This window comes from Microcoleus sp. PH2017_08_TRC_O_A (genome assembly GCF_020738665.1).
GTDB lineage: Bacteria > Cyanobacteriota > Cyanobacteriia > Cyanobacteriales > Microcoleaceae > Microcoleus.
In genome coordinates this window covers 1-44,468 of record NZ_JAEQCE010000075.1, presented here as the reverse complement: position 1 = coordinate 44,468, position 44,468 = coordinate 1, and the positions used below count along the sequence as shown (strand labels likewise).

Here is a 44,468-nt window from a genome sequence, read left to right as displayed (position 1 = left end):
CGTTCTTTTTCGCTATGAGTGCTGACTTTTGAATCCTTTGGAGTTGGCTTTGATGTCTGGTTTTCCTTGTTCTCCCTTCAATCGGTTGTTTTCATCTTTCAACCGTTGATTCTCTGACTCCAAGTCTTTGACTTTTAATTGTAATTGCTCTATTAGGTTCAGTAAGAGCTCTACTGTCTGACGCATTGATTGGTCTGCAATACCTGAGGGGTCGATGGTTTGCAGTATATTGGAGGATGACTTGTCTTGTGAAATAGTCTTTGGCGTCATGTGTCCTATTTTATAACACTTTGTGCACTCTGCTTACTTTTTTTCCTCTGCTACCCCGAATTATTGAGCGGATACTTTTTGTGGTTGTAATTTATTCATCTTTTTGTGACAATCAAGTATTGCATATAATTATATCATAACCTTGATAATGATTTAGGATTGCTATATCTCTTTGCCAGATGAGTTAGTGCGTTACATTGACCAGCGTGTAGAAATCGCAGTCGGCTAGTTGAGGTTTTATTGCAAGCATGGCGCAAACAACAAGAACAACAGGCAATGGTAGAAGCCTGTTTATTGCTGGATGAACTGAGCGATGAATTAACCGATGAGGATGAAGCATGGCAGCAAGCAGCGATTACCGACTGGGAAGCATCTGCTGGCTGGTGACTTTACTTTATACCCAGATCCCCGAATTCTTAAAGAAGTCGAGGATCTATCCCGTAGGAATTTTCTTATAGGTTGTTTTTGTTTTTATAGCGTTGACTGAATCTTGTTTCATTTCTATAAATCTCTTTTCGGCGAGTTCTTCGACCTGGGGAGTGTAGTCTTTTCTAGAAAATACAGGACTGATGAGTGTAGGATAGGCTTTGATCCCCACAGATTGTATTTGAGGATTTTCGATCATTTCTGAAGCTTGTTGTATCAGAAGATCGAAAGCCAGCTTATAACTATAAGCTTTTACCTCCGACAAAGATTGAAATTCAAAGGGATTTTGTATTCTGACAGCCCGAATAATAGGGCCAGTATCTACGCCTTCATCTACATAATGAACAGACGCTCCAGCAACTCGTTTAAATTCTTCAATATCACCACGAGATGCCATATTTTCGACAGCAAACATACCCCTTGCATAAGGAAGAACAGCAGAATGAGCATTAATAATGTTACCTTCTGTCAATTCAATCCACCAAGGACTAAGAATCTTATCCAAAAACACAAACATACAAATCTTACCTTCATTTTTACATTCTATTTGTAGCCACTCCTTCACTTTTTCACTATTTATAGTTTTACCTAAAAAGATACTTTTTTGAAATGAGTTTTGTGCCAATGCAGGTATTCCAAATAATCTTATCATAGCTTCTTCCGTCTTACTAAGTCCACCATATAATGTTTGGATTTCCTGTAGAGAATCACTTGTTAAAAGTTTTTCCTTCTGATGTAATTGATGAAATCGCTCTTTACTCTGGTGTGAAGCATCATTTTTATCATCTCGTATGAGAATACCTCTAAAAAATGGGTTTCCTTGGAATTTGGTGTACCATTGTGACACTAAATAAGTTGGATGAAAGCTATTTTCAGTCATTAAGAAAAAATTACAAGGCTGATTGTTTGTTTTCACGGTTAGTATGAACCTCTATTGATTTAAATTACAGTTTAGTTAACGGCTGCAAGCTGATAATTTTTCTTGATATATAGACATATCAAAAAACTGATTGTTTCTCCCTCCGATCGACGATATTTCTAGTTGATTTTTATAATGTTTTGCTGGGATTTTTGGGACGTAGCGACAACATCAACACTGTACTAACAATACATAGTCCACCGATACCTTCAAAAAGACTCAGTGGTAAGCGAAGCCAAATAACTGATGCAGCTACAGCCGACAAAGGCTCTGCACTGGCTAATAAACTGGCTTCTGTAGGTGTAATGTATCGAAGACTGTCTATATAGAGATAAAAAGCGATTGCTGTGCCAAATACAATCACAAAACTTACTAACAAACCAGTAATTACAGACCAATGTTGACCTTGAATTTGCCAAGGAGAAGCGATCGGGCATAATGCAATACCTCCTATAATCATGCCCCACCCAATGATTACTTCAGAACCCCAACGTTGTAGCAAACCTGATGGATATAATGTGTAAAATGCAAGTGCAATTGCAGAACTTAATCCCCATGCTATTGATGTGCTGGAGACAGACAACTGGTGAACAGATCCATTTGTTACGAGAAGAAATGTACCTAACAGGGCAAATCCTAGGGCTATAAACTCTTGATAATTCGGAATTCGATTGTACTTTATTGCTAAGTAAACCATAATAAATAATGGAGCCTGATATTGCAATAAGGTTGCTGTAGCAGCATTACCGGTTTGAATTGCCACGAAATAGGTATACTGTACTCCCAACATACCAATAATTCCAAAAATCACTAATCGAATCCGATCTTTGGGATCGTGCCACACAGCAAAAACTTGATGGAAATTCTTTCGGAAACATCCAGTTATTAATAACAATATTCCTGAGATTAGCAGGCGCATTGTTACCAGCCAACCAGGAGTAAATCCCTCATCTTGAAAAAGCCTTTGTGCCACCGTACCAGAAAGTCCCCATAAGGTGGCCCCCACCAGCACCATAATAAGTCCCTTATAACGTAATAACTTAATCTTTTTTGAGTCAGATGTGAGCATAGTTGTTAATCATTCCTTCAAGCAATACAAATTTTTTGTAGTTTTTTTGTTCAGATACTTAACATTCTTATCTTCCATAATACTTGTGGAATGTCATTTTGAGATGAGGGGTACCCCCCCCCCATCCCAGAAGCAATAACATCATGATATTATTGATAGAGAAAGCTCGAAAGTATGTAAAACAAAAACATCACATAAACTGTTTCTTCTCCATCCAAGACTTTTAAGAAATTTATGAATTTTTACGATGCACCAGATACGGAAACACCCTTAATTTTGTCTGAGAATTTCAAATCATCTTGCTCAGGTTTGATGATATCTCCATTGATTGCTGAAAACTGTTTGGAACTGGTTCTCGACAAAGTTTTTTGTAAATTAAACAATTTTTTGTCTTTGAAAGCAGATATATTTTTGAAGGTTGAAGGATTTAATCCAGCAGGGTCTATCAAAATAAAACCTGCTATACGTATGATAGAGGCTCTCGAAGAAAAAGGAGAGATATCACCGGATCGTACCCATATTATCGAATCTTCGTCTGGTAACTTAGGAGTGGCGGCTAGCCTAGCTTGTTCGACTAAAGGATATCGCTTTACCTGTATCAGCGATCCAAACATTTCGTCTAGGAATGAGAAATATATAAAATTGTTCGGAGCCGAGCTTGTAATTGTTAAAGATAGAGATAAAAATGGAGGATTTTTAAATAGCAGAATTGATTTAATTAAGCGATTGCTTAAAGAAAATAAAAATTTATTTTGGCTGAATCAATATGCGAACTGCGAGAACAAAAATGCACATTATCTGAGTACAGCACATTCAATTTTTGAAAGCTTTTCAGAGGTTGATTACTTATTTATTGGTGCAGGTACTACAGGTACATTAATGGGATGTGCTGAATACATTAGAGATCGCAAGCTAAAAACAAAAGTTATTGCAGTTGATACCTTTGGCTCGGTTACTTTCGATTTACCTTCTAGTAAAAGATATATTCCAGGACTAGGTACAAGTCGAAAACCAGAATTGGTAGATAAAAGTCTAATTGATGATATTGTAGTAGTTAAAGAAGAGGACACGATAAAAATGTGTCGATATTTACTACGCGAAAAAACATTTTTAGTCGGAGGTTCGACTGGAACAGTTTTGGCAGGCATCAAAGCTTATGCACATAAACTGGATGCAGCGAAAAGTATAGTAGCAATAAGTCCTGATTTAGGAGAGAGCTACCTAGATACAATTTATGACGATCGGTGGGTTTCGGAACGCTTTCCTCATTGCCTTAACGCAATATAAAGACCAATAAAAATTAATTCCATGAAAACAAACACCATAGAGCAAAATTTTACAGTTATTTCTGGTTCAGTAGTTAATGAAATACTCCAAACTAACTATGCGAATGTAATTGATTTAGTTCAAAAAGCATATCTTACTCATGGAGACAAAAACACCATAAACCCAGATAGTTATTTTTTGAAATATCCAGAAAAGCCAGAAGCGAGAATCATTGCTTTACCTGCACATTTGGGAGGAGAATTCAATATTTCAGGGATAAAATGGATTGCCAGTTTTCCCAAAAATATCGCCCATGGAATCCCTCGTGCATCTGCGGTGATTATTCTCAATGATTATGAAACTGGATATCCAATAGCCTGTCTTGAAGGCTCGATTATAAGTGCTTCTAGAACCGCCGCTTCAGCAGTTTTAGCAGCCCAAAATCTTATCAAACCAAAAACAGTCAAAAGATTGGGGATTGTTGGATGCGGACTAATTGCTCGTTATGTCTTGAAATTTTTGCTAAATACTGGTTGGACAATATCTGCACTAGATTTGTTTGACTTAGCTGATGAGTACAGTATGGCGATGAAAGAGTATGCTCAAGAGAGAGGAATCAAGGAAGTTCAAATCTCATCGACCAAAGAAAACCTGATTTCATCTTGTGATTTGATTAGTTTTACTACAACGGCTGATGCACCATATATTGACGATATTAGTGTCTTTTCCCACAATCCAATTATTTTGCATTTATCTTTGCGAGATTTATCATCAAAAATTATTCTTGAGTCAAACAACATTGTCGATGATGTAGATCACTGTTTAAAATCTGCAACATCTTTGCATCTTACCGAGCAAGAAGTTGGAAACCGAGATTTTGTTACAGGAACTATCGATCAACTTATTCAAGGAAAACTCACTTTAGACATACACAAGCCAACCGTATATTCGCCATTTGGTATGGGAATCCTTGATCTTGCTGTTGCTTATTATGTATATCAAAGGGCAGTCTTGGAAAAAATAACTGTTTCCATTCCAGATTTTTTTTACGAACCCACACGAATATAGATAACATATCGATTGCTATGATCGATCGACTGCTGAGAGTTGATTGACTGTTGTGGGTCGATCGCACAGGAGCGATCGGAACCTCCATAACCCATTAAATTAGAGCTGTGTGACTTTTTTGAGTTCAATATTTTCCACTCCGTTTAAGTCATTTATTAGCTAGAACTATCAAGATAGGACTAAAGTCCTCACTACAAACTTTTTGGGGGGAGTTTTTAACAATCTCCCCCCTTCTCCTTCAGCTCTAAAAATCTCTCAATTGAGCAGTTGTCACAGCAACTTCCTTAACCTGGGAACCCCGGCGCACCTTCAGTTTCAAAATTTGACCAATTTGGCTATTTTCCACCAAATTTTGCAACTGTTCGGGTTGAGTCACTTTCTGGCCCTCAATTTGAACGATCGCATCTCCTTTCCGAATCCCGGCTTTCTCAGCAGGCGTATTGGGTACAACTCGCATCACCAATACCCCTGTAACTTCGGGCACAATCAAAGGAGCATTGGGGTCAGAATTATTCTCTCTGGCCATTTCCGGAGTCAAAGCAATCATCTGAATCCCCAAAAACGGATGGCTGACTTGTTCTCCCTTGGCTAACTGGGCGTAGATGGCTTTCGCTTTGTCGATCGGAATCGCAAACCCAATACCCATTGCATCCGCCCGAATCGCCGTGTTGATGCCAATCACTTCTCCTCTGCTGTTCAACAGCGGCCCGCCGGAATTGCCGGGATTGATGGCGGCGTCGGTTTGAATGAAATCGAGGCGCTTGTCGGGAATGCCGACGGCTGCGCTCGATCGCTTCAAAGTGCTAATAATGCCTAAAGTGACGGTATTGTCAAATCCGAGGGGGTTGCCCACGGCGATCGCCCAATCACCGACTTTCACCGCATCGGAATCTCCCAGTGCTGCCACGGGCAAGTTAACACCTTTGGTATTAATTTTGACAACAGCCAAATCTGTTACTTCGTCAGTACCTTGGACTTCTCCTGGAAATGTCCGGCCGTCATTTAAGGTGACAGTTACTCGATCGGCTTTGTCAACCACGTGAGCATTGGTTAACACAATCCCGTTTTTGTCAATGATGAAGCCAGAACCTTGACCCCGCAAGTGTTCTTGTCTGGGCGTCATGCTCCGCAAATCTTCTCCCAAAAATCTGCGGAAGAAGGGGTCTTCCATTAAGGGGTCGAGGTTGCGGCTGACAGTGCGCTCGGTATCAATCCGGACAACAGCAGGCCCGACTCGATCGACTGCCGCCGTCACAAAACTGCTGGTATCTGCCGCCACAGCCACCGGGAGTTCCGGGCTCCGCAGCGCTAGCATTTGCGGATTTGGGAGAGTTGCTGGGGAACTCCAATGTACTTGCTGCACGGCTTTTTTGGGCTGTTCCTGCCAGTTGGGCGGATTTTTGCCGTCTGCGGCAGAAGCGGGTGCAGCATTGATGAAGAGAGCGCTCAGGGCGATCGTCATTGCTAAAATGAGTCCGAACCAGCGATCGGTGCGGGGTGCGGAGCCAAAAAACTTAAATAGTCGCATAGCGTCAATCTTTGTTAGTCTGGGTTATTCTGGTAAAGGCGTGCGATCGAGCGGAGTCAATAATCGCCCGCTATGAAGATCCTAAATATATTTAGCTGAAACAGCATTCATCCCCGCGCTCTACCTGTACAATCCGTGAGCGACGGGATGAATGCGCGATCGTCCGCCGATTGCACCCGCGCACAAGGCGCTCTCGTCACAGCCAGCGGGAGATGCGCGGGTGTATGAGCAGGCGAACAAAATCCCTTGATTGGTCTGTATCTGTGTTATCATATGTAAGCATTTTGTGATAAAAGCATCGTGTTAAAAGCAGTCAAAGTCAGAATCTATCCTACCCAAGAACAGCAGAGTCATTTGGCAGGGGCTTTTGGCTGTGTTCGATGGGTGTGGAATCAATCTCTGGCTACCATGTCCCAAACCTATAAGGAGACTGGGAAAGGTATATCGGCTTTGATGATGAAGAAACAGATTCCAGTATGGAAGACTGAGCATGAATGGCTCAAAGAGTGTTATTCGCAATGCCTCCAGTCCTCTGTACTTAATCTGTCCCAAGCTTTTATCAATTTCTTTGATGGCCGAACAGGATATCCGACCTTCAAGAAACGTCAAGGTAGACAATCAATGCAGTACCCTCAGAACGTTAAAATTCTGAGCGATACTGAGATTAAATTCCCTGGTAATCTTGGAGTGGTTGAGGCTAAAATTCATCGCGCTCTTGTTGGTAAATTAAGGACTGTGACGGTATCTAGAATGCCTGATGGTCGTTATTACGCCTCCCTACTGATGGATGATGGTATAGAAAACCCAGTCGCTAATGAAGATGGTAGAGCCATTGGTATTGACCTCGGTTTACTAGACTTTGTAGTTACATCTAATGGCTCGAAATACCAGAACCCTCGACATTTGAAGAAGCACGAACGTAACCTCAAACGCAAACAGCGTAAGTTATCCAGAAAAAAGGATCGAACTACCAACAGACGACGAAAGGCTTCAGGTGCTGTAGCCAAAGTCCACGGAAAAATAGCTAGAGTGCGTGAAGATTTCCGACACAAACTATCCCGTAAGATAGTTAACGAAAACCAAGTGATTGTGGTCGAGAATCTGGCAGTAAAGAACATGGTCAAAAATCACAATCTTGCCTTATCTATCAGTGATGCTGGCTGGGGAATATTCTGCACCATGCTTAAATATAAGGCAGAAGCAGAAGGCAAAGTCTATCTAGAAGTAGGTCGATTTTTTCCATCATCTCATCTGTGTTCTAATACTTTACTGTCGCTGCCAAAAATGGATCTATCTGTGCGTGAATTTGACTGTGCCCACTGTGGCAATCGACACGACAGAGACATTAACGCGGCAATCAATATTAAAAATGAAGGCTTACGGTTATTGACGTTGGGAACCAGCGTTACTGCCAAGGGAGGCAATGTAAGACCAAAACGATATGGGCAAAAATCCACTGTCGCCGAGGCTGTTGCCCTTGAACTTGGAAGCCCACACTCTACCCGCTTCGGGTAGAGTGTTGGGTCGTTCACACAGCTACAATACACGAGTCTGGAGCCAGCACAAACTCAACATATTCTCAATTCTAACGTGAAAAATTTCCCTAGTAATACCAGTTTCAAAAAAAGAATTAAACTGTAGTCCAGCGTTCTAAACCACTACGGAACAACTTATTCCCAAATCCCCAATCTCAAATCTCAAATCTCAAATCTCAAATCTCAAATGGCACAACCCTGATGATTATATCTGACACTTCTACTGACAAATCCGTACCCTCAAATTCCCACCACCACCATCACGACAATCAATCAGTCCACCCTCACCATCACGATGAAGAATCGATGCGACGGCTGGTTAATCGCTTATCTCGGATTGAGGGACACGTCCGGGGCATCAAAACCATGGTACAAGAAAACCGTCCCTGTCCCGAAGTTCTCGTGCAAGTTGCAGCAGTTCGAGGCGCGCTCGATCGCGTAGCAAGAATCATTCTTGACGAACATTTAACTCAGTGCATTGCCAGAGCCGCGAAAGAAGGCAATATCGATACCGAAATAGAAGAGTTGAAAGCTGCTTTGGATCGGTTTTTGCCTTAGTCGCTGCCATTTTTTTACATATACCAGCCCCGCCAGATGGTTAGGAAGTTCTGGCGTGCGCTTTCTTCATCCGATTAATTGCAAATAAAAGTCTCTCGCGACGATCGCTAAAGGCTGCCTTCTTCCTTCTTTTTCTCCTGAGGTAAGCCGTTATTGATGACTGATGACTGATGGTTGGGAAGTTCTGGCGCGCGATCGCTTTACTCATGCGATCAACTGCAAAGAAAAGTCTCTCGCGACGATAACTAAAGGCTGGCTTCTTCCTTCTTTTTATCCTGAAGCAAGCCGTTATTGATGACTGATGACTGATGACTGATGACTAATGACTTCTTCATTCTTCTATAACAAAACCTGCAAATTAGACACAACTTGCAAGTTATGAATTCGGGCGCATTGCTTAAGCATCTTTCACCAACCAGGGAAAACCATCAAATATTTTCCCCCTCAACCCAATCGGCACAACAGATAATTTATACGATCGGCAGTTGGTGAGAGCGATCTTAGTTCAAAAAGAAGTAGTGAGTTTTTAGTGACAACCAAAGTCATCAACAGCTTTAAACTCTGAGTATCAACAATTGGACGGTGATTAACCAGACTTGGGATGAACTGTCTATCTAAACTTTCGTCAACTTGCCTTTGAGCTGGTATCTGACTGTTGCGTAAACGGCCTTATAGGAAGCTTCTATGCTGTATTCCTGCTGCAACCACTCTTGAATTTCTCCATAGCTTTTAAAGCCTTTTTGGGGATCGCTGAGGCGCATTGCCAAACTAGCGCGGGCCAGAGGAGGAATCGCCGGCTTCCTGCCACCGCTGTGCTTGGTTTCCAGGAGTCCTTCAAGTCCATCAGATCTGTACTTTCTCAGCCACCGCTGCACAGTAATGCGGTTTACGCCGATCGTCATTGCCAATTCTTTAACTGTCTTAACGTGACAAATTTTGAACAGGTAAAGTGCTTGAATTTTTTGAAAGCCGCTTGCCGTTTTTTGTTCGGTTAACAGGCTTTTTAGTTCTTCTGTGGTCTCTGTGATGCTAAGTTTACATACTCCAGCCATATCAATTACCTCACGAGGATTCGCACTATACAATTGTTTTTTTTGACTGGGGAGAAAAATCTTCTCCCCTCCTAAATGCTCGCCTTTTGCTTGCCAAGAAAGGAATAGACAAGCTATCTCAATTAAACTTTTTCATGCCTGGACTTACTCAGATGCTCAGAAGCTTGTTTTTTTTTACCTGGAGCAAGGGCTGGAACGCGTCTTTTGGTGAAAGACCCGGTTTATGAGTCAGTTTGGTATTGGATGGCACAAGCATCATTGCTAATACTGATATCAGTTAACTGATCGACCGCAACATTAGCTGCAATAGTTGACTTTTAAGGAATACCATTTATTCTCTTTTTGTTAAACATATATCATGGTTTTTCTGGTGTTTTTTGGTAATTTTTGCGAATGTCTTGGCGATTTATAGCTAGCATATAACCTTGGTCTGTACGCTAGCTAGAAGCACATTTAGACACAGATTATCCTGCTCCCAGAAGTGTATTTCTGGCTTTCCCTTTGTGAGAAATCCTGAGACATTAGCACTCTGATGGGCCGAAGCGGATCGCGCCGAGTGACGGTGCAACCAACTTTCACGGCACGCGGGCAGGCCTCTGTGAAATTACTTGCTCGATCGCCAGTTGAGTAAAACACGTCTACCGTGGGATTGTCAAATTTTCAACATCACAGTACCACTATCGGCTATTTTCGCCTGCCTGTCGTGATCGAAAACGTTGCTTCTATGTGATACTACTAACATTAATTAGTGATCGTTATCACACAAATACTCAGTAACCTCAACTAGCCATAAAAAGTTATGGCCTCGATCGCACTTTCCAGCGAGAATTCTTTGATTTAGTTAGGAAGTACGATAACATTGACATTTTTGTTAAACATTTTTACCCAGGTGAACAAGCATCCTGTTTTGTCCTTCAACCTCCCCAAACGGTCTAGGGCAGTCTTGTACTGGGCGTGAATCTTTTAGCATCTCAAGTCTAAAATGGCAGAAGATCCGGTGCAAGCAGCTTGCGGAGAGTATTGTTCATTTAAAAGGTGTAGAGAAGCCAAAATGAACGTTGACGAATTGCTCAAGCTATACGGAATAGGAGAAAGAAATTTTAGTGGGGTCTACCTGCACGAAGTCTACCTCTACGAAGCAGAATTGATTGGAGTCAATCTGTCTGAAGCCGACTTGATTGGCTCCAATCTCAGCAAAGCCAAACTCAGCAGAGTCAACTTTGGCAAAGCCAATTTGTGCCAGATCAATTTGAGCAGAGCCGACTTAGCTGGAGCCGACTTCACCGAAGCACTTTTAGCTGAAGCTAACCTGTATCGAGCTGAGTTGATGGGAGCAAATCTTAGCAAAGCAGACTTAAGTGGAGCTTCCCTGATCCAAGCAAGTTTAATCGGAGCCAACATATCTCGGGCAACACTCTCTCGTACAGACTTGCACGGAGTAAACCTTTACGGAGTAAACTTGCGAAGGGCCGTTCTCACAGAAGCAGATTTAATTGGAGCCAACTTAACTAAAGTAGACCTCAGCGGAGCCGACTTAATGGGAGCGAGCCTAATTAGGGCAGATTTGACTGAAGCAATTTTAAGTGCCTCAGACTTAAGCGGGGCAAACCTGTTGGGAGCAAACCTGACAAAAGTTAACCTGAGCGGAGTATATCTTAAGGGTGCGACGATGCCTGACGGTACGATTCACGATTGATTAATTTACGTCTTAAATGTTATGGTTGGCGAGAACCAATACTAAGGGTAACATTTTTTTTGTTACCCTAATTTATTGATAGCAAAACGTTTATTTGAAACTCTGGTGAGACCTTCAACAGTTGACAGTTGACAGTTGACAGTTGACAGTTGACAGTTGACAGTTGACAGTTGACAGTTTGAGAGCGACCTCTACCTAGAAGGAAGAGGATTGGAGTAATGAATAGTCTGATTTTCATTTCTCCCTCAAAGGGTTGGGGCTTTCAACCAATTCTTTCTGGTGAATTTCAATGTATCAGTCCTGGACGGATTAAGGGCAAAGAAACCGGGTTTTTCACCTAATCTGTGGACTACAACGAAAGATTTTCCTAAAAAACCCGGTTTCTGACCACTCGTGCGTCAGCCCTATGTATGATGTCTGGGATAGATAGCTGAGAATCTGGCAATATTTAGCAATGTCTGCGATCTAGATTTTCAATTGCTGCGATAAAAGCTATTTTAGATTTATTAATTGGGATTTTGGATGCTTAAGATGAAACTCAGAATCATGGCTGCTGCAACGCTGCTGAGCGCGATCGCCCCTCTAGCCCCTGCACAGGCCGAGAACATTCAACACACGCAACAATTACTAGCCACCCGACAGTGCCCAAACTGCGACCTCAGCAGCGCTGGTCTGGTTTTAGCCAACTTAACAGGAGCAAATCTCAAAGGCGCTGACTTGAGATTGGCTAACCTCAGCCGAGCCAACCTCACTGGGGCAGATCTCAGCGGGGCAAACCTCAGCGGCACCAGTTTGTTTGGCGTCAACCTGACGGGAGCAAACCTGACGGGGGCAAACCTCAGCGGTGCTGACTTGAGAAGCGCCTATCTCAGCAACGCCAATTTAACTGACGCCAATTTAACTAACGCCCAACTGCTGGGTGCTAGAGGAATGCCAACTAATATTGGTACCGCAGAAGACTTCTACCGATTGGGAGTGCTGGAAGCTCAAGCGGGAAACTACAGAAACGCCATTGACTATTACAATCAAGCCCTGAATCTGAAATCGGATATAGCTGCGGTTTATTTTGCGCGCAGTATGTCTCGCGCTGACTTGGGAGACTTCGCCGGCGCGGCTCAAGATGTTGCAAGAGCAAACCAACTCTTTACCACTCAAGGAAATCCCCAAGGTCAGGAATTGTCAAAGCAGCTAGCAGAAGCAATTGTGGCCCGCCAAAAGCCAACGGAGCCGCGCACTGGGGGCGGCAGCTTTATGAGTATTCTGGAGTCGCTCACTTCTCTTCTGCTGAATTTTCTATAGTTGTTAGTAAGTTAACTGTTAACTGTTAACTTACTAATTCAGAGGAATCTCGATCCAGAACTCTGTACCCTGACCGGGTACAGAAACACACTTGAGTACCCCTTGGTGTTTCTCAACTACAATTTGATAACTGATAGACAGTCCTAAACCCGTCCCCCGACCGACGGGTTTAGTAGTAAAAAAGGGATTAAAAATGTGAGAAATTAACTCTTTGGGGATGCCGTGACCGTTGTCTGCAATGCAAATTCCTACTGTTTTTTCATCAATTAATTCGGTGCGAATCCGAATGCAAGGGGATGGTGAATCAGGTATCAAACACTCGGTATTGACCTTTATATCTACTGTCCCGACATCCAGTTGTTGCGAACTCAAATATGTCACGGCTGTACTTGCCCCTAGGGAGTTAACATTCACAACTCGATCTATTTGTCCCATTTCTATGGCGTCAATGGCATTGCCGATCAGATTCATAAATACCTGATTGAGCGAGCTGGCATAGCATTCAATTAAGGGCAAATTGCCGTATTCTTTAATGATTTCTACGGTGGCGCGATCCGACTGGGCTTTGATCCGGTGCTGCAAAATCAACAGGGTACTGTCGATGCCTTCGTGAATGTCAACGCCTTTCTTTTGAGCTTGATCGAGCCGGGAAAAATTGCGTAAAGATACAACTAACTGGCGGATGCGCTCAACTCCTACTTTCATAGAACCCAAAATTTTTGGCAAATCTGTGGCAAGAAATTCGATGTCGATTGCTTCGGCACACTCGCTAATTTCTGGGTTGGGATTGGGATAGTGCTGGCGGTAGAGATCCACCAAGCAGAGCAAATCTTTGCTGTATTCGCTGGCGTGGGAGAGATTGCCGTAGATAAAGTTAACGGGGTTATTGATTTCGTGGGCGACGCCGGCCACCAGTTGTCCGAGACTGGACATTTTCTCGGTTTGAATCAGTTGGGCTTGGGTATTGTTCAGTTCAGTGACGGTTTTAGCTAGTTGTTCGGCTTTTGTTCGATCGGCTGCTGCTGCATTCAGACTTTCTTGATAAAGTTCTGCTTGATGAATGGCGATCGCAGCTTGAGAGGCCAAATTTTGCAGTAACTCTTGTTCTGCGGTTGGCCAAACCCTCGGCCCAGAACACTCGTGGGCAATCAGCAACCCCCAACATTCGGCATCTTTGCCGATCATCGGCACAATTAAACTTGCCCTCACCTGCAAGTTTTCCAAAAATTCGCGGTGACAGGGCGTTAAATCCTCAGTATAAATATCATTAATTGCTCGCATCCGTCCCGATCGATAAAAGCAGTCTGAGTCTTCGGGAAAGCATTCATGTGGAGATTTGATACCTAAAATTGACTGCCAGTGGCCGCGAACAGCTTCAACAACTACCTCGCCGTGTTCGCAGGCACCAAATTGGAAAATTACCGTGCGATCGGTATTTAACAAAACTCTCACTTCCCGCACAATAGTTTGCAGTATGGTCTTTAAATCCAAGGTGCTGCGAATTTGGTCTCTGACTCGCGTCAATACTTGGGCAAACTCTAAGGATTTTTGCAATTGGGCGGTACGCTCTTGAACTTGGCGCTCTAAGTTGGCATTCAGGGCTTGCACTTCTTTATGAAGAAGGTACTGCCCAATTGCCGAACAAAATTGGCTGCCGATCGTTAAAGCTTGCTCGATCTCCTCCCATTTCCACTCGGGCGACTGACCTTTTTTGATTTCTCGCCAGACTTCAAAGGATTGTCTGGGAAGGATTTGTGCAACACTGCTGTCAAAGCGCCCCGCCCACATTTTTTCGGTATCAATTTCATTGCGAAAAACGGTCAAACAGCCAACTACTTGTTGTTGGTAGTGGAGGGGAATTACCAGCAAACCCCGAATTTGAGTTCCTTGGAAAGCTGGAACTAACACTCTAAATAGAGATTCTTTGTATAAGTCTGTAATTATCCAAGCCCAGAATTGGGAATTGGGAATTGGGAATTTGGGAAAATCGGGGGTATTTTTCAATCCTGTGGTTAGCCATTGTTGCCAGAGGGGATGAGCTTCGATCGCGCTGACTGTTTCCCAATGGGGAAGTGTCGGTTGAGTCCCTGTGACGAACAGTTCAAAGGTAGCATCGATCGCAGTAGGGGCAATGGGAAATCTTCGATCGATCTGGGGAACCGGTAACTGTTCGCTGTTGATTTTCCGGGGGTTGAGATAGAGTCGGCCGCCACTCCCCCCCAAAGCAGTGACAGTGGCTTCTAAAGCCTGTTGTAGTTGAATGTCGATCTGACCGTACAACAGGGCTGCGACGCGACTGACGGTGGCTTCCCGAGATGCTTGAGAGCGGGTTTTTTGGAGCAGGAGCGAGTGGCCGATGGCGATCGACAATTGATCTGCTACGAGCTGAACTACTTCTAAATCTGTGGATGAAATATTGCGGGGGGAGGAGTGGTGAGCCACTAACAGTCCCCACAGTTCGATGTGAGTTTGGCGATCGCTTCCAGGCTCGCATCTACTTACGCAGGCGGGGGCCTCGCAGATCTCTGTTTTGTTCTGTTGCGACACACTCCTGTGGTGCAAAATTGGCACGACTAAGGAAGATTGGACTCCCATTGCCATCAAGTAAGCTTTGTGGCAAGGATCGAGCGAGCGATAGTGGATTTCTTCATTTACTAAAGGTTGACCGGTATCCGCAGCATCAACGGGACTGAGGGCGATCGTCTCGGAGTTAACATCTACTATTGTCCGCTGGCGCATACGGACATACATCTCCCGCGCGCTGGGAGGAATGTCGTCTACTGGAAAATGGAGACCTTTCAAGGAAGGGAGATATATATTATTAATTGATTCGGCAACAACTTCTCCGCAGCCGTCGGCACTAAACCTGTAGATCATAATGCGATCTGTTTTCAGAAAAGACCGCACTTCTGCTACTGTACTGGTTAAAATATCTTCTAATTCTAGAGATTGGCGGATGCGTTCTGTGATTCGCCTTACCAAAACTTCTTTGTCTAGTTTATGATGTAATTCTTGCGTATTTTCTGTGATTTGCATAAATCTCCTTTGGCAATTATGGAATGATAATAAGAAGTTTTGATCTACATTCGCGATCGAACTCAACTTTACGAGCCTGAGTTTTTGACTAAACCGAGCTTTACTATTAATCCGTGGCGTACTGCTTAGTGACGACCGTGTATCCCCTGTGGCACCCTGAAGAACAAAAATCGGCGATCGCCTGTGGTGTATTCCTTGCCTTCTACAGACAGGGCGACTTAACCAAATGATAATTATTATTTTAATCCTCTTATCAATTTCTTGCAATCTTGAATTCTCAGTCTCAGAATTATTTATTTTTAGGATAAGTTGACATTAGTTTGTATAACTTCATATAATGATAGATTAATGTGAGTTTTGATCTGGCCCCGGGCGCTGACTAATTTCGCTTCGCACGCTCATCAGAATTTTACCCAAATGATTTTGGCCCGTTCCCTCGCAGCCGCACCCCCAGTAGTAATCTGTTGGCGAATCCTCCACAATCACTCGATCCCCTGTGGCGAGGAGAATAGCTTGAATGTCTGAATGAGTGAGAAACTTAGTTAAAACTGCCTCGCGCATAATGGGAATTTTTACCGCTTCCCAATCAGGGCGCATTTGGTGGTTTGGATCGCGGCCTAATTTGGCGGCTTCCTGAGGAGTTGGTACGGATTGAATTGCGGCCACTAATCTTTCATCAGCGCTACCGACAAATTTTTGGGCTTGATAGTAATGTTCCACAGTCAACCAATCTTGACCGTACAAGCAAATGTCGTGTAGTGAAAAATTGGAAAAGCAGCCGTAAGGATCCTCTACTTTATAAAAATAAATTATCATAATGATATTAGATATTAGATATTAAATTTTACATTTTCAATTTTACAGTATTGACGAAGGGAGCATCTAATTTTGATAAAAAGCATTTTTTATACCATTTATCGAAGAGTGTGCAACACTCTTCGACCCCCCCTAGCCCCCCCATGAATCAGGGGGGGAACAATAATACTGTTATTTCGTTGAAAATTGGTATTATTTGAGTGTTGTCCCGCTCGCACTCAAATAAAAAGCTGAGATACTCGCTTGACGAATTGCACTTGTGCATTTAAATTGTATATTTCGATCGTCATCAAAAATCGTTAATTCGTTTCTTTATATCGCCTTCTATGCCTCTCAATCGCCAGAGAAATCGATCTGGCGCAGCAGCTTCTCTGATGATGTGCGGTGCGCGCCCTAGGAGTACAAGTCAAAGAACTCAGTTGTTATTGTCTGACGCGGTTGCAAGTGGGGATTTCATGAAAAAATTATGATTCCGATGCTGAGGCAACGGAAACGATGTAATTTCTATTGTAATTAACGATCGAGAATTGGGAATGAGGAATCGATCGCCAGAAATTGGGATTTAAGAATACATATAGCCTTTCGATCCCCCATATGAGGTACTCATGGGCATAGGGCTCCGTGGGCATAGGGCTCCGTGGGCATAGGGCTCCGTGGGCATAGGCCAAACCGGGCATAGGGCATACCTCACTTTTTTGAGAAAGGCTATACTTTATTTTCCTTTTTCCGGCTAAGATTGCTGCACTTTCCCCATGCCCAATTTCTCAGACTCTAAACTGTCGTGATGTCTTTCTCTTTCGATGCCAGAACATCTTCTATTTTGGCAATGTACTTGTCCGTCAGTTTTTGAATTTTATCTTGCAAGTCTCGCGATTCATCTTTAGAGATATCGCTGCTTTTTTCTTGCTTGCGAATCGAGTCAACGGCATCGCGACGGATATTGCGAATTGCGACTTTACCTTCTTCGGCAAACTTCGAGGCCATTTTGACGAATTCTTGGCGTCTTTCGCTTGTAAGCGGTGGAATGTTCAAGCGAATAACTGAACCGTCGTTGTTAGGTACGAGGCCTACATCGGACAGGGAAATTGCTTTTTCGATTGAGGTAAGCGCTGTGCGATCGAACGGTTGAATGTTGATCGTTGTCGCATCCGGGGTTCCGATATTGGCAAGGGATTTGATCGGAGTTGGAGCTCCGTAATAATCTACCATGACTCGATCGAGGAGGGAGGCGTTGGCCCGTCCCGTCCTGATAGTATTAAAAGACCGTTGAGTAGCCTCAACTGCCTTTTGCATATGATCTTCTGCTTCAGCTAACTTCACAAAATCCTCCGACAAGAGTTCCAATAGATTCTCCCATTACGGCTCGGTAGATGTTGCCCGATACCGAGAGGTCAAATACCATAATAGGAATATTATTTTCTTTGCACAGGGCGATCGCGGTACTGTCCATCACCCGCAAGTCTTGGTTCAAGACGTGGGCGTAGGTGAGGGTTTGATACCTGCGTGCGTCTGGGTTGACGTGGGGGTCAGAATCGTACACCCCATCTACCTTCGTCGCTTTAAAAATCACCTCTGCATCAATTTCAGCCGCCCGCAAAGCGGCTGTAGTATCAGTAGTAAAGAAAGGATTACCAGAACCGGCACCAAAAATCACTACCCGTTTTTTTTCCAAGTGACGAATGGCGCGCCGCCGAATGTAGGGTTCAGCTACTTCTTGCATGGCGATCGCCGATTGTACCCTTGTTGGCACTCCTGCTTGTTCCAGTGCATCCTGCAAAGTGATAGCATTCATTACCGTAGCAATCATGCCCACGTAGTCGGCTGTTGCCCGATCCATCCCTGCCGAAGCAGCTTTCACGCCACGAAAAATATTGCCGCCGCCGACAACGATCGCGATTTGAATCCCTTCGGAAACGACTTTCGCCACTTCCTGGGCGATCGACCCAACGACTACCGGATCGATACCGTAGCCCAAGCTACCCATCAGCGCTTCACCGCTGAGCTTCAGCAAAACCCGCTGATAAACCATCCCCATGCCGCCACTATTTTTTACTCTTTTGTCTCCACCATAAGATAGCAGCACGGGTGCATTTTGAACATCAATTGGCTGGAACAGGCTTTTGAGCTTGTTCCAGCACACCTGGGTGAGAACTCTCGACTAAATTTATTCCTTGGGAACGAAATCAAGAGCAGCAGAATTCATGCAGTAACGCTGACCGGTTGGCCTGGGCCCATCGTTGAATACGTGGCCGAGATGAGCGTCACAAACAGCACACAGTACCTCAGTACGGCGCATGAACAAGGCATTATCCGCCTCATTCCTGACATTTTCTTCTTTAATGGGAGCGTAGAAACTCGGCCAACCGGTACCGGAATCGTATTTTGTTTCTGATTCAAATAGCTCAGTGCCGCAGCAAATACACTTATAAATTCCCGGCTTTTTGTTGTCGTGATATTCGCCGCTAAAAGCTCTTTCTGTTCCCTTTTTTCTGGTGACTTTGAACTGTTCTGGCGTTAGTTGCTGTTGCCATTCGGCATCGGTTTTCTTAACTTTGTCTGTCATGATTTAATGTTGTTGACTGTTGACTGTTGACTGTTGACTGTTGACTGTATATATAGCAACGACTAAGGTAGTTAGGACGTTATTAATTGCTAAAACCATTGATTTTATTGCATCTTCACATCTATCTTCTTCCTTCGGCTATAGCTAGTTAACTCATACCAATTTAATGGGTCGTTGCATAGAATCCGATCCCCCTAAATCCCCCTTAAGAAGGGGGACTTTGAGAAGAATCTTGTCCCCCCCTTATTAAGGGGGGTTAGGGGGGATCTGATTCGGGAGCCACCTCATAAAAAATTGGTATCATGCCTCCATTAATATTAACCTAATTGGCTCCAAATGAACATACCAGGGAAAAGGATTGTCTTTAATCGCCCGCCACTTTTCCTTGAAAACTTCAGCTTGCAAGTGATAATCTTGGGAATCGTGGGGAGGCGAGTGCAACTTGAGATATAATGTCACCCGGTGGGGAGTTTCCACGGTTGAGGCGATCCAACAAGCAAATGTATTTTCGCGATCGCGCGCGGCGCTAACAAAACTGATTTGATGAGCCCGAATTCCTACAGAAACTAGAGATTTGGGAATTGGTTCGGCGACAGTCAGATCGCAGCGCCAGTCGATCGCCTCCACGACAGTTTCGGAGATCGGTTTAGCAGCACAGAAGTTCTTACAGCCAGTCAACTGGGCGACGGTGAAGTTGCGCGGGCGATCGAAAATGTTCTGTTTGGTATCAAAGGCGATCGCACTTCCATCAGCCAAAACCAACAGATTCTCGCACACCCGGTAAACCTCCTCTAAATTGTGACTGACAAACAAAGTAATGCCTCGATAATTAGCCAAAGCCTGCATTAACTCCCGTTCCAGTTGACTCCGCAAGTGCGTGTCCAAAGCCGAAAACGGTTCGTCTAACAGCAGCAAATCTGGCGAACTCGCGATCGCCCTCGCCAAAGCCACCCGCTGCTGCTGGCCACCCGAAAGTTCCTGCGGATAGCGATTTTCAAGTCCCGACATTTGCACCGAAATTAATTGTTCTTTGACTCGAAGTTGTTGCTCGCTTGTAGATAAATGCTGCAAGCCAAAGGCAATATTTTCAGCCACAGTCAAGTGCGGAAACAAAGCATAGTTTTGAAACAAAAAACCGATACGGCGGTCTTTAGAAGGCACATTAATGCCCTCTACTGAGTCAAATAAAACCTTACCATTGACTGCAATTTTACCGCTAGTTGGAGTTTCCAAACCGGCGATGCAGCGCAGAGTCATGCTCTTGCCAGAACCCGACGCGCCCAAAATTCCCAGCACTTCCTGCCCGATATCGAAACCGACATTTAAGGCAAAGCCAGAAAGAGGTTTAAAGATGTTTAGAAAAAGTCCACTTTGCGATTGTTTTGTTGGGTATTTTGGGGTAAGATTTGGTGCATTTTTGGGAATATGAGATTGCCGTTTATATGGCAATCCTAAATAAGTTGTGGGATGGGCATCTTGCCCGTCCCATTTATATCCCAATCCTAAATGAGTTGTGGGATGGGCATCTTGCCCGTCCAGAATTGTGGGATGGGCATCTTGCCCGTCCCGAGGATAAGCCTGAACCAGTTTTGTGGCTGACTTAGGATTAGTATAGTGGGGATTTGGTTGGGGAGATTTTTTTTGTAAATCAGTCCAAAAATTAACAGCAGTGAGCATCGTCAAAGCCAGACTGAGCACAATCAAAACCCAAATAGCAGCTTGCCTCATATCCCCAGCTTCCACAGCAAAATAAATTGCCATCGGGATAGTTTGAGTTTGTCCGGGAATATTCCCAGCTAACATCAAAGTCGCGCCAAATTCACCCAAAGCGCGGGCAAATGCGAGAATAGTTCCTGCTAAAATTCCCGGCCAGGCTAGAGGTAGCATAATCCGCCAAAAAACTGTCCATTCGGAGGCGCCTAAAGTGCGGGCTGCGTTGAGAAGATTGGCATCAATTTGCTCAAAAGATCCCAAAGCAGTTTTGTACATCAGGGGAAATGATACGACTGTGGCTGTAATGACGGCGGCTTGCCAAGTGAAGAGGATTGTTAAGTCGAATTTTAGCAACAATTGACCGATCGCGCCATTTCTCCCAAACAGCAGCAGCAACAAGAATCCGACTACTGTGGGCGGCAAAACTAAGGGAGAGATGAAAATGCCTTCAATTAAGGCTTTACCTCGGATGCGAGTTGAAAGCATCCAGCGGGCGGCGGCGATTCCGAGAAAGAATGTAAGAAATGTGGCGATGGCGGATGCTTTTAGGGATATCCACAATGGAGATAAGTCGAATTCCATATTTGGGATTAATAAAACCGGGCGGTTGAAACCGCGTCTATACAGACAAAACCCACCTCCGTGGGTTGAAGAACAGGAGATTAAAATTATGTTATTTTATTCAGTCCGCGGAGGCGGACTTCGTTTGTGTAGACGCGGTTTCAACCGCCGTCTTAATCTTAGCTAATTAACGAGCTAAACCGAATCCATATTTCTGAAATACTATTTTAGCGCGATCGCCCGCCAAGAACTCAACAAACGTTTTTGCGGCAGCGGGATGGCGGCTGTTTCTGATAACTGCTAGGGGATAGACAATGGGCGAGTGCAAATTTGCGGCGGCCGTTAGCTGTACAGTTACTTTGTCGGATGTTTTGGCGTCAGTGGCGTAGACTATGCCAGCATGAACGTTTCCGCTTTCGACAAATGTCAGCACTTGGCGGACGTTATTTCCTAGCACTAATTTTGGCTTAATTTGCTGCCACAATCCTAGTTTAGTTAGCATTTCTTGGGCGTATTGTCCGACGGGGACGCTGTTGGGTTCGCCGATCGCAATTTTCTTGATTTTAACATCTGTCAACTGTTTAAAATCGGTCAAAACAGCGCTATTTTTGGGTGCAATCAATACCAGGCGATTTGTCAGGAGGTTTCGTCGTGTCTGGTTGAGGAGCAAATTAGCTTGCTGCAAAGCATCCATTTGTTTGGTAGCGGCGCTAAAAAATACATCTACTGGGGCTCCTTGCTGAATTTGCTGGGCTAGGGCGCCGGAAGCACCAAAATTATAGGTAATATTAACATTGGGATTGCTGCTTTGATATACTGTTTTGATTTCTGTTAAGGCTGGCGAAAGACTGATTGCAGCGGATACGGTTAAAGATGTGCGCTGCTGCGTTGTGGCTGGAGTGCAACTAATCAGTAGTGCGATCGCCACCATTCCTGCGATAATTAAATTGAGAATATGTGTATTTTTTGAGTTCATGGGAAATAGAAGACCCGGCGGTTGAAGACCCGGCGGTTGAAGACCCGGCGGTTGAAACCGCGTCGATACATACAAAACCCGCCTCCGCGGGTTGAAGAGCAAGCGGTTAAAATATGTTATCTTCTTCAGTCCGCGGAGGCGGACATTGTTTGTGTAGACGCGGTTTCAACCGCCGTCTATGTTTGTGTAGGAGCGGTTTCAACCGCCGTCTATGTTTGACTTTCTGGCGGTTTCAACCGCCGTCTATTCCCGCCATTTGAGGGCACAACCGATCGCCTCTGTACTCGAAGGTTCTATCGGTTGGTCATTCAGCAATTGGTCGATCGCACTTCGCAAATAAGAAAATTGCACCGCTTCTGAATTGTCGGCATTGTCGTCTATTAAACCTTTATAGCGCAATCTGCCGTCTTGGTCTAACAAAAAAACCTCCGGCGTATGAGAAGCCCCAAAACTTTCAGCCACATCTTGAGCCATATCTCGGATGTACGGGAAGTTGAGTTGATTGTTGGCTGCAAAAATTTTCATATTTTCAAAATTTTCGTCGGGATGCTGGTTGGCATCATTAGCATTAATCCCGATTAAAGTAACGTCTCTATCTTGAAAATCTGCTTGCAGTTGTTTGAGGCGATTGAGATACAACTGGACGCAGGGAGACTGATTGCACAAAAATATCACCGCTATCGCTCGAAATTTTTCTAAATATCGAGATAAATGGTGAACGTCTTCGTCAACTCCCGGAAGTTCAAAATCGGGAGCGTAGCCGTTAATGGGAGTACCTGTTGTTTCGCTGATTAAACTCATTTTTTCAGGATGTGAGGAGCAGTATTTTCTAAGATGAAAGATGAAAGGATCGGTGCGAATCTAATAGGTTATTTTTGGACTTTACCTTAATTATAGCCTGACTAACAGCCTATTTGAATTCGGACTTGGCGATTTATTCCTCGTCTTGCTTTAGCCAACCTTTCGCCAGAGCTTGATATCCAATCATTTTGTATGTTAGTTTGGCGGCGGTAAATTCTGAGACTACAGAATCTACAACAGGTGCTAGTTCCATGATGTCACAGCCGATGACTTCGTAGGACTCGAATAACCGGCGTAAAAATCCGGTGAGCGAATACCAATTTAACCCACCTGGTTCCGGCGTGCCAACTCCTGGTATTAATGTCGGATCGATGCCGTCTAGGTCGATCGTCAAAAATACTCGTTTGGTTGTTATGCTAGCAATTGCGCGATCGGCCCAATCCGGTTGATTAGCTATTTCCCGAGCTCGAAACACGTTTAGCTGTTTGGCTTTAATCAAGTCGGCTTCTTCTTTGCAGATAGCGCGAATCCCGATTTGCAGTGTCGGTAAGCCCATATCGACAACCCGCCGCATCACGCAGGCGTGGTTGTGAATCGAGCCTTCGTATTCGTGCCGCAAGTCGCCGTGGGCGTCTATTTGCACGACTGTGAAGGGTTCGTCGGGGTATCCTTGGCGGTAGCCTTCGACAACGCCGGCGGTGATGCTGTGTTCGCCTCCGAGGGAGATGACAAACTTATTTTCGGTAATTAGCTGGTGCACGGTTTGTTGCGTGACTTGCAGCATTTCTAGGGATGATACTGGTTGCTGGTTGCGGGTATCGGCGATCGGCAATGCGGTATAAATACCAACATCGTAGCAAACTTCGCGATCGAGTTCTTCGTCGTAGCATTCGAGCTGGTGAGAAGCTTCTAGCAGTTTAGCCGGCCCGTTTTCGCACCCCCGCCGATAGGTGGTTGTTGCTTCGTAGGGAATTGGTAAAATAACTACTTTGGCTGTGTCGTAGTCGGGTACAATTTCGGAACCGAGAAAGGGTACGACAGAAGTTGAGATGATCGTTGGCATAGGGGAAGTTTGAATAAGGCAAAAAATGCAGCATCTTTAATCCTGACATAATAGCGGCTCTAACTACAAAGGAAGGAGAAAGAGGATTTAACCGCAGAGGGCGCAGAGGGCGCAGAGGGAGGAGGGAAGGAAGGTTTGCGTATATTTCCGTGGTTGCCTCGAATTGCGATACGGTTGGTAGTAAGGACTTTAGTCCTTTGCACCCTTAAATTTTCACTTTTTTACCTATATGACTTCTTCTACGTTAACTGCTGCCCGGCCTCAAACCTGGATGTGGAAAGGCTTTCCGATTTGCTATCAGGCTGCGGGTTCCCAGGGCCCTGCGGTGGTGTTTGTCCATGGTTTCGGCGCGTCTTGGGGCCACTGGCGCAAGAATTTACCGGCGTTGGCTGCTGATTGTCGTTGTTTTGCGATCGATCTTATCGGTTTTGGCGGTTCTGCGAAACCCGCACCCAAGCTGGAGATTGATTATACTTTTGAGACTTGGGGACAGTTGATTGCTGATTTTTGTCGGGAAGTTGCGGGCGGGCCTGCTTTTTTGGTGGGAAATTCGATCGGCTGCGTAGCAATTATGCAAGCCGCTGTCGATTTTCCAGATATCGCCATTGGTGTAATTTTACTCAATTGTTCCCTGCGCTTGTTGCACGATCGCAAACGCGCCGAAATGCCTTGGTATCGCAGTTTTGGAGCGCCAATAGCACAAAAGATTTTAAATGTCAAATGGATTAGTCAATTATTTTTCAAACAATTAGCAACGCCGAATACAGTCAAAAAAGTGCTTTTGCAAGCCTATCACCGTCCCGAAGCTGTCAGCGACGAACTTGTAGAAATCTTGTTAAAACCAGCGCGAGACAACGGCGCAGTGGATGTATTTGTAGCATTTATCAGCTATTCTCAAGGCCCCTTACCGGAGGATTTGTTACCGCGTTTGAACTGTCCTGCTTTGATTATATGGGGCGCAAAAGACCCTTGGGAGCCGATCGCCCTCGGGCGAGAATTAGCCAAGTTTCCGGCTGTAGAAAAGTTTATTCCGCTGGAGGGCGTAGGCCATTGTCCCCAGGATGAAGCCCCGGAATTAGTGAATCCGATTTTACTCGAATGGATTAAACAATTGACAGTTGACAGTTGATAGTTGACAGTTGAAGTTTCTACTCGTTACCAGGCTGGAGCCTGGTAATGCTGATGGGGATAGCAATAGTATTGCTAAAATTTCATCTATTAATATTTTAGTCAACCTCAATACCGCAACATCTTAACAATGAGTCCCAAAATAAGGGTTTTAGCTCATGTTCTTGAAACGCTTGAGGCGAAATGTAGTTAAGATTGGTTAAATAATATACAAACGAGTCAGAATTTTTATCATCATCTTCTCGCTCAATGTGATAACGTATGGTGCAACATTTTAGCGTATTAGGAAGATAGTTTTTTTTAGGATCGATCAAATAATACTTACCATCTTCTTCCCATGTACAGTGCATTGCTTTTAGGCGTATTAAATATTTAGTGATTTGCTTTTTAGTACCCACCAACGGAAAACTTGCTAAAGGGACTGTCAGTAATTTATCCATATTTATGACTTTTCTCCTTCAATACTTCGGACAGTTAAGCGTATCGCGAGTAAGCCCTGGCATTTTTAATGATTTTTTGAAACGAGCGGGCGAGACTTAAAGATTGAAAAAATAGTCATCCCTATAGCCATCAAGGGTTTGAGATACTAGATTAGATCTAAAACTGTCCTTCGTATTGCTCCTTTGACTTTATCAAATTTTGCAATTGCAATTTTAACATACAGGCAATCAGGAAAAAAGAGTCATTGTGAAAATTGTCAATAGTTCTCAGGATATTTCTTTGAGCGAGGGCGATCGTATTTTTGAGCGCTTCCATCGCGGCTACTTCACTCAGATCCAAAAAATAGCAGGATCGGGATTGAGACTAAGCCTAGCATGGGAAATCGCAAGGGCCCACGGTGGCGATATTCAACTAGATACTGCTATCCTCGGTCAAACAGCGTTTATACTGAGCTTACCTGTGGGCGATCGCTATTAACGGAACTTGAAAATTTTTAAGAAGACTTATCTGGAAATACATCTGCGTTTATCTGCGTTTATCTGCGGTTTCGGGAGCGATAGAAGATTTATACAATAAGTCTAAGGGTTAAGGATATTGTCCCTTCTCGCTCGTGCGATCGAGCCTGTTTTGCAGCCTCTGGTACGAGCATTCCATCCAGTTGACGAGCTAAACATCTCTCCAGTAGTTTACCCAGTGCTGTCATTGTACCAGATCTGCCTGATAAAGGCTATACTCGATTTCTTACCAATTACTTGCATTTTTATTAATTTCTCAGTTATCAATAAAACTTTTCGGTATGGACAACTTGAGCATCGACACTAAAACCCGCACCGTCAAGCTAGCTTCCGAGTGCATAGACCTAAACAAAGAAGAGTATATCGTGCTGCTGCTGTTGAGCAAACACTACGGCAAATATGTCGCACCGACAGCGATTTTTAATGTGTTGTACAAGCGTCCCCCAACAGGTGACGAAGAGAAAATAATAGTCGATCGCATTTTTGAACTCAAGAGAAAGTTAAAAGACAACGGCGACACATCCATGCTAATTCATACCGAACCAAACGGGAGTGGCAAATATGGAATTCTCGCAGTAGAAAGTCCCGTGCAAATCAACGGCGAGATTTTGCAGCCGCCGGAACCCAACCCAGAATCAGAACAACTTTTAAACAATCGGTACCGGGTAATTGAGAAGTTGGGAGAAGGAGGTTTTGGCTTAACATTGTTGGCCGAAGACACGCAAATGCCTTCGCACCGGTGTTGCGTCATTAAGCAGCTTAAGCCGCAGACAAATAATCCTGATATCGATCAAAGTGTTCGAGAGCGTTTCTCTCAAGAAGCTGCTGTTTTGGAAAAGTTGGGCGAAGGGCATTCTCAAATCCCCAAACTTTACGGGCACTTTGAGGAAAACGGTTTATTTTTCTTGGCGCTGGAATGGATAGACGGGGAAACGCTTAACAACCGAGTCAAAGTTGTTGGAAGAATGAACGAGGAGGAAGTTAAAAAAATCCTGACAAGTCTGCTAATAGTTTTGGATTATATACACGAAAAACAGATTATCCACCGAGATATTAAACCCCAAAATATTATATTACGCAAGTCTGACGACGAACCAGTTTTGATAGATTTCGGCGTAGTTAAGGAAACAATTAATCAAGGGATGACTGCTGGGTTAAATGATGTAACAATCTCCATTGGAACGCCCCAATTTATGGCTCCGGAACAAGCCGCTGGGAGACCCGAATATTCGAGCGATTTATACAGTTTGGGATTGACGGCAATTTATTTACTAACTGGAAAGTGGCCCCAGGATTTAGAAACTGACCCCCAAACTCGGGAGATGCTTTGGCAGAATCATTCATCAAAGGTGAGTGTGAGATTTGCCGCAGTTCTGGATAAAGCGATTAGATTTCACCCCCGAAGTCGGTTCGCTAATGCTAAGGAAATGTTAGCAGCTTTGGAGGAGCCAACAGTGGCTACTTTGGCGAGCAGTCACGAGCAAGATAACTCTCAAAAAAGCAGTAACAAAAGCTGGCTTATTTATGTATTTTTGATATTTTTAATTGCTTTAGGTGCGGGTGCTTTTGTCTTCAAAAAAGAGTTGATAAGTATCCTCAAAGATGCTGTACACTTAGCTGAGAGAAGTCTGAATCCTAGCGATTCTCAATTGCCCTCTTTGCCTGGGGTGACACCGGAAAATGCCGAAACTTCCTCGCCTGTAGATGCCAGCAGTTACATCAGTGCGGGCGATCGCATTTTGTTCGCTAGCACGGCAAATCCTGACAAGCAAGCAGGAGTTCGCGCGATCGCCAGCGGTGACTTCAAAACGGCGGTAAGTCAGCTAGAAGCGGCTGTAAAAGTCGATCGCACAGACGCGGAAACTTTAATTTATCTCAATAACGCTCGACTCGGTACTGCACAAGCTTTGAAAATTGCCGCAGTAGTTCCGATTGGCGACAATCTCAGCGGGGCGGCGGAAATATTGCGCGGGATAGCTCAAGCTCAAGACGAAGCAATTAAGGCGGGAGTGCCTTTAAAGGTAGTAATTGCTGATGACGGTAATGATGAAAATCGGGCGAAGGCTATTGCACAGAGTCTGATTGCAGATAGCAGTATTTTAGCGGTTGTCGGTCACGGAACCAGCAAAACTTCGATCGCAGTTGCTCCAATTTACAGTCAAAATCAAATGGTGGCGATCGCACCTACGAGCACGAGCATTCAATTAGCAACGGTTCCGAGGCGCCCTGACGGCGTGAACTATTTCTTTCGGACGATACCGAGCGACCAATTTACAGGTACGGCTTTAGCTCGCTATATGTTAACTGGCATGAAAAAAAGCACGGCTGCGGTTTTTTACAATTCCAAAAGTTCTTATAGCAAGTCGCTGCAAACAGCTTTTTCTACTACTTTGATTCTGGAAGGCGGTCAAGTTGTTAAAGAAGTAGATTTATCTGAGCCAAATTCGGCGACGCACATCGATGGGATGGAAGCAGATGTGTTAGTTTTCCTACCAGATTCAGATACTGTAAATTCATTCCTGGAAATCGCTAAAAATAATCAAAAAGGTTTGCCAATAATTGGCGGTGATGCTCTATACAATACGGATTTATTGAAACAGGGTGGAGCAGCTTTGAACGGGGCTATAATTTCTGTACCTTGGCATTTTGCTGATAGTAAAAATCAAAAATTTGTAGAATTAGCTAGAAATTTGTGGGGAATTGATGTTAGCTGGCGGACGGCGATGAGTTACGATGCGGTGCAGGTGTTGCGGATGGGAAGGTCGATCGGCAAAATTGCTCCGAATAGCGGTCAAGCGGGGCGAGTGATGCTGGCTAAAGCCTTAGCTGCTGAGGATTTCAAAGTTAGCGGTGCAACGGGGGAAATTAGATTTTTGTCGAGTGGCGATCGCAATAGCAAAGTAGTTCTTTTGCAAATTGTACCCGATTCTAAATCTGGTGCAGGTTACGATTTTGCGCCAGTCGATCGGTAGATTGCAGATTTTAGCTTACTCCCGGCATTTAGAGCGGATGTTGCTAGAAGAGGTGCTTAGGGATGTGGAGAGGGGTAGAGGCGATCGCTCCCTACTCCATCATAGACCAATACGGTTTACTTAACGCTTTTGATGAATTTCATCTGACGATTTTTGGATTATAAAGAGGTGAAGTAGATATTAAGAATATTTTACCGCAGAGAACACAGAGAACACAGAGAGGGGAGGGATAAAAGGTTTTTTTACGACATCCAAAACCCTCGCAATACTCTTCCCTCTGCGCCAAAAGCGCCCCAATACGGTTCAAAACTCTTCTCTTGATGGAGTGGATTGTATTGCAATACGGTTTACTTAATGCTTTTGATGAATTTCATCTGACGATTTTCTGGCAATATAGCCATTTTGGGCAAGTCAGATTTTTCTTAAGTAAACCCTACTCCATCATAGACCTGTTTAGGATTAATGCTCTTGCCGATAAGTACAGCAAAATACCATTACAAAGATGCCAAAGAAAATGAGTGCCCGTTGAAAAGTAAGGACAAATTGCGCGATCGACAGTTCGGAATAAAAGGGCTAACAAGAATACCCCCGATGCTGCTAATAGAACAAATGGCTCACGCTTTTGCTGTTGGTAGTGATATAGTCCAAGCCCTAGTAATACTAAAAAAGTAGGAGCATAAGAAAGAGAACCGTTGAGTACATTTGTAAATTGATTGCTGAAGTTGCTTGCAAATAAAAATCCTACTAGCAATCCTCCTGCATATCCATATTTCATTCTAACTACTTGACGGCTATATAACCATAAAAAAACAAGCTGAAAGAGCACAATAGGAATCATATCTAGCAATCCTGCCCATTCTGTCGCAAATGTATGAAATAGGGTACTTTCAATACCTATACTGGTGGCTAAAGTAATCAATATCCAAATACCAGTCGGTACTTTTTGCTGTTGCCGAGTCAATTGAAAAATAGCCCATGCTGCAATGAGGAAAGAAATATTAGATACAGCATTTAGTGGTTCACTCCATAAACCAGGAATAATACGTTCGCAGTAAAGATCGATGTAATCATTCATGTCATGTCACTGTTTTGAGAGTATAATAGACCTGTTCCATAATTCTTGTGGGAAGTAGGGATTAGGCGGAACGCCTGCCCTTGAGTGGCTCTTTAGGAGATGTCTAATTCAGACTACAGTACAATCGTTAAATTGAACAAAAAACCTGTCTCAAATTTAATGAATTCTCCATTTTATCCCGATCGCCGTTTTTTCAAATACCGAGTAGCCTTGCTAATAAGCATTGCTGTGATTATCCCTTTAGGTTACGCAGTCAGGTTTTCTCGCGGCCCTGCACCGGAATGGTTCAACGATTTTTTCGGGGCCGTAGCTTATGAAATATTTTGGATTTTGCTAACAGTTTTTTTGTGGCCGCAAGCTTCCCTCGTTTGGGTTGCTATAGGAGTGTGTATTGCTATCTGCGGATTGGAGTTTCTGCAACTGTGGCAACCTCCGTTTTTACAAGCAGCTAGAGCTACTTTACCGGGACGATTGGTATTGGGAAACTCCTTTACTTGGTGGGATTTTCCGTCTTATTTTATCGGTAGTTTTTTGGGTTGGGTGTGGGTGCGGTGGCTGAGGCGATCGAACCATTGTCAATAAGCCTTTCATAAACGGGCAAGATGCCCGTTCCACAATAAAATCTAATTTTTGTGGAACAGGCATCTTGCCTGTTGCTGATATTAGTGCAAAAATATCTCCGTTTAAAAAGACTTAAAGCCCTCCGCCAGACTGAGTTTTTTTACTCAACCAATCCTTACCCAATCTGATTGTCACATCCGACTGCAAAGAACCGGTACTCTCAACCAGCACCTCTCCAAAACCCAAAGACTGGCGAATCGCTTGAGCACTTTTAATGTCCCCGTCTTGAGCTACAATCGTCGTTAGGTCTAGCGGTTCAGACCAAGCTTTAGAAACTTGCACATTCCGATAGCCTGCCCGAGTTAAAGTCCTGACAAAATCTTCAACCGCCGATCGATCGCCCGTACTGTCTTGAATCGCCACCTTCAGAAAAGTCGAATCAGCATTCTCGATTGTCCAAGTATTTTGACCGAAGTCAAAATGCTTTGCCACCAGAGTTTCGATGCCATTTTGGTCTGGCAACCAAAAACTTGCCTTGTAGTCCTTAGGATCGCTGAATTTGCCCGGAACCATCAACATCTGCACTCCAGCGCGATCGGTTTGAGTAGCAAAACCAGCCAAAGCCACCAATTCTTCTATACTCAAATTAGTATCAAGGTGAGACTGAATCACCGATAAAATCTTCGGCAACCGAGAGAGCAAACCAACATTAACTTGCTCTTCCACAAAAGCCCGCATCAACAATTGCTGGCGCTGTACCCGCCCGATATCCCCTAAATCGTCATGTCGGTAAAGCAAATAGTGTACGATTTGTTCGCCATTCAGACGTTGTTTGCCAGCCTTTAAATCTATATATAAATGCTGACTTTCATCGGTATACTTCATGTCTTTAGGGACATTAATCGTAATCCCGCCCAGGGCATCTACCAAACTTTTGATGCCTTGAATATTGACTGTGACATAGCGATCGATTCCCACGCCGCCCAGCAGTCCGCTCACTGACTTCGCTGAAGAAGCAGGGCCGCCGTAGTAATTAGCTTCGTTGATTTTCACGACACCCCTACCTTCGACATAGGTGCGGGTGTCTCGCGGAATGGAAAGCACGCTTATTTTTTTATTTTGAGGGTCAAACCTCACCAACAGCATAGTATCGGTTAACCCCTTAAAAGAGTTTTGCCAGACATCGTATCCCTTGTCTTTATCGGGATGGCCTTCGAGGTCTGAACTCAGAACCTTAAGTCCTAGAACTAAAATATTAACTGGGCGAGTCAGCTCCGGCATCTTCATGTTGAGCTTTGCCATGTCGCCTTGAGAAAACACCGCCGCTTCTTCAGGGCTCAACTTTTGTTGCTGAAGCGGCGTTGTGGAAAGGGAGACGGCTAGCAGCGCTCCGGCTGTGGCTGAGAGCATGGCTACTCCAGCCAAACCAAAACCAAAACCCAGCCAACGGCCTCGATGCGGTTGGTGCGATTTTTTGGTTGAAGGTTGAGCGGTTGATTGTTTGATAGGGTCTTGATTAGGAGTTTTTTGAGCTGGCACTGGCTTCCTCACACACAACAAAAATAAAAAAGATCGTGACAATATGTAGTATCAAGCTGAAAACGCAGTCAATCAATACGGTAGGGGCTTAAAAGAACCCTAAATTATGATAAATGTTTGCCGACCACTTGCTCGGCTACGCGGCTAATTCCGGGCAACCATAGCGGTTGACGCTTCCAGAGGCGAACCATCAGTCCCAGGGCAACGATAAAATAGCTAGTTGTCAGCAGGCTACTCATTAATAACATGGTAAGTGTCGAAGATTCCGCAGAAATCGCTCCAGCTTCTAAAAGAATATGTCCTAAGAGCCAGCTAAATGCAAGGGCAATTGCCAATCGGCTGACGGCTTTGCGCTCGGGGCTGCCCTGACGGCGGTAAAGATTCCACAGGGCGGGGAAAAAGCCGATGACTGGGATCATTAGTACAAACAGACTTGCCCGATCGAGTTCGGGATTGTCTAAGGGATCTTTATTTTTCATAATTCGCTACTGAAAATTTGTAGAAGGTCTAGTTTTGCACACAAGTTATTTGTTAGAGGCAAAATTTATATCCTAAACCAAAATTCGGAGAGCAGGGCAGGTTTTGCACAAAGATTGTCTCTTAGAGGCAAAATTTGGCCGCTAAACCTGCCTTTACCTATTATTGACAACTTTTCGACCTGGAGAGCCGCATTTTGATAAACTGGATACAGCACAGGAGACAGGAGAACAGACTTAGCCATGACCAAATCCCAAAAATCGATCGTTATTTCTCCATCAATATTATCAGCCGATTTTAGCCGTCTTGGAGAAGAGATTCAGGCTGTCGATCGCGCTGGCGCCGACTGGATTCACGTAGATGTGATGGACGGTCGCTTTGTACCTAATATTACGATCGGGCCGCTGATTGTCGAAGCAATTCGCCCGGTTACTACCAAGCCCCTGGATGTCCACCTGATGATTGTGGAGCCGGAGAAGTACGTGGAGGACTTCGCTAAGGCTGGTGCTGACATTATTTCGGTGCACGCCGAACACAATGCTTCGCCTCACTTGCACCGCACCCTGGGTCAAATTCGGGAATTGGGCAAAATGGCTGGTGTGGTTTTGAATCCTTCGACACCGCTGGAGTTGATCGAGCACGTGCTGGAACTTTGCGATTTGGTGCTGATTATGAGCGTCAACCCGGGCTTTGGCGGTCAAAGTTTTATTCCGACTGTTGTGCCGAAAATCCGCAAGTTGCGCCAAATGTGCGACGAGAGAGGTCTCGATCCTTGGATTGAGGTGGATGGTGGTTTGAAGGTGGATAATACTTGGCAGGTGTTGGAAGCGGGCGCAAATGCGATCGTAGCTGGTTCTGCGGTATTTAAGGCGAAGGATTATGCTGGTGCGATCGAGGGTATCCGCAACAGCAAGCGTCCGACTCCACAGTTGGCGGCTGTTTAATTGAAAATGCGATCGCGTCCGATAAATTGCTAATAGACTTTTCCGAAAATTATCGCTTCACAGGCATCTGTGAAGCGATAATTATTTGAGATATTTAAACGTCTGTTGATGTCGAATATTGAGCCGACATTATCAGTCCTAAAAGTATCAAGATCTAAGCCGCAACGTCAGGTTAACGGTATCCTTCACAAAGCCAGGAACTAGCCAACTAAAAAGCGATCGTTTAATCTCTTTAATAACCTCCGCATCCGTCACCGTCGCAGGGTAAGCGCACGTTATTTTCTAAAGATCCGATAGAGATCGAACACGACAAGACATTGTAATTTATACACTTTCCCTGTTTGCCAAAGTCTGTCATAACTTTAAAAAAATGGTATTATCACTCATATTTTTAACTTTGAGAGCAATTTTATTTGAAAAAGTGTTTAAAGAATTACTACCTCATTTTCGACAAAAATGGTTGATGAGAAAATCGAGACCATTACCAGATAGCGTACAATTTGCCTTAAAAAACTTTGAAAATATCTGGATAGCTGACGGCTCAACATTAGAAGCATTATTTCGTAAACTAGAAAGTTTATCAGATTTTCCAATTGGTCAATTATCCGGAAAAATGGGAGTAATCGTAGACCTAGTAACTCATCTTCCCGAAGAAATTTGTTTTTGGGAAAATCCGAAACAAGCAGATACTCATGTTCGAGGAAGATTTCCTAAAAACAGTTAAGCCAAAAATCTTGCTGTATGGTAGGAGGCTTCTATCATTTCGCTTTTTGGAAAAAATTAATCGAGCAAGAAATTGGATTTATTACTCGGATTAAGAAAGGTGCATCTTATCAGGTCGAGCGGGTATTAACCAATACTTATGATGTCAAAAACCAGATAATTTAGATAGGTGCAGGGACAAAAAAACACCAGCCTTGACTATAAGACAATACGGTTAACTTAAGACAGCCCTGGGGGTAAAACCCTATGAAAAATAGATACTGCGTAGCCGCGTGCCTGCCCGTTGGCGAAGCCGCCCTGAAAGGGCTAGGGCTTATGCTTCGTTCCTCTCTTCGGACAATTTTAAGTAAACCGTATTGGACTATAAGATTAGTACAAGTTCGCTCAAAGAAATCCTGGCGTTCTTATCTAACAAGTGTCCGAGAACCTAAAATATTACCCCCCCTATGTAGTGGCAGATTTGTATCAAAGACGCTGGCGAATTGAAGATATCTTTTGTACAGTAAAGAGACTTTTAAATTTAAGTTATTTATGGACAGGTTTGCTCAACGGAATCCAGATTTAAATCTGGGCTAGTTGGCTATTTTATGCGATTTTGATAGACTTAGGGGATGCCGTTGACCTCTCAACGTACCTTCTACAGTTGCTTCTAAAACAAAACCGTTTTATTGGCTCTACAACCCCTATTCATTTTGTTTGCTCCTGAATATAATTTGAATTAAGCCGATCGCACTTTTAGCACTCCCCGGTCAAAAACCCGCTTGTCAGTACCGATCGCACTGACAAACATCCGGTCTTCATAGACATCAAACGTCGCAAAACTCAGGCGGCTAGCAGAAAACTCCGTCCACTCAGAACGCCCCACCGGACGAGTCCCTCCGCCAGCACCGCAAATTAAATAAGTCGTACCGTCAATCGAGCGGGTGCGTTCGTAACTGTGTTCGTGTCCGTTGATATAAAGCTGCACGCCGTATTTTTGAAACAAAGGCGTCAAAGTCTTAATAAAAGGTTGATTCAATCCATACACGCCAGAGGAATAAATCTGGTGGTGACCGAACACAACTTTCCAGGGTGCAGTGCTTTGGCTTAACTCTTTCTCCAGCCAAACAAGCTGATTTTTCCAGTCAGCATTGTCATTGGTATCTAATGCAAAAAACTGTACCGGATCGCGCCGAAAAGTATAGTAGCGACCTTGCATATTAAAACCCGGATATTTAACTTGCGGGTCGCCGTTAGCAGTGCGAATGTCGTGATTTCCCAAACAAGCATAAAATTTAACGCCTTGCTGCAATAACGGCTGATAAGGCTTCTTAAAAACAGCATTAATTTTTTCAATTTCGCCGTTATTGTAGATATTGTCGCCGGCGAGAACAGCTATGTTAAAAGGATTTTCCCGGTGATATTGCGCCATCGCCTCAGCCACAGCATACTGACCTTCAGCGCCGGTACCGGTGTCGGCCAGCGAAATAAAGCGTAAAATAGGCGGTGAGGCCGGCAATGGGACGATCGCCCTTTGGGCCTCAAGGTTAGAAGGCACAGCAGCATTGGCGTCTTTACCCCAGGAAGTCCGAAGCTGAAGCATTTTCGAGACTCCGGCCAAACCTAGGGCGCTCAGACTGCCTAAAATTAGAAAGTGACGGCGTTTGATGCTCATGAGAAATTTGGGTAGAACTAATGAAATGATAAATTAAGGATGAGATGGCTCACCTAAAATTTATCCTGTTTAGATATATTTGTAACGCTCCAAGGCAGATAAAATGTCAGAAGAACCACTAAACCAACCAACTCCAGAACCGTTTGAATCTCCGACACCGGAGGTAGATTCCCCAGCAAAGTCGGCCGCGACTCGCACCACAGCTAAAAATGCTAGCAGTTCTGTTCCCACAAATGAGAAAATCAAAGCTTTGATGACCTCGATTGGGAATTTGGGAAAAGGGGGAAAAAAATTAGCAGCAGAACCTCCTTTGCAGCCCCAAAAGCCCGCACCAACTGCTTCCAACTCAGCAACAACTCCTCCTCCGCCTGCGAAAGTTAACAGCGTTCCCCCGCCAAAAGCTGGGGTAAAATTCGCTAAAAAGCCTGTATCTAAACCCGCGGGCGGCAGTTTTTTAGGGAAAGTCGGCGTACTTTGGCAAAGTATTGTGCGGTTAGTTCGATCGTTCCTACCTGCATCTGCGAACGCCAAGCTGTCCGATCCAATTTTAAACGCCTCCTTAGCTGCAATTCTCATCGTTGCGATCGGTTTAACTTTCAACAGTTTCTCGGCAAAACCGCCCCAGAAATTAGCAAAAGCGCCTATCCCAGCAGCACAGCTATCCCCAACCTTTGACGATTTTGTGGCGCCGGGAACAGCGAAATCCCCAGAGGCGATCGCAAATTCTCAGCCTACACCCGCTAAATTTAAAAGCAAATTGCCCGATTTAGCAGCGCCGAAAAAACCGGAACCTGTAGAAATTCTCCCGCCGCCGCCACTGACGCCGGAACAGTCGCTGATTGCGGCGATTCAAAATCAAGTTGCTGAAATTACTAATCGACTGGGCGGCGGTTTAGTTAAGTCTGTTGATGCTGATTTCTCGATCGGTCTTTTGACTGTCAAAGTCGCTGAAGATTGGTACAAACTCAGCGATGTAGAGCAAAATCAGCTCGCCAGTCAAATGTGGAAAGAAGCTAACTCACTGGATTTCAGCAAATTACAAATTGCAAATCTGGAAGGTAAGTTAATAGCGAGAAGTCCGGTTGTTGGCTCGGAGATGATTATTTTAGAAAGAGGAATTAATAAAGTTTAAATTCGGGAGCATCTCCTTTTTACAAATCTATTCGTAGGGGCGAAGCATTTCGGCAGTAAATCTCTGATTCTGGTTCATAAATTATGTGCCGAAATGCTTCGCCCTTGCCACAATGAGATGCACCGTTAAATTCTCTGTATCTGCAAACAGTCAGATCCGTCTGAAAGTCCAGGACGCAGCATCAAATTAGCTAGGTTTGTAGTGAGGACTTCAGTCCTCATCAAATGAGAGAGGACTGAAGTCCTCACTACGAACCTTAAAAAGTTGATTTACACCAGAGATTAAATTAATTAACTTTGATGGAAATTGAAAAATGACAATTTTAACTCAAGTCCAACAAGTAGAAATTAAATATCCCAGCAGCGACCCAGATGCGATCGCTGAAAGCGACATCGCGCGCGATCGCATGACTTATGCTGTAGAAGCTGCGAACCTTTACTTTCAAGGGCGATCGGATGTTTACGTGTCAGCTAATTCTTTCATTTATGATTAAGAAAGGAACAACATTGTTCCGTAATTTCAAGGCAGTAAATTTGAGTAGGCCTTCCATGCGAGCATACAACAATTTAAGTATTATTACTGAGTAAAGTACATTACTTTGATAAAGAATCTGTAAACTTTTAACAATTAAATCACAATTTATCAGTAAAACAAACTAACAAGCGCAGCAAGTTTCACATATTCGCTGGTATTAAGTTGTTGCGGACACTGCCAGTTTTTCAGTACCCGACTGAAAATATCAGTAATTTCCGTGATTGACTGCCAGCCGGAAATACGGGAACATTATTCTCAATAAAACTTTGGAAACTAAATAAAAATCAAGGACTAAAAACTCGATCGAATCCGAATCCACACATTCCTCTTGAACGAAGTGTGAAGCGCATCAATTAGTTAGTTTGAAACTACCACAATCCAACAGATCACTCGCATCTACCGAAATCAAACATGAAACCTTTTCAAGATTCACCTTTTAACACTCAAGATCCGTTTCAGAATTTCCTCACCCCAGAATTCGAGATTGATACCAAAAACTTACTCAATAGTCAAGCTTACGCCAACACCATCCCAGAACAAACACTCGCTTCACTTCCAGCCAATGAGAACAATAGCGCTGAAGTTGCCAGCTTTTCTAACTCCCTTAGTTTGAGTCAGAGCTTCGCCTACACCGATTTTACCCCCCCCCGAAAAAAATAGAGTACTGGATGCTCTGACTGGGGAACTTATCGCTGAAAGGGATCTCGACTACTCAGACAAAGATATTTTAATCGGCGAAAGACGCGCATCCCTACTCGCACCAACAGCTTCAAATCCTAAAAAACCTCCCATCATCCAAAACGCCGAACTTAAGTTTACAGACAGCAACAATCAACCTTTTCCCAACAATCAACCCGTTCTCTTCATCACGGCTACCAATGTATTAGTTGATAACTTTGGCGACCCGCTAGGCAGCAGATTCAGCGACTTAACCGTAAAATTTTTAGTCGGCAAACAAGCTTACGAAGCAACAGTTTTGACAGACAAAAGTCGCAAATTAGAAAACAATCAATTTGAAATCGCCGTTCAAGTTCCCAACACCGTACCGTTAGGTGAATCCCGCATCGTCATCAGCCGCAAGCAAAACGAAAAAGTTAGCCCAAATCCCTTAGAAACAGCAAAAGAAGTTAAATACGATAGCAGTCCTTACCGAATAGAAAACAATACAGAATACATCTTTGCCGCGCAGTGGACAGCAGACAAAGTTGCAATTATTAACGGTGCAAATCCCAAATCAGTCGTCGCAGCTACTAATAGCAGCAAACTGTTAATTGATAGCGTTTCTGTGGGGACGGACGGTATAGTCGATCGACCGCGAGAACTAACACTCACCAGTGACGGTAGCCGTGCTTATGTAGTGATGGATCGTTCAGGGCGCGTTGCTGTAGTCGATCCGATGACGCGGCAACAGATTGACACTCAGCCGAATACCGCTGGTATCAACTCGATAAATTTGCCGAGTGGTGCAGAAGGTCGATCGATAGTCATAGACCCCCGCGACCAATACGCCTACATCGCTGACGGAAAAATCGGCAGCAACTCCATCTACGTTCTCGACATCAACCCGTTTTCACCAACTTATCACCAAGTCACCCAAACCATCCCAGTCGGTACAGCACCAAGCGGTTTGCGGCAAATAGCCATTAGCAGCGACGGCAAAAAGCTGTTGGTTACCGCACCAAACGGCTCGAACAGCAACATTTACGCTGTTAACATCGACCCCAAAGACCGACCCAGCGACCCCAGTCAGAACCCTAAAAAGTGGAATCAATTAATCGGAAATATCACAGCCGATGAAGGGTTAGAAGGATTAGCTGCTACGGTCGATCCGCTGAAAATGACATTTACAAACAGCGGCAAAGATAGCAAAGGATTTGGGGTACTGGATATTACAAATAATAACCCGGTAAGTTTTGCTGCTACTACTCGCTATGCAAGTTTAGGGCTGGGTTCAACTTTTGATTACTTCGATGTGAATGAGGGAGTTTCGGTAACAGTTTTACCGGATGCGAGTTATGCGTTTGTTGTGGGTCGGAATGCGGATACGAAATTTTTCGGTCAGGAAATACCCAGCATAGATGGAGACCCGCGGGCCGGTAGCAATATCGGCATTATCAAAAACCCGCTGACGAATCCGCAATTAGTAGCAGCAACTCGACCCATTCCAGATGGATTCGCTACAGACTTAGCGCTGTCAAGTGATAGCAAGTTTCTTTACGCTTCCTATCCAAATTTAAGCGGTGCGAATGGCAAAGTTTATGTTTTTGATGTGGAGGAATTTGTCAAAACGCTGACCAACCCCAGTCAATTCCAAGTAGATAATAAAGGTCGGGGTGTTGGGCTGCCGTTGTTTAACAGCGCTACGGCACGAAATGCTACAATTGCTGACTTGGCGGCAATTCCAATTGACAATATTAATCCAGCGGTTAGTATTGCTGCTGATTTTCAGATTCTGACTGATGCGAACAATCAATATACTTACGGCGTACCGCCGGGAAGTAAGAAAGCTCCCGTTTCTGTGACTAACCCTCGCGGTTTGGCGGCGACACCGCTAGATTGGCTGGATTTGAAAGAGCCGATAGGTACTAGCAAGAGTTCAGAAAATCCCCTTAACCCAAAGTTCCAATGGAGTTTTGACAGTCCACCGAATCAGGACATTACAGAAGTTAATCTCTTCGTCAGCCTGTTTGACGAAGGTGAGGGACTTTTGCCGTGGGATAAAGTAGTTGATTTACCAGATCCTAACGGTAACAAATTTCTCTCCGACCAAGGATTGAGCAAACCCCAGCAGTTAGGTTTACTGACAAAACCTTGGAACACATCTTCTTACCACGGTCAAGAAAACGATTTCAATCCCAACCGCATTTTAACTGCGACTTGGCAGAAAGATAGCACCAATATCGGCAAGTGGACTTTCGATGGCGGTAAAACATTTACTCAGGGAACCAATACCAGCTTTACACTTCCTCCCAGTCTCAAACTGACTGCCGGCCAGAAGTATAATTGGGCAGTTGAAGCTTGGAATAAAGAAGGAAAACGCAACGAGGAGTTTGGTAATTTCTGGACGCCGCTACCGCCAGCCCTCAACGGTGACAATACCTTCAGCAGCGTCACCGTGCTGACCCACGGCTTTAAACCTCCATTTTTGGATAAGCCGGGAATTCCTTCAGAGTTTTACCAAATGGGTAATAGCATTGCCAATGCAGGTATCGACGGCGGCGGTTTGATGATGAAGTACGACCTGCCTACTGGTAACTGGGTTCCTGTCAACAAAAATGGTGCAGTTTCCCCAGACTTCCAAGCAGGTTTGAATCCCAAAACCGACCCAAACTATCTCACTAAGCTGGGAAGTTATATAGCTCCATACCTTGCCCAAAAACAACCGTTAGTCCTACTGAATAACTGGTCAGAAAATAATGAATCGGCAGTTCCTGATTCAGGCTTCACAGAAGCAGCAGCAGATGCTTTCTTTACTTCCCTCGTGCAATTGGATGGAGTGCTGAAGAATAAAACCAGCCCTACCAAACAAGGTGCAGTTTTCAATTCACCGCTGCACTTTGTTGGTTTCAGTCGGGGTACAGTTGTTAACAGCGAAATTATTCAGCGTTTGGGAACTTATTTTCCTGATGCTGGCGGCAAACCCAACTCTGGTACTCGCGACCTTCAGATGACAACTTTAGACCCCCATGATTTCAACCAACCGTCGCTAAATGTGGTGACCAAAAATTTCGGTGATTTCCGCGAACCGAAAGTTCAGGTGTGGAAAAATGTTACTTTTGCGGACAATTACTATCAGACAGTCCCGAATTTATTGAGCGGTACACTTACGCCTGCCGGTCGCAATATTCCGAATCTACCGTCTACTGAGAAGGGAACAGCCCCAGGACTTAAGTTTCCGCGAGAAGGTTGGAGGTCAGAAAATCCCGATCCTAATGGTAAGCTATTAGGAGAACCGGATTTGTCGGTTTTCTTGGGAACTAATAAAAATAACCCAGGTTACAATAACAGCCGTGCTGGGTTTACGACAGATCCTATACCGGGAGATGTACACGGACGTGTTGTGAGTTGGTACGGAGGAACATCCGACTTGCTTCCAACTAACTTTCCGTCCGATCAAAACTTAGAAGTTAATCCTGTATTTCGTCGGCGAGGCGATGGATATCGGGAACGGTTGTTCGATAAAGACTTTTCATTTAGCAATAGTGTTTTGACAGGCCCGGCTCGCGTTAGCCCTTGGTATACGCCGGAAAGCAAATTCCAACACGGTGCAGATGCTGCTCCTTGGGAAGGGATTGGTACGGGCTGGTTTTATTCGGCTATGGGTGGCGGTTACAGTTCGCGCCCTAAAACAAATGTAGAGCGTATCCCGGTTGATTTTGACAATACTTATGATGCCAGGATGCGAGGAGATGCGGCAGTTCCTACTTTGTTTAATGGGAATTTTGATGCTGTTTTCGATCCGAAGGGAGTGACTCGAACTCCTTTGTCTAAGGGTCTACCTGGGTGGTCGTTCCACAACGGTCAATCCGATCCAAATATTGATTTAGTTCAAAGTTTGGAAGACGTAAAACTTATCCAAGGGAACAGCGAACCAAACTATGCCTTTAAGTTAGAAACCAGCAAGGTGAAGGAAATTGTTCACAATCGGTTTGTTGTACCCGATTGGGGCGCTCTTCGATTTGATCTGCACGCACCAAAGATTGCCAATAGCTCTAATGCCAAATCTAAAGGTACGCTTGATGTTACTATTCGACCATCAGATCCATCAATTCCAGCGTTTTCTCAAACAATAACTCTTCAAAAAGCTGAAAATAACACGGATAGTAATAAAGCTCCGGCTAGTTACCTAACAGATAAATACAAAGTAGATTACGGGATAGAAGGCTTTGAATCTTTCAATGTTGACGTACCAGAAAGATTGCGCGGTCAGTCGGCAACTGTTGAATTCAAGCTCGAAGCATCTATTCCTGTCTATCTGGATAATGTCTTTTTCCAAAGCGAGTCGCTGAGGTTTAGCAATCCAACTACAGCAAGAACTGACCTACTGACTAATAATACCTATCAAAATAACTATTTGATAGAGAAGCCACAGTACACTGTTTCCTATAATGGCAAAAAAAATACACCTAACTGGGTTAGTTGGGTTCTGGATGGCTCATGGCCAGGAAATATTAAAAGTAAAGACAGACCTGATGAGTTTGCGGTAGACCCCGACTTAAATAGTTCCTTTTACAAGGTTGCTCATAAAGACTATGAGTTCGATAGTCAAATTGATTATACTAAGAGGGACGACTATGAGCCATTTAAGCTTGAAAAGCCAGCTATCTTCTGGCCAGTACGGGGACACATGAGTGCTTCTAACGACCGAAATAGAAGCACAAAGGATATGTATGCTAGTTTCTTAACTACGAATATTGTTCCTCAAGATTCCAAGGGAAATGAAGGGGCTTGGCGCGGTTTGGAAAAGAAACTACAGGATTTGGCGCGTCTTAAAAATGAACAAAAACAGCCAACACCTTATAAGTTCTATATCTCTTCTGGTGTGTACGGTGCTGGTGGTGGAGAGTTAACAAAATATTCTACTCCTCCTACTGTGACAGTTTTAAATGAAAGAGGAAGAGTTGTGGAAGCTCCACTTAAGGATAATCCCAATTCTTTTAAAAATTTCAAAACAGCGGACGGCACTCGAACGATAACAGTTCCTAGTGCTCTCTGGAAAGTTGTGCTGGGATTCAAGCCAAATTCAACATCTGATAAGCCAGATTATTACTTTGCTTTTTGGATGCCGAACAATTCCTATGAAATTCAGAAGAGCCTAGATTACACGACAAAAGATGCCAAGGGAAATATTATCGTCAAAAATAATACCTTGGGCTGGGAAGAGCGTTTAATTCCCATTGGCAAGCTAGAAGAAAGACTTAATGCAGATTTAGAAAAATCTGGTGACTCATTTAGATATGACTTTCTTTCTCAGATTAAAGATCCTAACAGCAAGGACAAAATGAAAAAAATCATATCCCTTCTCCCCTAAAGACCTGGTTAAACTAACTTCCTCTTTTGCTGAGGGTAGGTAATTAGTTGATATAGCGCGTCTAAATCATTTGTATAGATATGTAGGGGCGATGCCAAGAGTGCCTGCCCTAAAAATCACGGGATCACTACGAAACAATTGCCCCTACAAAGATTATACAACTGATTTAGACGTACTTTGGTAGCGACGAATTAGTCTTCACTATTCCAAATAGTGCCATCGGGCATGATAGTATCTTTAAAGTAAACGTCTGTGAAAACAACCGTTCCAGGTTGGTAATTGTTAACTTCACTTATTTTAAATTCAGTGCCAAAGAAGTTAGCTCTCGTCAAGTCACACTTAGAAAAACCCACCCCATTTTGAAACTTAGCATCCCTAAAATCACTATCAATTAAGTCACAAAAACCAAACCCGGTGTCAATCATTTTGGCTCCACTAAATTTGCATCTACTCAAATTAGTTAGGTGAAAACCAGTTTCCTGTAAGTCACTTCTGCTGAAATTTGCCCCAGTCAAATCCGCTCTGCG

At 44.1% G+C, this 44,468-nt stretch carries 40 protein-coding genes and 1 pseudogene; 19 read left to right on the top strand and 22 right to left on the bottom strand.

Annotation, left to right across the window (positions count from 1 at the left end; translation table 11 throughout):
* Window positions 1-12: 12 nt before the first annotated feature.
* Window positions 13-270 carry a hypothetical protein gene (locus tag JGK22_RS24025; protein WP_293191573.1) on the bottom strand — a complete coding sequence of 86 codons (258 nt, stop codon included), beginning with the start codon at window positions 268-270 and terminating at the stop codon, window positions 13-15.
* A 240-nt stretch (window positions 271-510) separates the two neighbouring features.
* Between JGK22_RS24025 and JGK22_RS24020 the strand changes: the two genes are divergently transcribed.
* On the top strand, window positions 511-657 hold the full coding sequence (locus JGK22_RS24020) for a hypothetical protein (protein WP_293175479.1): 147 nt from the start codon (window positions 511-513) through the stop codon (window positions 655-657).
* 46 nt (window positions 658-703) lie between these two features.
* Here JGK22_RS24020 and JGK22_RS24015 read toward each other — a convergent pair whose 3' ends face one another.
* Window positions 704-1,612, bottom strand: coding sequence for a formyltransferase family protein (locus JGK22_RS24015; protein WP_293191572.1), 909 nt, complete (start codon window positions 1,610-1,612; stop codon window positions 704-706).
* A 133-nt stretch (window positions 1,613-1,745) separates the two neighbouring features.
* A complete protein-coding gene (locus tag JGK22_RS24010; protein ID WP_293191571.1) occupies window positions 1,746-2,684 on the bottom strand; it encodes a DMT family transporter in 939 nt (312 codons plus the stop codon).
* Window positions 2,685-2,918: 234 nt separating this feature from the next.
* Here JGK22_RS24010 and sbnA point away from each other — a divergent pair, with 234 nt between their 5' ends.
* Window positions 2,919-3,971, top strand: a complete 1,053-nt coding sequence (gene sbnA, locus JGK22_RS24005) for a 2,3-diaminopropionate biosynthesis protein SbnA (protein WP_293191570.1) — start codon at window positions 2,919-2,921, stop codon at window positions 3,969-3,971.
* Window positions 3,972-3,992: 21 nt separating this feature from the next.
* Window positions 3,993-5,018 (top strand): 2,3-diaminopropionate biosynthesis protein SbnB, encoded by a 1,026-nt coding sequence (gene sbnB, locus JGK22_RS24000; RefSeq protein ID WP_293175487.1) that lies wholly within the window; start codon window positions 3,993-3,995, stop codon window positions 5,016-5,018.
* 244 nt (window positions 5,019-5,262) lie between these two features.
* On the opposite strand, the gene JGK22_RS23995 is transcribed toward sbnB, so the two are convergent.
* A complete protein-coding gene (locus JGK22_RS23995; protein WP_293212433.1) occupies window positions 5,263-6,546 on the bottom strand; it encodes an HhoA/HhoB/HtrA family serine endopeptidase in 1,284 nt (427 codons plus the stop codon).
* A 300-nt stretch (window positions 6,547-6,846) separates the two neighbouring features.
* Between JGK22_RS23995 and JGK22_RS23990 the strand changes: the two genes are divergently transcribed.
* Entirely contained in the window at window positions 6,847-8,061 is a 1,215-nt protein-coding gene (locus JGK22_RS23990; RefSeq protein WP_293207527.1) for an RNA-guided endonuclease TnpB family protein, read from the top strand.
* A 221-nt stretch (window positions 8,062-8,282) separates the two neighbouring features.
* Window positions 8,283-8,639 (top strand): metal-sensitive transcriptional regulator, encoded by a 357-nt coding sequence (locus JGK22_RS23985; protein WP_293175491.1) that lies wholly within the window; start codon window positions 8,283-8,285, stop codon window positions 8,637-8,639.
* 40 nt (window positions 8,640-8,679) lie between these two features.
* Here the strand turns inward: JGK22_RS23985 and JGK22_RS23980 are convergent, their stop codons facing one another.
* Window positions 8,680-8,847, bottom strand: coding sequence for a hypothetical protein (locus JGK22_RS23980; protein WP_293175493.1), 168 nt, complete (start codon window positions 8,845-8,847; stop codon window positions 8,680-8,682).
* Between the two features lie 406 nt (window positions 8,848-9,253).
* Window positions 9,254-9,691 carry a helix-turn-helix domain-containing protein gene (locus JGK22_RS23975; protein ID WP_293175495.1) on the bottom strand — a complete coding sequence of 146 codons (438 nt, stop codon included), beginning with the start codon at window positions 9,689-9,691 and terminating at the stop codon, window positions 9,254-9,256.
* A gap of 1,051 nt (window positions 9,692-10,742) precedes the next feature.
* Here JGK22_RS23975 and JGK22_RS23970 point away from each other — a divergent pair.
* The 3 genes from JGK22_RS23970 (at window position 10,743) to JGK22_RS23960 (ending at window position 12,686) form a co-directional block, all read left to right on the top strand.
* Window positions 10,743-11,387 (top strand): pentapeptide repeat-containing protein, encoded by a 645-nt coding sequence (locus JGK22_RS23970; RefSeq protein ID WP_293175497.1) that lies wholly within the window; start codon window positions 10,743-10,745, stop codon window positions 11,385-11,387.
* Between the two features lie 218 nt (window positions 11,388-11,605).
* A complete protein-coding gene (locus JGK22_RS23965; RefSeq protein WP_293175499.1) occupies window positions 11,606-11,728 on the top strand; it encodes a hypothetical protein in 123 nt (40 codons plus the stop codon).
* Between the two features lie 190 nt (window positions 11,729-11,918).
* Window positions 11,919-12,686, top strand: a complete 768-nt coding sequence (locus tag JGK22_RS23960; protein WP_293175501.1) for a pentapeptide repeat-containing protein — start codon at window positions 11,919-11,921, stop codon at window positions 12,684-12,686.
* Window positions 12,687-12,719: 33 nt separating this feature from the next.
* Here JGK22_RS23960 and JGK22_RS23955 read toward each other — a convergent pair whose 3' ends face one another.
* The 9 genes from JGK22_RS23955 to speB form a co-directional block, all read right to left on the bottom strand.
* Window positions 12,720-15,722: a GAF domain-containing protein gene (locus JGK22_RS23955; protein WP_293207529.1), complete on the bottom strand. Its 3,003-nt coding sequence runs from the start codon at window positions 15,720-15,722 to the stop codon at window positions 12,720-12,722.
* Between the two features lie 345 nt (window positions 15,723-16,067).
* A complete protein-coding gene (locus JGK22_RS23950; RefSeq protein WP_293175505.1) occupies window positions 16,068-16,538 on the bottom strand; it encodes an NADAR family protein in 471 nt (156 codons plus the stop codon).
* Window positions 16,539-17,309: 771 nt separating this feature from the next.
* On the bottom strand, window positions 17,310-17,858 hold the full coding sequence (gene frr, locus JGK22_RS23945) for a ribosome recycling factor (RefSeq protein ID WP_293175508.1): 549 nt from the start codon (window positions 17,856-17,858) through the stop codon (window positions 17,310-17,312).
* Window positions 17,845-18,573, bottom strand: a complete 729-nt coding sequence (gene pyrH, locus JGK22_RS23940) for a UMP kinase (RefSeq protein WP_293156721.1) — start codon at window positions 18,571-18,573, stop codon at window positions 17,845-17,847. Before pyrH ends, frr begins: the two co-directional genes overlap by 14 nt.
* Before the next feature lie 129 nt (window positions 18,574-18,702).
* Complete coding sequence (gene msrB / locus JGK22_RS23935; RefSeq protein ID WP_293198222.1) at window positions 18,703-19,101, bottom strand: peptide-methionine (R)-S-oxide reductase MsrB; 399 nt, start codon at window positions 19,099-19,101, stop codon at window positions 18,703-18,705.
* 300 nt (window positions 19,102-19,401) lie between these two features.
* Window positions 19,402-21,396, bottom strand: coding sequence for a molybdate ABC transporter permease subunit (gene modB / locus JGK22_RS23930; RefSeq protein ID WP_293225176.1), 1,995 nt, complete (start codon window positions 21,394-21,396; stop codon window positions 19,402-19,404).
* A 166-nt stretch (window positions 21,397-21,562) separates the two neighbouring features.
* Window positions 21,563-22,351 (bottom strand): molybdate ABC transporter substrate-binding protein, encoded by a 789-nt coding sequence (gene modA, locus JGK22_RS23925; protein WP_366026492.1) that lies wholly within the window; start codon window positions 22,349-22,351, stop codon window positions 21,563-21,565.
* Between the two features lie 243 nt (window positions 22,352-22,594).
* On the bottom strand, window positions 22,595-23,152 hold the full coding sequence (locus JGK22_RS23920; protein ID WP_293175514.1) for a thioredoxin family protein: 558 nt from the start codon (window positions 23,150-23,152) through the stop codon (window positions 22,595-22,597).
* A 133-nt stretch (window positions 23,153-23,285) separates the two neighbouring features.
* The gene (speB, locus tag JGK22_RS23915; RefSeq protein ID WP_293175516.1) at window positions 23,286-24,215 is read right to left on the bottom strand and encodes an agmatinase; all 930 of its coding nucleotides are present in this window, start codon (window positions 24,213-24,215) and stop codon (window positions 23,286-23,288) included.
* 229 nt (window positions 24,216-24,444) lie between these two features.
* Between speB and JGK22_RS23910 the strand changes: the two genes are divergently transcribed.
* Window positions 24,445-25,344, top strand: coding sequence for an alpha/beta fold hydrolase (locus tag JGK22_RS23910; protein ID WP_293207531.1), 900 nt, complete (start codon window positions 24,445-24,447; stop codon window positions 25,342-25,344).
* A 97-nt stretch (window positions 25,345-25,441) separates the two neighbouring features.
* Here JGK22_RS23910 and JGK22_RS23905 read toward each other — a convergent pair whose 3' ends face one another.
* Window positions 25,442-25,783 (bottom strand): hypothetical protein, encoded by a 342-nt coding sequence (locus tag JGK22_RS23905; RefSeq protein WP_293175520.1) that lies wholly within the window; start codon window positions 25,781-25,783, stop codon window positions 25,442-25,444.
* A 244-nt stretch (window positions 25,784-26,027) separates the two neighbouring features.
* Here JGK22_RS23905 and JGK22_RS23900 point away from each other — a divergent pair, with 244 nt between their 5' ends.
* Window positions 26,028-26,261, top strand: coding sequence for an ATP-binding protein (locus JGK22_RS23900; protein ID WP_325315812.1), 234 nt, complete (start codon window positions 26,028-26,030; stop codon window positions 26,259-26,261).
* Between the two features lie 88 nt (window positions 26,262-26,349).
* Here JGK22_RS23900 and JGK22_RS23895 read toward each other — a convergent pair whose 3' ends face one another.
* On the bottom strand, window positions 26,350-26,487 hold the full coding sequence (locus JGK22_RS23895; RefSeq protein WP_293175524.1) for a hypothetical protein: 138 nt from the start codon (window positions 26,485-26,487) through the stop codon (window positions 26,350-26,352).
* Between the two features lie 93 nt (window positions 26,488-26,580).
* Here JGK22_RS23895 and JGK22_RS23890 point away from each other — a divergent pair, with 93 nt between their 5' ends.
* Window positions 26,581-29,271, top strand: coding sequence for an ABC transporter substrate-binding protein (locus JGK22_RS23890; RefSeq protein ID WP_293313908.1), 2,691 nt, complete (start codon window positions 26,581-26,583; stop codon window positions 29,269-29,271).
* 433 nt (window positions 29,272-29,704) lie between these two features.
* Here JGK22_RS23890 and JGK22_RS23885 read toward each other — a convergent pair whose 3' ends face one another.
* Window positions 29,705-30,346, bottom strand: a complete 642-nt coding sequence (locus tag JGK22_RS23885) for a ceramidase domain-containing protein (protein ID WP_293313905.1) — start codon at window positions 30,344-30,346, stop codon at window positions 29,705-29,707.
* Between the two features lie 159 nt (window positions 30,347-30,505).
* Here JGK22_RS23885 and JGK22_RS23880 point away from each other — a divergent pair, with 159 nt between their 5' ends.
* Complete coding sequence (locus tag JGK22_RS23880) at window positions 30,506-30,928, top strand: DUF2809 domain-containing protein (protein ID WP_293175530.1); 423 nt, start codon at window positions 30,506-30,508, stop codon at window positions 30,926-30,928.
* 111 nt (window positions 30,929-31,039) lie between these two features.
* Here JGK22_RS23880 and JGK22_RS23875 read toward each other — a convergent pair whose 3' ends face one another.
* Together JGK22_RS23875 and JGK22_RS23870 are read right to left on the bottom strand one after the other, a co-directional pair.
* Window positions 31,040-32,446 (bottom strand): LCP family protein, encoded by a 1,407-nt coding sequence (locus tag JGK22_RS23875; RefSeq protein WP_293191565.1) that lies wholly within the window; start codon window positions 32,444-32,446, stop codon window positions 31,040-31,042.
* A 104-nt stretch (window positions 32,447-32,550) separates the two neighbouring features.
* A complete protein-coding gene (locus tag JGK22_RS23870; RefSeq protein ID WP_293156757.1) occupies window positions 32,551-32,925 on the bottom strand; it encodes a hypothetical protein in 375 nt (124 codons plus the stop codon).
* 240 nt (window positions 32,926-33,165) lie between these two features.
* Here JGK22_RS23870 and rpe point away from each other — a divergent pair, with 240 nt between their 5' ends.
* From rpe to JGK22_RS23855, 3 genes and pseudogenes are all read left to right on the top strand, one after another.
* The gene (gene rpe / locus JGK22_RS23865; RefSeq protein WP_293175534.1) at window positions 33,166-33,867 is read left to right on the top strand and encodes a ribulose-phosphate 3-epimerase; all 702 of its coding nucleotides are present in this window, start codon (window positions 33,166-33,168) and stop codon (window positions 33,865-33,867) included.
* A gap of 370 nt (window positions 33,868-34,237) precedes the next feature.
* Window positions 34,238-34,591: a hypothetical protein gene (locus tag JGK22_RS23860; RefSeq protein WP_293191563.1), complete on the top strand. Its 354-nt coding sequence runs from the start codon at window positions 34,238-34,240 to the stop codon at window positions 34,589-34,591.
* A 353-nt stretch (window positions 34,592-34,944) separates the two neighbouring features.
* Window positions 34,945-35,152: pseudogene (locus tag JGK22_RS23855) on the top strand (transposase); the annotation flags it as partial.
* 156 nt (window positions 35,153-35,308) lie between these two features.
* Here JGK22_RS23855 and JGK22_RS23850 read toward each other — a convergent pair.
* A complete protein-coding gene (locus tag JGK22_RS23850; protein WP_293175538.1) occupies window positions 35,309-36,244 on the bottom strand; it encodes a metallophosphoesterase in 936 nt (311 codons plus the stop codon).
* A 103-nt stretch (window positions 36,245-36,347) separates the two neighbouring features.
* Here JGK22_RS23850 and JGK22_RS23845 point away from each other — a divergent pair, with 103 nt between their 5' ends.
* The 4 genes from JGK22_RS23845 (at window position 36,348) to JGK22_RS23830 (ending at window position 43,941) form a co-directional block, all read left to right on the top strand.
* A complete protein-coding gene (locus JGK22_RS23845; protein WP_293219536.1) occupies window positions 36,348-37,376 on the top strand; it encodes a hypothetical protein in 1,029 nt (342 codons plus the stop codon).
* A gap of 313 nt (window positions 37,377-37,689) precedes the next feature.
* Complete coding sequence (locus JGK22_RS23840) at window positions 37,690-37,869, top strand: hypothetical protein (RefSeq protein ID WP_293313902.1); 180 nt, start codon at window positions 37,690-37,692, stop codon at window positions 37,867-37,869.
* Between the two features lie 452 nt (window positions 37,870-38,321).
* A complete protein-coding gene (locus JGK22_RS23835; RefSeq protein ID WP_293313900.1) occupies window positions 38,322-38,570 on the top strand; it encodes a hypothetical protein in 249 nt (82 codons plus the stop codon).
* Between the two features lie 316 nt (window positions 38,571-38,886).
* The gene (locus JGK22_RS23830; protein ID WP_293313897.1) at window positions 38,887-43,941 is read left to right on the top strand and encodes a DNA/RNA non-specific endonuclease; all 5,055 of its coding nucleotides are present in this window, start codon (window positions 38,887-38,889) and stop codon (window positions 43,939-43,941) included.
* A gap of 191 nt (window positions 43,942-44,132) precedes the next feature.
* Here JGK22_RS23830 and JGK22_RS23825 read toward each other — a convergent pair.
* Window positions 44,133-44,468 (bottom strand): pentapeptide repeat-containing protein (locus tag JGK22_RS23825; RefSeq protein ID WP_293207539.1); only part of this gene is annotated, 336 nt, incomplete at its 5' end.

Bases quoted from the DNA above. Each gene is read 5' to 3' on its own strand.
- JGK22_RS23965 (WP_293175499.1), top strand. From the start codon at position 11,606: ATGAATAGTCTGATTTTCATTTCTCCCTCAAAGGGTTGGGGCTTTCAA.
- JGK22_RS23885 (WP_293313905.1), bottom strand. From the start codon at position 30,346: ATGAATGATTACATCGATCTTTACTGCGAACGTATTATTCCTGGTTTA.
- msrB (WP_293198222.1), bottom strand. From the start codon at position 19,101: ATGACAGACAAAGTTAAGAAAACCGATGCCGAATGGCAACAGCAACTA.
- JGK22_RS23835 (WP_293313900.1), top strand. From the start codon at position 38,322: ATGAAACCTTTTCAAGATTCACCTTTTAACACTCAAGATCCGTTTCAG.
- speB (WP_293175516.1), bottom strand. From the start codon at position 24,215: ATGCCAACGATCATCTCAACTTCTGTCGTACCCTTTCTCGGTTCCGAA.
- JGK22_RS23840 (WP_293313902.1), top strand. From the start codon at position 37,690: ATGACAATTTTAACTCAAGTCCAACAAGTAGAAATTAAATATCCCAGC.
- JGK22_RS23980 (WP_293175493.1), bottom strand. From the start codon at position 8,847: ATGAGTAAAGCGATCGCGCGCCAGAACTTCCCAACCATCAGTCATCAG.
- JGK22_RS23955 (WP_293207529.1), bottom strand. From the start codon at position 15,722: ATGCAAATCACAGAAAATACGCAAGAATTACATCATAAACTAGACAAA.
- JGK22_RS23970 (WP_293175497.1), top strand. From the start codon at position 10,743: ATGAACGTTGACGAATTGCTCAAGCTATACGGAATAGGAGAAAGAAAT.
- sbnA (WP_293191570.1), top strand. From the start codon at position 2,919: ATGAATTTTTACGATGCACCAGATACGGAAACACCCTTAATTTTGTCT.
- JGK22_RS23910 (WP_293207531.1), top strand. From the start codon at position 24,445: ATGACTTCTTCTACGTTAACTGCTGCCCGGCCTCAAACCTGGATGTGG.
- modA (WP_366026492.1), bottom strand. From the start codon at position 22,351: ATGAACTCAAAAAATACACATATTCTCAATTTAATTATCGCAGGAATG.
- sbnB (WP_293175487.1), top strand. From the start codon at position 3,993: ATGAAAACAAACACCATAGAGCAAAATTTTACAGTTATTTCTGGTTCA.
- JGK22_RS23870 (WP_293156757.1), bottom strand. From the start codon at position 32,925: ATGAAAAATAAAGATCCCTTAGACAATCCCGAACTCGATCGGGCAAGT.
- JGK22_RS23860 (WP_293191563.1), top strand. From the start codon at position 34,238: ATGGTATTATCACTCATATTTTTAACTTTGAGAGCAATTTTATTTGAA.
- JGK22_RS23905 (WP_293175520.1), bottom strand. From the start codon at position 25,783: ATGGATAAATTACTGACAGTCCCTTTAGCAAGTTTTCCGTTGGTGGGT.
- JGK22_RS23850 (WP_293175538.1), bottom strand. From the start codon at position 36,244: ATGAGCATCAAACGCCGTCACTTTCTAATTTTAGGCAGTCTGAGCGCC.
- JGK22_RS23880 (WP_293175530.1), top strand. From the start codon at position 30,506: ATGAATTCTCCATTTTATCCCGATCGCCGTTTTTTCAAATACCGAGTA.
- rpe (WP_293175534.1), top strand. From the start codon at position 33,166: ATGACCAAATCCCAAAAATCGATCGTTATTTCTCCATCAATATTATCA.
- JGK22_RS23995 (WP_293212433.1), bottom strand. From the start codon at position 6,546: ATGCGACTATTTAAGTTTTTTGGCTCCGCACCCCGCACCGATCGCTGG.
- JGK22_RS23895 (WP_293175524.1), bottom strand. From the start codon at position 26,487: ATGACAGCACTGGGTAAACTACTGGAGAGATGTTTAGCTCGTCAACTG.
- pyrH (WP_293156721.1), bottom strand. From the start codon at position 18,573: ATGGGGATGGTTTATCAGCGGGTTTTGCTGAAGCTCAGCGGTGAAGCG.
- JGK22_RS24010 (WP_293191571.1), bottom strand. From the start codon at position 2,684: ATGCTCACATCTGACTCAAAAAAGATTAAGTTATTACGTTATAAGGGA.
- JGK22_RS23890 (WP_293313908.1), top strand. From the start codon at position 26,581: ATGGACAACTTGAGCATCGACACTAAAACCCGCACCGTCAAGCTAGCT.
- JGK22_RS24025 (WP_293191573.1), bottom strand. From the start codon at position 270: ATGACGCCAAAGACTATTTCACAAGACAAGTCATCCTCCAATATACTG.
- JGK22_RS23920 (WP_293175514.1), bottom strand. From the start codon at position 23,152: ATGAGTTTAATCAGCGAAACAACAGGTACTCCCATTAACGGCTACGCT.
- JGK22_RS23845 (WP_293219536.1), top strand. From the start codon at position 36,348: ATGTCAGAAGAACCACTAAACCAACCAACTCCAGAACCGTTTGAATCT.
- modB (WP_293225176.1), bottom strand. From the start codon at position 21,396: ATGGAATTCGACTTATCTCCATTGTGGATATCCCTAAAAGCATCCGCC.
- JGK22_RS23960 (WP_293175501.1), top strand. From the start codon at position 11,919: ATGAAACTCAGAATCATGGCTGCTGCAACGCTGCTGAGCGCGATCGCC.
- JGK22_RS23975 (WP_293175495.1), bottom strand. From the start codon at position 9,691: ATGGCTGGAGTATGTAAACTTAGCATCACAGAGACCACAGAAGAACTA.
- JGK22_RS23950 (WP_293175505.1), bottom strand. From the start codon at position 16,538: ATGATAATTTATTTTTATAAAGTAGAGGATCCTTACGGCTGCTTTTCC.
- JGK22_RS23985 (WP_293175491.1), top strand. From the start codon at position 8,283: ATGATTATATCTGACACTTCTACTGACAAATCCGTACCCTCAAATTCC.